The following is a 44131-nucleotide window of genomic DNA, read 5'->3' as shown; positions in this document are numbered from 1 at the left end:
CGTTTCGATCAAGTCTTTCGTCTCAACCGAGGCCGCGCATTCTACAGCAGCCTTTCTTTCTGTCAAGCTGTTTTTCGAAGAATTTTTTCTTTCTACTCAACAACTTGCGCATCCGTCGAAACACTCTTCAACATCAGCGGGAGGCGAATCATACAGCATTCAAACTCGCTGTCAACACCTCTTTTCGGCAATCAACCTGGCCAGCAGATCAATCACCGCGAATCCGCAACCACCCCGGAACCGCACCCCACTTTCAAACACTTAACTCATTGATTTTCAAGGAGTTTTCGTTGTCCGCCGTGGGAGTGGTGCGCATTATAGAGACCTCAGCCACGGCGTCAACATCTATTTTCAGTTTGCTGTCGAAACGTACTTTTGAGACGGGATCGGCGTTCCCGAAACTCCCCCACGAACCGGTTGAACCCGAGGCCCAGCGGGTGATCAAACCCCGCTCAAGCCCGTGGCAGACAACCCCGCCACCCGCTGTCCAACTACAAGAGGAAGAATCGTGCAGGAACTGAACATCAAGGTCGGTGACCACCTCGATCTGGGCGAAGGCGTCGTAGTCCGTGTTGTCGCCGCGCAGGGCTCGCAGATCAAACTGGGCATCGTCGCGCCCAAGCATGTCGCCGTGCACCGCGAAGAGATCTACAAGCGCATCAACCCGGACCACCGGGTAGCACGCGCCTGCTGAAGCTTCACCCTCTCAGCCGCAGCGGATCGACCATCCCTGCGGCGATCGCCATCCCCACCAGGTCCGGCAGGCACTCTGCCCGCATCCGCTTCATCACCCTGGCGCGATAGAGATCGACAGTCTTCACGCTAATAGAAAGCTGCTCGGCCACCTCCCGATTGGTGTAGCCCTTCACCAACGGCAGTAACACATCCCGCTCCCGCGGCGTCAGGCTGTCCAAGCGCTCCTGCAGATCCCCCTGAGCGAGATTGCGAACCCGCGCCGAGCGGTTCAGTGCTTCCTGCACGCTGTCCAGCAGCAGTTGCTCGTTGTAAGGCTTCTCGATGAAGTCCTGCGCCCCCGCCTTGAAGGCCCGCACCACAATGGGCACATCCGCGTGACCGCTGACAAAGATCACCGGCAGATCGATCCCCCGCGCCCGCAGCTCCTCCTGCACATTCAGCCCGCCCATCCCGGGCATGCGCACGTCCAGCAACACACAGGCATCCGCTGCCGGGTCGCACGCCTCCAGGAAGGCCTTGCCACTGGTGAACGGCAGCGCCGCCAACCCCACCGACTCCAGCAGCCAGACCGTGGAATCGAGCATCCCCTGGTCGTCATCCACCACATAGACCACCTGGCGGGCGCTTGTCGTCATCCTTACTACTCCATTCTTGTGATTATCAGTGCAGCGGCAGGCGGCAACGCATACGCAACCCGCCCTCCTCCATCGGCTCGCCTTCCAGCGAGCCCCCGAACCCCTCGATGATGCTGCGACTCATCGACAGCCCCAGCCCCAGCCCTTCCGGCTTGCTGGTATAGAAAGGCGTGAAGATGCGCTCCAGCGCCACGGCATCGAGCCCCGGCCCCTCGTCGAGCACCTCCACATCAATACCGGCGCCCGGCATCAACCGAGCGCTGATCACTACCCGTGAAGCCGCCTGCGGATTCGCCTCACGATTGGCCTCGATGGCATTGCGCAACAGGTTCAACAGCACCTGCTCCAGCAGCACCCGATCCGCGAAGACTGATGGCAGCCCCGCCGGCAATCGCTCCTCGATCACCACCTGCGCTGCCCCCGCCTCCCAGGCGCAGAGCCGGACCGCCTCGCGCGCCACCTCCGCCACATCCAACGCCTGCATGCGCCGCTGCCCCTTGCGCAAGAATGCACGCAGCCGCTTGATCACCTCCGATGCGTGCTCCGCATGCTCGGCAATGCGTTCCAACCCCTGGACCACCCGCTCAGCCGCTTGTGGGTTGCTGCCCAGGCTTTGCAGATAACGCTGGCTGGCGCCCACGTAATTCATCACTGCCGCCAACGGCTGGTTGATCTCATGGGCGATACCCGAGGCCAACTCGCCCAGGGTCACCAGACGTGCCGTATGGGCCAGCTCATCCTGATGGCGGCGCTGCTGGGCTTCGCGCAGCTCCCGCTCGCTCATGTCCCGCGCCACCAGCGAGTAGTAACGCTCGCCCCCGGCCGCCCGATGCGCCAACAGCACCAGCGAGACCGGCAACGACCCACTCCCATCCAGCGCACACAGACGCGCATCGGCGCTCCACACCCCCACGCGCTCGGCCTGTACCTGCCCCGCCTGCAACCGCGTCAGGTCGTCTGACGAGAACAACGCTGCCAGCAACGGCAACGCCAGCCCTTCCTCCAACCCCAGCGCACGACGAGCAGCCGGATTGAGGTCCGTGACCTGCCCCAGCGCATCGAAGAACAGCACCGGATCGGTATTGGCCTCCACCACCTCCGCCAGGCGCCGCTTGTGCTCCTCGGCCTGTACCCGCGCCGTGATATCCCGTGAGACGCTCACCACCTCCACCACCGCCCCCGTATAGGTCTCGCGGATCGCCCGGCACGCCGTCTCGAACCACAGGTAATGCCCCGCGCGGTGACGGATGCGGTAGGTCATGGTGTGGTAGCCATCGGTCTCCAGCGCATCCCGCGCACGCTGGATCAGCGGCATCAGGTCCTGCGCATGGAACAGCCCCTGCGCCAGCACCCCGCGCAACTCCTCAGGCCAGAAACCCAGCAGCGTCCAGGACGCGGGGGACGCGTCGAGGAAGCGCCCCTCCGGCGTGTGCCGGGAAATCAGATCCGTGGTGTTCTCCGTGATCAGCCGATACAAGCGCCGCGCCTGCGCCGCCTCACGCTCGGCCAACAGCGGTCGGGTCGCATCACGGCAGCGCCCTAATACCCGCTGGTTCTCGGGGTCGGGCACGAAGGTCCAGAGCAGGATGCGCCCATCACACTGCGCCTCCACTTCCTCGATGGCCCGGCACTGCGCCAGGCAGGCCCGCACCAGCGCCACATGATTGACCGGCAGGAAGCGCAGCACCGCACCCGGAGGCTGCTCCGCCAGCAAGGCCAGCAGCGCCGCGTTCAGCTCCAGCGGGACCCCCGCCTCGTCCAGCAGCAGGCTCGGCTGAGGATCGTGCCCCAGCAATGGCGAAGCCCGCATCAGGCCTGCCGACTGCGCCAGCACCGTCGACAGCAATTCCTCCACCGCCCCCAGCCACTCCAGCCCCACCCCCGGCTGTACCTCCACCAGCAGCAGGCCCGGCTGAGCGGCCGCCAGCGCCAGGTCGAATACCTGGCCATGGCTGATCCCGGCACGTCGCAGGCGCCCCGCCAGCCAGCAATCCACACCGCGCACTGCAGACAGGCTCAGGCGCCCCAGTTCCGCCACTCGCTCGAACAGACGCGCATCGCTCGCCCCCAGCGGGTCCCCCTGCCCTGGCGGCAAGTGCTGCCCGCTCCCCTCGTGGGTGTAGATACCCGCACCCGCCTGCCACACCAGGTAATAAGCCTGGCGCACCTCCGGATAGCCTCGCAGCGCCCGGCACAACGCGTCCGCCCGCGCAGACACCGCCACGCCCTCGCGTTGCAGGCGCAGCCAGGTGTGCAGACGGACAGGATTACGGCTCATGGGACGGCAGGCTCCAGGGCAAAAGCGGCGACAGCCTAGCAGCGCTCGAAGCCTTGGCCTCTACGCCTTAGGTATAAAATGAAACAATATAGTAGATATACGATACTACTCAGGTATTAATTCCATACCCAATAGCAAACGATATATAAATGACCCCGAACGATCCCGGACCCAGGTCAAAAACGACACGGCCGGGGCACAAGAGCTAACAATCAGCCACCGGGTAATCCGCATGTCGATCTATGAACAGGGCCTCGCCCCTGCTGCCGTGAACCATATCGCCCTCAGCCCGCTGAGCTTCATCGAGCGGACCGCCAGCATCTACCCCCACTATCCCGCCGTCGTCCATGGCGCCATCCGCCGCAACTGGGCAGAGACCTACGCCCGCTGCCGCCGGTTGGCCTCGGCGCTGGCCGGGCGCGGCATCGGCAAGGGCGACACCGTCGCCGTGATGCTGCCCAACATCCCGCAGATGCTGGAAGCGCATTTCGGCGTTCCCATGATCGGCGCCGTCCTCAACACCCTCAACGTGCGCCTCGACGCCGAAGCCATCGCCTTCATGCTGCAGCACGGTGAAGCCAAGGTCCTGATCACCGACCGCGAATTCTTCGACGTCATCCACGCCGCCGTCGGCATGCTCGACCACCCGCCCCTGCTGGTGGACGTCAACGACCCCGAATACGGCGAAGGCCAGGCCATCAGCGAACTGGACTACGAAGCACTGCTGGCCGAAGGCGACCCCGAGTTCGCCTGGCAATGGCCGGAAGATGAATGGCAAGCCATCTCCCTCAACTACACCTCCGGCACCACCGGCAACCCCAAGGGCGTCGTCTACCACCACCGCGGCGCGTTCCTCAACGCCCTCGGCAACCAGATGACCTGGGGCCTCGGCCACCACCCCGTCTACCTCTGGACCCTGCCGATGTTCCACTGCAACGGCTGGTGCTACCCCTGGACCATCACCGCACTCGCCGGCGTCCACGTCTTCCTGCGCCGGGTCGACCCGCAACGCATCCTCACCCTCATCCGCGACGAGCAGGTCACCCACCTGTGCGGCGCCCCCATCGTCCTCAACGCCCTGGTGAACATGCCGCCGGAAGCCAAGGCCGCCATCGACCACCCGGTCCACGCAATGGTCGCCGGCGCCGCCCCGCCGGCCAAGGTCATCGGCGCCGTCGAGGAGATGGGCATCCGCGTCACCCATGTCTATGGCCTTACCGAGGTCTATGGCCCGGTCACCGTCTGCGCCTGGCACGGCGAATGGGACGAACTGCCCCTCGAGGAACGTGCCCGCATCAAGGCCCGCCAGGGCGTGCGCTACCCCACCCTCGAAGGCGTCATGGTCGCCGACCCCAAGACCCTCGAACCGACCCCGCGCGACGGCGAGACCATCGGCGAGATCTTCCTGCGCGGCAACACCGTCATGAAGGGCTACCTGAAGAACCCCACCGCCACCACCGAAGCCTTCAGCGGCGGCTGGTTCCACACCGGCGACCTCGGCGTCTGGCACCCCGACGGTTACGTCGAGATCAAGGACCGCCTCAAGGACATCATCATCTCCGGCGGCGAGAACATCTCCACCATCGAACTGGAAGGCGTCCTCTACCGCCACCCCGCCGTACTGGAAGCCGCCGTGGTCGCCCGCCCGGACGAGAAGTGGGGCGAAACCCCCTGCGCCTTCGTCACCCTCAAGGCCGACCACCAGTCCGTCCGCGAGAGCGACATCATCGCCTTCTGCCGCGACCACCTCGCCGGCTTCAAGGTCCCGCGCACCGTGGTCTTCACCACCCTGCCGAAAACCTCCACCGGCAAGATCCAGAAATACGTCCTGCGCGACATGGCCAAGGCCCTCTGAGCCAACCCCCGCGAACCCCGAGAGAGGCCGCCCACCCGGGCGGCCCCGTCACGCCGAGAGAACACCGATGCCCGAGTACAACGCCCCCCTGCGCGACCTGCGCTTCGTCCTGCATGAACTGTTCGAAGCCCCGCGCCTCTGGGCCCGCCTGCCGGCCCTGGCCGAAACCGTGGATGCCGATACCGCCGATGCCATCCTCGAAGAGGCCGCCAAAGTCACCGGCGGCCTGATCGCACCGCTCAACCGCAGCGGCGACGAAGAAGGCGCCCAGTGGGTCGAAGGCCGGGTCATCACCCCAGCCGGCTTCAAGGCCGCCTACGCCACCTATATAGAAGGAGGCTGGGTCGGCCTCTCCGGCAACCCGCAGTACGGCGGCATGGGCATGCCCAAGATGCTCGCCGTACAGTTCGAGGAAATGCTCTACGCCGCCAACTCCAGCTTCGCCCTCTACTCCGCCCTCAGTGCCGGCGCCTGCCTCGCCATCGACGCCCACGCCAGCGCCGAACTCAAGCAGGCCTACCTGCCCAACCTGTACGCCGGCATCTGGGCCGGCTCCATGTGCCTCACCGAGCCACACGCCGGCACCGACCTCGGCATCATCCGCACCAAGGCCGAACCCCAGGCGGACGGCAGCTACCGCATCACCGGCACCAAGATCTTCATCACCGGCGGCGAGCAGGACCTCACCGAGAACATCATCCACCTCGTCCTCGCCAAGCTCCCCGACGCCCCCGCCGGCCCCAAGGGCATCTCCCTGTTCCTCGTACCCAAGGTCCTGGTGAACGCAGACGGCAGCCTCGGCCAGCCCAACGCACTCTCATGCGGCTCCATCGAACACAAGATGGGCATCAAGGCCTCCGCCACCTGCGTGATGAACTTCGACGGCGCCACCGGCTACCTCATCGGCGACGCTAACAAAGGCCTCGCCGCCATGTTCACCATGATGAATTACGAGCGCCTCTCCATCGGCATCCAGGGCATCGGTTGCGCCGACGCCTCCTACCAGAGCGCCGTCGCCTACGCTCGCGAACGACTGCAGAGCCGCGCCCCCACCGGTCCCCAGGCCCAGCACAAGGTGGCCGACCCGATCCTCGTCCACCCCGACGTGCGCCGCATGCTGCTCACCATGAAAGCCCTCACCGAAGGCGGCCGCGCCTTCGCCTGCTACGTCGGCCAGCAACTCGACCTCGCCAAGTTCAGTGACGACGCCGACGAACGCCAAGCGGCCGAAGCCCTGGTCGCCCTGCTCACCCCCGTCGCCAAGGCCTTCTTCACCGACACCGGCCTGGAAAGCACCGTCCACGGCCAGCAGGTATTCGGCGGCCACGGCTACATCCGCGAATGGGGCCAGGAGCAACTGGTCCGCGACGTCCGCATCGCCCAGATCTACGAAGGCACCAACGGCATCCAGGCCCTCGACCTGCTCGGCCGCAAGGTCGTCGCCAATGGCGGCACCAGCCTGCGCCGCTTCACCGCCGAGATCCGCCGCTACGCCACGGAAGACGTCCCCCACCGCGCCGCCCTGCTCGACGCCGTCGACCGCCTGGAGCGCACCACCACCCGCGTGCTGGAACAGGCCGCCAGCGACCCCAACGCCATCGGCGCCGCCTCCGTCGACTACCTGCACCTGTTCGGCTACGTCGCCTATGCCTGGCTCTGGTCCCGCATGGCCCGCATCGCCAGCGAACGCCAACCCCAGGACCCAGCCTTCTACAGCGCCAAGCAGGCCACCGCCGCCTTCTACTTCGAACGCCTGCTGCCTCGCACCCTCAGCCTCGAAGCCAGCATCCTCGCCGGCAGCCGCACCCTCTACGGCATCACCGCCGAGCAGTTCTGACCCCTTAGCGTGACGCGGCCCCGACCTGGGTGTCCGCGTTTTTTATTGCGGGCACGTCAGGGCGTCATTCCCTCAAGCCCGTAGCGAGGAGGCGCTCGTCCACCTCGGCCTCCTCACGGGCCGCAAGCCCCCTCACCCCAAGCCCTCGACCATCACCAGGCTTGGAGCACAGCCCCGCCAGCAATATGCTTGTGCGCTGAATCCAAGGGGGAGCCACCCATGACAGGGAATGCCGTGTTCGAAAAGCCGCGCTGGTTGCGCGACCTGCTGCGTTTTTTGCCGCTCAAGAGCCAATTCGTGCTCTCGGGCAATATCCGTGACCTGCAGGCCTGCGAAGTCATACCCGGAACCATGACCGCCCAAGGCTTCACCCAGCACCTGTGCAACGAACTGCTCGACGCTGGCTACGCCCGCGTCCTGACCTGGGACCCGCTGACCGGTTTTCGTGCCCCGGGGCGGCCGGGAGAGACGCCCGACAGCGGTCACCCGCTGTTGATCGAACTCGGGCTGACGCCCGTGGACGGCACCGCACCGGCCGGCCTGGACCTGCTTGCGGCCACCCTGCAGCGCCTGGTCAACCGAAGCGGTGAGCCGGTGGCCCTGGTGATCGACTTTGCCTCCCGCCTCGTCGTACGCAACGACTCCCTGAGCGCCGCCGAACACCAGTTGTTCACCCAGGCCCTGGTGCTCTCCCACCAGGCCCGCAGCCGCCCCTCGGGCGAGCAACGCAAACCGTTCTTCAACAGCCTGGTCTGGATCGTGGAGAAGGAAGGCGACCTGCCGGACTGGCTGCTGGTCGACAACCCGCGCCTGCGCCACATCCCCGTTTCCAAACCCGATCAGATGGCCCGACGGGCCCTGGCGCCGGCGCTGCTCAAAGGCCTGTCGAGCCAACAGCCCGGCAACGACGACAGCCTGCGTCAGGCCGTCGACACCTTCGTCGAAAACACCGAAGGCCTGCTGTTGCTCGACCTCAGCGCCATCGCCCAGTTGGCACGCGTCGAAGGGGTCGCCATGGAGCGCATCGCCGACGCCGTCCGGCGCTACAAGGTGGGGGTCACCGAAGACCCCTGGCAGAAGATCGACCGCAACCGCATCCGCCAGGCCGACACCTTCGTCCGCCGACGAGTAAAGGGCCAGCAGCATGCCGTAACCCACATGCTGGACATCGTCAAACGCGCCATGACCGGCGTCGGCGCCAGCCGCAAGGGCAACCGTCCACGGGGCATCGCCTTCCTCGCCGGCCCCACCGGCGTCGGCAAGACCGAGCTGGCCAAGACCGTCACCAGCCTGCTGTTCGGGGACGAGAGCGCCTACATCCGCTTCGACATGTCCGAGTTCAGCGCCGAGCACGCCGACCAGCGCCTGATCGGCGCCCCGCCCGGCTATGTCGGCTACGACGTCGGCGGAGAGCTGACCAACGCCATCCGAGAAAAACCCTTCAGCGTCGTGCTGTTCGACGAAATCGAGAAAGCCCACCCGCGTATCCTCGACAAATTCCTGCAGATCCTCGACGACGGCGTGCTCACTTCCGGTCGGGGCGACCGGGTCTATTTCTCCGAAGCGCTCATCGTCTTCACCTCCAACCTCGGCATCTACCGTCAGGGCGAGAACGGCGAGCGGGTTGCCAACGTGCTCCCTGGCGAAGCCTTCGAAGGTGTGCAGGCAAAGGTCCGCAGCGAAATAGACCGCCACTTCAAGCTGGTTCTCAACCGCCCGGAAATTCTCAACCGCATCGGCGAGAACATCATCGTCTTCGACTTCATCCGCCCCGATGTCGCCGAGCAGATCTTCACCCAGATGGTCGACGGCACCCTGGCCGACCTGCGCGAACAGCAGCAACTGACCATCGAACTGGCCGACTCGGCCCGCCAGGCCCTGCACACCCTCTGCCTGCAGGACCTGTCCAACGGTGGACGCGGCATCCGCAACCAGCTCGAAGCCCACCTGCTCAACCCGCTGTCCAGGGCCCTGTTCGACCAGGATGCCGGCCCCGGCGAGCATTTTGCGATTACCTCGCTGGGCGCCGCCGGGCTCACCCTGGAACGCCGCTGACATGGAGCTGAACCTCTCCCGCGTGCACTTCCCGGTCACCACCCTGGGCCCGGGCCAGCGCCTGGGCATCTGGTTCCAGGGCTGCAGCATCCGCTGCCCGGGCTGCATCTCCGCCGACACCTGGGGCCCCGGCAACCGCCGCCTGCCGCTGGACAGGTTGCTCAGCGACATCCGCCCCTGGCTCGACCAGGCCCAGGGCGTCACCCTGTCCGGCGGCGAGCCTTTCGACCAGTTCGAGGCCCTGCTGGCCCTGTTGCAGGCCCTGCGCCAACACCCCCAGCTCGACATCCTCGTCTACAGCGGCTACTCGCTGGAACACCTGGCGGACAAGCTCGAACGCACCACCGGCCTTATCGACGCCCTGATCAGCGACCCCTACCAGCAGCACAGCCCGCAGACGCGCGCGCTGCGTGGCAGCGACAACCAGCGCCTGACCCTGTTCACCGAACGCGGCCGTGGCCGCCTGGGCCAGTACGAGCGCCCACTCGAAGCCAGCGACCAGGCCCTTGACCTGATGTTCGACCACGACGGCAGCATCTGGATGGCCGGCATCCCCCGACGTGATGACCTGCAACGACTGCAGACGCTGCTTCAGGATCAGGGCCACCAGCTACAGATCAGCACCCACCGACCGCGATCCCGCTAACGGAACGACACCGATGATACGTTTCTGCCCGAACTGCCAGACCGAACGCGCGCTGTCGGAACTCTTCTGCGAAGGCACCATTCAAGGCCAGCCCTGCGCCTGGGACCTTTCCGGCGAAGCCCTGCACCCTGAAGGCTGGCGCCCCCAGCCGGTCGTGACCCAGGACGCCCTCGTTCAACCCACCGCCGCAGCCCCCAGGCTCCAGTGCGAGAACGGCCACCCGATGGAGACCGGCGATCTCATGTGCCTGGAGTGTGCGGCCGCCCCGGCCACGTCCCCAGCCACTGCCGGCCCCACCGACGATGCAACGCCGGCCGCCGCCAGCGAAACCCTGATCGACGGCTGGCGCCTGCTGCGCCAGATCAGCCACACCGACGGTGTGCGGGAGCGCTACCTCGCCGAACGGGTGGACGACGGCCAGCAGGCCGTCCTCACTCTGTACCGGGCAGGTGCCGAACCCGATCCGGCAATCTACGACGTCATCCGCCGTCTGCCGCGCGAGCATGTTCCCGACATCCTCGCCACCGGCCGCTGGAACGAGCGCGCCTACGAGGTCATCGAACAACTCACCGGCGGCACACTCGCCGACCTGGGCATGGTCGTCAGCGACACGGCCACCGTTCGCCATGTCGTACGCGAACTGGGCCAGGCCCTACATGCCTTCAATGAGGCTGGCCTGCGCCACCGCGACCTGCGCCCTGCCAGCCTGCTGGTGCGCAGCCGTGACCCGCTCGACCTGGTGATCAGCGGCTTCGGCTCGGCGCGCCTGTCGGAGTTCGACCTGGATATTGTTTCGCCCCTGGAAACCAGCCGCTACATGGCCCCCGAAGCCATTGCAGGCGGCGTTGCCGCCGCCTCCGACTGGTGGAGCCTGGGCATGATCCTGCTGGAGCAGCTGACCCATGGCGCCTGCTTCGAAGGCATCCACCCCAGTGCCTTCCTCATCCATGTGCTGGCCAACGGCGTAGCCCTCCCTGACGACCTCGACTCCAACCTGCACTTGCTCCTGCGCGGCCTTCTGGCGCGGGACCGGCACCAGCGCTGGCAGTGGCCCCAGGTTCAGGCCTGGCTCAATGGCGAAGCCGTGCATGCCCCCGCCTCCACCGGCAACGAAGCCGACCTGGCCGAAGGGGCCAGTATCATCCTTGGCAGCCGGCGTTTCGGCAAACCCTCGGTATTCGCCATCGCCGCCGCCCAGGCCGAACACTGGACCGAGGCCCTCGACCACCTGCTGCGCGGCGTGATAGTCACCTGGGCCGAGCAGGCCGGCCTGTCGCCACGCCTGCTCGCCGGCCTGCGTCAGGTGGTGCAGCACGAAGGCCTGGAAGACGACTTCCGTCTGATGCTTGCCCTCAAGCTGCTGAACCCGGAGATCCCGCTGATCCATCGCGGCGAAATCGTCACCCCCGGCTGGCTGCTGGAGCACCCTCAGGAGGGCTACCGGCTGATCAGCGGTTCCGTGCCCGACCTGCTCGAACAACTGCAGACCGAAAGCTGGCTCTCGCGCCTCAAGCTGCGCGCCGAGAACGTTCGCCAGCGGGCCCTGCACCAGCACATCGCGCTGACCGAAGAATCCCTGCGCATCTACCTGCTCTCCACTTCGCGGGCTCGGCTGGCCGCCGAATGGCAGGAGCGTCAGCGCCTGCTGCCCGATACCGAGCACCCCGGCCTGCTGGCCCTGGCCGAGCGCCGGGTGATCGCCGAAGAAGACCTCATCGTCCTGCTCAGTGCCGACATCGGTCAGTTCCGCGCCGCCAGCGCCATCCTCGATGAAGCCACCGCACTGGCGCGGTCTGCCGACGTCCAGCTGTTCGACCGCGAGGTCGCCGCAGAACTGTTGCAGCAGCACAGCCGCCAGGCGCTCTATCGCAGTGTCGACGAGCGCATCAGCGGCTTCGCTCGCAGCGGAGTGAGCGCCGTGGACGAATGGGCCGAGCAGTTCCGCCTGGAACGGCGCATGCCCCTGGCCAGGGTGCTGGTGTTGCTGGCGATACCGCCGGAGCAATGGCTCGAACCGCAGAAGCAGCAGTACGTTTCGCAGATCCTCGACTTCTTCGAGAAGAAGGTGGTCACCGCCGTCATGCGCGGCCCACTGGTACGCATGAGCATCGGCAAGAGCACCGCACGCATCGACCTGGACGAACTGCACAGCGAGCGGCGCCCCGCGCCCGCACTGCTCGACCATCTGCTGCAACGCAACACCCGTGCGGTGAACCTCGATCCGGAAAGCTTCCTCGCCAATCCGCTGCTGGAGTCACGGCTGCACGCGCTCTACCGGCAAAGCGCCCTGTACAAACGTGATACCGGGATCGACGGCCTCTACCTGGGCTTCCCCTTCCTGCTCAGCCGAGACCCGCGCAGCAATGCCCGCCCGCGCATCATCCCCGTACTGCTGTGGCCACTGAAGCTGCTGCTGGAGGTCGGCAGCCGCGGACAGGCCGCACTCGCCTTCGACAGCGAGCGTGAAGAGGTACGCCTCAACCCGGCATTGGAAAGCGTGCTCGGCCCGGAGCCCTGCAAGCGCTGGCGCACGACCGCCGACGAACTGCTCGGGCGCTCCGCCCTGCGCGCCGCCGATGTGATGGACGCCTTCGGCATGCTCGCCACCGCGCGTTCGCGCAGCCTCACCGGCCTGCCGTCACCCGCAGGTCTCGACATCCAGCCCTACAAGGACGAGCTGGCCTGTGCCGCCGTACTGTTCCACGTCACCTTCATGGGCCAGGCCATCGGCGAGGACCTGCGCCAGCTGAAGACCCTCTCCCCGGCGGGCACCGCCCTGGAAAGCGCCCTGCGCCTCAAGGAGACCGGCGAAGCCGAGGCCGATGCCCCAGTGCCCGAGCTGCAACGCTACTTCACCGTCGCCAGCGACCCCTCTCAGGAAGCCGCCGTGCTCCAGACGCGGCAAGGCAAGGGCCTGCTGGTGGAAGGGCCACCTGGCACCGGCAAGAGCCAGACCATCGTCAACATGGTCGGCGACGCCATCGGCCGCCAGCGCAGCCTGCTGATCGTGTGCCAGAAGCACGCCGCCCTGGAGGTGGTGCACAAGCGCCTGGTTGCCGAAGGCCTGGGCCAGCGCATCGTCATGCTCAACGACGTCAACCGCGACCGCGAGCCGGTCATACGCAGCATTCGCGAACAACTCGAAGCCCTGTTCCTCGGCAACGACGCCCCCCCGGGCCTGGAGCGCCAGCGTGAACAGCTGGCCGCACGCATCGAAGCCCTGGAAGGCGAGCTGGACCGCTATCACCAGAGCCTTCACCGGCCTGACGAACTGACCGGGCTCAGCTATCGGCGCCTGCTCGGCGAGCTGATCGAACTGGAGAAGGGGCCCGCCCCGCTGGACTTTCCCGCGCTGCGGCAACGCCTGGCCAGCCTGGACATCGCCAGCCTTACGCGCCTGGAGGAAGCCTGCGCACCCCTGGTTCCCCTCTGGTTGCCAGCCCGCTATGAAGGCAGCCCACTGGCACTGCTGCGGCCGTTCGATACCGATACGGCCACCTTACGGGCCTTTACCGAAAGCCTGCGGCATTTCGCCGAAGCGGAGATCGAGCGTGACCGTCAGTTGGCCGCACACCCCGCCAGCTTCGAGGTGGACGACCCCACCCCCTACCGCACCTGGCTGGCCACCCAGGTCAACACCCTGCTGGCACTCGGGGAAGAACAGCGCCAACGCCTGGCGCGCTGGCTACCCCTGTTCCGCAGCGAGCCCCCCGAGGGCGATGAGCTGCTGCGCGCCCTCGACGATGTGCTGGCAGCGCTCCAGGCCATCGACCCAGCGCCTCATGCGCCATCGCTCGCCGGCGCCCTCAGCGCACTGGACAACCCAGCCCTGGCCAGCCTGCTTGAGCGCGTGACCCAAGTTCTCAGCGCCCGCAGCTGGCTGGCTCGCCTCAACCCCCTGCGGCTCTATCGCCGGCGCGGCCTGCGTGCCTTCCTGCAGGCTCAAGGCGAACCCTCCGATGACGCACGCCTGCCGAGCCTGCTCGCCAATGCCCAGTTGGAGCGCCAGTGGCGCCCGTTGCGCCAGGCGCTGGCTCGTCTGCACCAGGCACTCGGCCTGCCTGACGTGGAGCCCAGTGCAGGCCCAGCCCTCAAAGAGCTGGCTAACCAAGGGCTGCAACACCTGCGTGAGGTCCAGGCCCTGGCCCGTGCACTGGGCCAGGCTCCACGTGCCGAACAGCTCGACGCAGTCATCCGCACCGGCGAGAAGCAGCGCTTCGAAGCCCTGCTGAGCGACCTGGATGCTGCCCTGATCCGCCATACCGCTCGCCAGCACAGCCTCGAACGCCTGCAGCCACTCGCCGACTGGCTCGGCGCTGATCTGCTCGCGCAGCTTCACCGCGCCATCATCACCAATCAGAGCAACCTGCCGACGCTCGGTCGCCTGCGCGAGGCCCTGCCGAGCCTGGTGGCCTATCAGCGCTTCCGGGGCCGCGCCAGCCAGCTGGACGCGGCCGATCTGCAGTTCCTGGCGTTGCTGCGCCAGTGCCAGGCGCAGCTGGATGCCATCGCCCCCGACCAGCTCGAGTCTGCCGTACGTCGGTTGCTCAACCGGGAGGCACGGCTGGCCTGGAAGTACCGCCTCGAACAAACCCGCCCGGAGCTGCAACTCGGCCACGGCGAAGCACAATCGAAGATCGCCAGCCTGGCGCAGGCCGACGTACAGATGCGTGCGCTCAACCGTGAGCTGCTGGGCAAGGTCATCGACACCTGCCGCCTCGGCAGCCGCAAGCAATGGGAAGACGTGACCCGCCTGACTGGCAAGCGCTCCCGCCGCCTACGGGAATTCATCGAACTGGGCAGCCCGCTGGGGCTGATGAACCTGCGCCCGGTCTGGCTGATGAACCCTGACGCGGCCAGCCGCGTGCTGCCGCTGAAGGCCGGCCTGTTCGACATGGTCATCTATGACGAGGCGTCGCAGATGCCCGTGGAGTTCGCCCTGCCAACGCTCTACCGGGGCAAGCTCACCGTGGTCAGCGGGGACGAGAAGCAGATGCCACCGACGGCCTTCTTCTCCAGCCGGATCGAAAGCGATGAAGCGGAACTGTTCGACGGTGAAGCGCCCGACGAGGACGTGGACGAAGAACAGCGCGAAGCCTTCGAGGACACCTGGAACCGCCGCGAGATCAAGGACTGCCCCGATCTGCTGCAACTGGCCCGCAGCGCCTTGCCCAACACCACCTTGCAGATCCACTACCGCTCGGCCTATCGCGAGCTGATCGGGTTCTCCAATGCCTCCTTCTATGGCAACCGCCTGAGCGTCCCCGTGCGCCACCCGCAGGCCAACATCCTGCGCATCAAGCCGGTGGAATTGATCCAGGTGAACGGCCTGTACCAGAACCAGAGCAACGAGCTAGAAGCCGAACGGGTGGTCGACTACCTGGCCGAGCTGTGGCAACAGCCCTATGAAGCTCGCCCCTCCGTAGGCGTGGTGACCTTCAACCGCAAACAGGCCGACCTGATCGAAGAGCACCTGGAACGTCGAGCCGAGCACGATGAAGCCTTCCGCCTGGCCTATACCCAGGAACGCGACCGCAGCGAAGACGGCGAGGACATGGCGGTCTTCGTCAAGAACGTGGAGAACGTGCAGGGCGATGAGCGCGACATCATCGTTTTCTCCTCCACCTTCGGGCGCAACAGCCAGGGCAGCTTCCGGCGCAACTTCGGTGTACTCGGGCAAACCGGCGGCGAGCGGCGATTGAACGTGGCCGTCACCCGTGCCAGGCACAAGGTGGTGATGATCACCTCGATGCCGATCGGCGATGTATCCGACATGCTCGGCACACAGCGCGCACCGAGCAGCCCGCGCGACTACCTGCAGGGCTACCTGGAGTACGCGCGGACGCTCTCCAGCGGTGAGTTCGCCAGCACCAGCGCCCTGCTCGAGCGCTTGCACACCGACCGCAGCGACAGCCTGCGGCGTACCCGCCACGCGCGCGACGGCTTCGTCGAGCTGGTGGGCGAGTACATCGCCTCCCTCGGCTGGGCGGCCGCTCCGGCCAGCGAAGGAGACGCCTTCGGCCTCGACTTCGCCATCGAAGACCCACGCACCGGGCTCTACGCCATCGGCATCGAATGCGATGCCCCCTGCCATCCCCTGCTGGCCCGTGCCCGAGCCCGGGAGATCTGGCGCCCCTCGGTACTACGCCGCGCGATCCCCCATGTGCACCGCGTCTCCTCCCAGGCCTGGTACCACGACGGCGAAAACGAGCGCAGCCGGTTGCGCTCCGCCATCGAGAACGCCCTGAAACCGGCCATGCCCCCCCTCGTCCCGCCGCCCCCAACCACGGAAGCCGCCCAATGAGTGGACCGAAAGTCGTACGCATCGTTACCCGGGAAGAAATCATTGCCCTGTGTGAAGGCCACCTGCAGCGCCTGGAAAGCGCCATCGCCCGCTGGCAGGCCCAAACCACACGGATCGGTGAGCTCAGCGAGACCGAGCGTGCCGCCACCCTCGCCCGCCGCGACCGGCTCCACGCCATGCTCGCCGATGAGCAGTTCGCGGCCCTGCAGAAGGCGGTACCCATCGAAATCGAGTTCCTCAAGCGCGACCTCGCCGAGCGGGAGGCCCGCGTCATCACCCGCGCGGCAGATGAACGCCAGCGGCAACGTCGGCTCCAGGAAAACGCCAGCGCCCTGCTACTGGCCGTGGCAGGCAGACCCGATGCACTGCCCGAGCCACTGCGTCAGTCGCTCGCTGCCGTTGCCCAGGGCGCACCAATGGCTGACGCCGATACCCTTCTGGCCCAAGGCTTCGCGGCCCTGGCGCGAGCCCCGACGGAAGAACGACTGACCGAAACTCAGCGTGCCCTCGCCCAACGCCTGCAAGAGGGCACTGCTCGCCCCACCCTGGCGCAATGGCTGGCCCAGCAACCCCAGGACCTTCCACGCCAGGAGCGACTGACGCGCATCGACCGGCATATCGCCGAGTTGCAGTTGCTGCAGGGTGCTGAGGCCGCGCAGCGCTTTCTCGAACGCCTGGCCAAGGCCGAGGCCCAGGACCAACCCGCACAACGCAACCTCCTGCTCGACAGCCTGGTGCTCGACCTCGCCCAGGCCACCCGAGCCCATCAGCAGGTGCGCGAGCAACTCGAACATCTGCAAGACCTGGCCAGCGAGATCGCCTCCCTTGGCGATGAAACCCATCGCGACCTGCTCCAGCGCATCGCTGACTGCCTGGCCTCACCCCAGCCCCAGGCAGTGGTCGAACTGACCGGGCAGTGCCAGGCTGCGCTGGCCCGGCACCTGGAGCAGCAGGCCGCCCTTGCCCGCCGCGAAGCGGTGCTGCAAGGATTGGCCAGCCTCGGCTACGAAGTTCGCGAAGGCATGGCCACCGCCTGGGCCGACACCGGTCGGGTGGTGCTGCGCAAGCCCGCCACTCCCGGCTACGGTGTCGAAGTCGGCGGCAAGGCAGATAACGGCCGCTTGCAAGTACGCGCGGTGGCCCTGACGCCTGACCGAGACAGCCGGCGTGATCGAGACATTGAGACCCTCTGGTGCGGGGAATTCCAGCGCTTGCAGGCGCTGCTCCAGGCCGACGGCGACGAGTTGACCATCGAGCGAGCCCTGGCCATCGGCGAGGTGCCCCTCAAGGAAGTGGCGCTGGAGCACAGCGAGACCACAGCCGCGGCCACCCGGCAGCGCGGCCTGTAGCGGAAAAGCCATCGAGCACGATGCCCCTCAGGGCGCCCCGATTCTTGCAATGCCCGCGAAACACGCTAGTGATATTGGTTCAACATCACTCGTGAAGGAGCACGCATGAAAACGCCCGCCCTGTCAGCCCTGGTCGTCCTCACGATTTGTCTCGCGCCCACTCCCGCCCTGGCGGACGATCCGGCGCCTGGGCTGGTATGGCGCGTGGAAAATCCATTTCCCCTGGTCAAGAACCCCAAGCACGTGGAGTACCTGACCCGTGGGCTGGATGCCATGGAGCGCCAGCAGGATTTCGCCCTCTACAGCGAAGCCGTACTCAGCGCGTACCAACACACCCAATGGGACAGCACGCAGCAACGTTATGCCCGCGATTACATCCATCAACCGCGCACCGCGGTGATGGTCCGGCTGGACAGCCTCACCGACGCCACATGCACATGGAAAGGCCTAACCGTCACGCCAGCCGGTCCGTGCCAACACGAGCAACGCGTCGAAATCGATACCGCTCGCCCGGACAACCTCCAGGTCTTCGTCGAGCAGGGCGAGGAGGTCAGCCGTTTCACCTACAGCGTCCAACCTAAAGAGCGCCTGATCATCGGCCTGGGCGACTCCTTCTCTTCCGGCGAAGGCAATCCGGACCGGCCGTTCCGCTGGCGGCCGGAACAGCTGAGCACAAAGGCCGCCAGGGGGCTGCGCCGCGATTGGGCCTTCAAGGCCATCGATATTCAGGACGACGACAAGGCCGATTGGCAGGACGTGAGTTGCCACCGCTCTCTCTATTCCTGGCAATTTCTCTACGCCCTCAAGCAGTCCACCCGCGCCCCTCATACTCTCGTCAAGTTCGCATCCTTCGCTTGCTCCGGTGCTGAAATCTACGACGGCCTGCTGGTCCGCCAGGAGCTCTCCCAGGTGGATGGCAAGCGCACCTACAAGGCACCCGACTCCCAGCTCAATGAGGCGGTGGGCCTGCTGTGCAGCGAGCCGCCACAACGCGAGGTCGAGGGCACACATGAGCAGCGGCGCACCGGCATCCAGCATGAGGTCACGGTCAGCCGGTGCCCTTCCGGCAAGCTCAAAGCGCCCGACGAAGTGCTGCTGACGATTGGCGGCAACGATGTGGCCTTCTCCGGCCTGATCGCCTGGACCGCGTTTCCAGAGCGCGGGTACAACTCGGTCACCACACTGTTCGGCGTCAGCCAGGTCAACCGCGCGCTCACACCCAAAAGCAAGATGGCCTGCCCCCGACACAACAGTCTGAACGACACACGCTGCGGCGATATCTTCAGCGCCGAAAAGGCCTTCGCGGATGACTGGCTCGGGCAGAACATCCGCCTCAGCCATCGACTGATCAACCAGTACCTGCAGCCCGCACGCCTGCTGCAGTTGAACTACCCCTCACCGACCCGTGACGAATCCGGGGCGGTGTGCGATGTCGGCGCTTCGACTACCGCTTCCAGGGCCCTGAAGAACGAACTGTTCCGCGTGCTGGACGAAGAGTTACCGATCCCGGTCGCCCAGTGGTACGGCCGCTATACCATTGGCCCGCTCGCCGTGAAAGTGAAAGAGGTCGAACGCCATACCGTGGACCCACTGCAGCGAACCATCCTCGCCAGCGCCGGAGGACAGGTGCAGACCCTCGACATAGCCGCCCCCTTCCGCACCCATGGGTTTTGCGCACGTAGCGGACGGTACGACCTGGAGCTGCCCACCACCTACAAACAGACACCGGCCGGCTACTGGTGGCCGTACAAGCCCTGGCAGACCGAGCCCTGGGCCAGTACCGCACACTGGTTCCGCACCCCCAACGACGCCCTGCTGACCCAGTACGCCGACTCGCGCTTCGGTCGGGAGGCCTGGCAATACGGCATGTTTCACCCCAATCACCTCGGGCACTTCTCCATGTACTGGAGCCTCATGCAGCTGCGATGAGTACGCCCCTATTCGGGCATACGCGCACCCCGACCAGCCTAGGGCTGGCGCCACCTCCAGGGCTGCGCCCCCACGAAACGGGTCACTTGCTTGGGCGCCAGGTAGTTCTGCAGGCCCCAGGGGCCGCGCTGGCGGCCATTGCCGCTGAGCCGGTTGCCGCCCCAGGGCGCCTGGATGAAGCCGGCATGGGCGCAGTTGAGCCAGACCACCCCGGCCCGCAGCCGCTGGCTCATCCAGTCCGCGCGGGCGGGGTCACCCGTGACGACCGCTGCCGCCAGCCCGTAGATGGTGTCGTTGGCCAGGGCCAGCGCCTCTTCCTCATTGCGGAAGCGCTTCACGCTCAGCACCGGGCCCAGGCACTCGTGCCGCCACAGCGGGCTGGCCACGTCGGGCTCGGCGAACACCGCCGGCTGGATGAAATAGCCTCGCCCCAGGAGCGAGGGACGCAGGCCACCGCAAAGCAGGCGAGCATCCTGCTGGCCCTGGGCAATGAGGCTGATCATCCGGTGCAGATGACGAAGCCCGGCCAAGGGCCCGAGCCGCACGCCCGGCTCCATTCCCGGCCCCACACGCAGGGCCTGGGTGCGGGCCACCAGGCATTCCAGCAGCGGCTCGAACAGCGCCTCCTGCACCAGCAGCCGCGACAGTGCGCTGCTGGTCTGCCCCTGGTTCCAGAACGCGCCATACAGCGCCCACTCCACGGCCGTCTCGATGTCAGCGTCGTCGAACACGATGAGCGAGGACTTGCCGCCCAGCTCCAGGCTCACCGGCTTGATGTCCGGCGCGGCGCTGGCCATCACCTGGGTGCCGTTGGCCAGGCTGCCGGCGAAGGTCACCTTGTCCACCTCCGGGTGCTGCACCAGCGCGGGCCCCAGCTCCGCGCCATAGCCCAGCAGCACGTTGAGCACGCCGGAAGGCAGCCCGGCCATATCGGCCGAACGTGCCAGCTCCAGGGTGGAGAGCGGCGTCAGCGAGGATGGCTTGATGACGCAGGTGGCCCCTGCCGCCAGTGCCGGCGCAACGCACCAGGCCGCTGTCAGCAACGGGAAGGTGAAGGGTGTGAACAGCGCCGCGACGCCTACCGGCTCGTGCATCACGCGGCACTCGAAACGTGGGTCGTCGATCTCCAGCGCCAAGCCCTGGCGCTCATCCAGCGCCCGCGCCAGGCCCGCGTAATAGCGGAAGCAGGCGGCGGCATCGGCCACGTCCTGCAGAGCATCCGGGTAGGGCTTGCCGTGGTCCTGCACCTCCAACAGGGCCAGGGCCTCGGCACGGACGGCCAGGTCGTCGGCGATGCCGTCCAGCAATGCACCACGCTCGCGCCCGCTGGTGAAGCGCCAGTGGCTATCGAAGGCCCGCCGCGCGGCGCATACGGCCTGGTCCACCTCTCGCAGGCCGGCCATCACCAGCGTCTGGATGGGGGCCTCCGTGGCCGGGTCCACGCTGGTGAAACGGCGACAGGCGGCCGGAGCCAGCCAGCGGCCATCAATGTAGAGCATTCCCGTACCCATGGTTCTCCTCGTCAATGCAGCCCATCCAGGGCGGCACACAAACCGCTGCATATATGCCACGCCAGACCTGCACCTCTGGCGACGCTACCCCGCCGGCCCTCTCGTCACCGTGCCAAGTGGCGAGGCGCAACCCATCAAGGCCGTGCCATTGCCACCTTGGCCACGCGACGCCAGCCCATCACCCCGAGCGCCAGGCTGGCCACCACCTCGCGCGACCCAGTCGGGTGCCGATCAGCCCCAGCGCCACGACCGAGAGCACTGCCTGCAGCGACAGCACCCAACGTGGCCCTACCCAGTCCAGCAGCAGTGCCATGACGATGCTGCCCAGGACCCCGCCCATGGGAATCATCGACGCCACGTGAGCCGACTCGCTCGGTCCGTAGCCGCTGGAGCGCAGGATGGTGGGAAGCCAGTTGGTCAACAGATAGAACACGAACAAGCCACAGAAGAAGGTCAGCCACAGCATCAATGTGCGCAGCGCCTGGCCCTCCTCGAACAAGATGGAGACCGGCGAGCGCGGCTGCTCGGGCAGATCTCCTATCAGGCGAGCCGGGCACGGCAAGGGCCACACTAACAACGCACGCGCACGCAGCGGTACGACTCGGACAGTAGCCAGCTTCGGGCACCGCTGTAGGCCTTGCCTCGGCAGACCGCAATGCGTTTCGCGCCAAGGCCACCAAAGGCGCACAGCAAGGCGCCGCCCCGTGCAAAGTGGGAATGGAGAGGACAATCGGAGCTGCAGAACCCGGTGCTGCCATGGCGCGGTAGGCACTGCCTAGGTGTCGGGGCCGCAGGGCCGGATACCGGGAGTCGCCACCTCCTCCATCAGCCCATTGAGGAACAGCCCCAGCAGTTGCACCTGGCTGGTGACTCTCAGCTTCTCGTGCTCGTGCAGGAACTCCACCTGCTGATCCGACGGCACCACTTCCATAAGCTACGCAGCCCAGCGCGCAGCTGCGGCTCGTCAGCGGGGCGGGTGAGATCGATCACTTCCGCTAACAAGGGAAAGGACGGAACGACTGCCTTCGTGCTTGAAATGCTGAGGCTCCGCGCCGGCAAGAGCCTCATGTGGAAAGCACCCTCAACGAAGGCGATGCAGTCATCGTGGATTGCAGCATGAAGGTTTTTGCTGGAGACGGTGTCTACCTCATCGCCTAGGCCAACCACACCGTCATGCGTCGTCTGCTTTTGGCAGGGAGTGAGTAACTGGAGCGCATCGCAGACAACACCAGGCACACGCCGAGGGCCATGGCACTCGGGGACGTGATGGTGCACACCAAGACCCTGGTGAACATGCGGCTGTAAGCGCTCTGAGCAAGACAACCTGGCCGGTAGAGTGGGCTTCAGCCCACCGATAGCCATCAAACATCCGCCCGTGCCCCTCCAGTACCAGTACTCAGCTCAAAAACGTCCGTCCTCGATTGCCGGCAAGATCAGTTCCCGCACGAAGGAAGCCGCTGACAGCCGCAGCAGCGCGTTGACCATGGTGACGACATCGTGCACAGGCACTAGTTGCCCCTCCCCTCGCGCGGCTGCCTCTTCCATTGGCACAGCCAGTGGGTCGTCAGTGTTCAGGTACCCCAACTGCAGCACCGTCACTGCCAGCCGCTGGTCGCGAAAGCCCTCGCGCAACGCATCGGCCATCCCGTTCAACGCGAACTTGGAGGCACCGAACGCTACCTCGGGTCACCCGCTGCGGTGCAGGGCGGAGGTGGAGCCGGTGAGGATCAGCTGTGGCCTGGCAGAGTCGAGCAGCCTTGGCATCAGGCGCTTGAGCAACAACAGCGTGGCGGTGATGTTCACCTCCACCAACCCGGCGAGCGTCTCATCGCTATCGCTCAGGAAGTCGTACCCCTCGCTGAAGGCCTGCGGCTCCCAGATGCCGACGTTGCAGATGAGCACATCGAGCTCCGCCGGTGCCTGGGCCTCGATATGCGCCACGGCTACCTTCGGCTCGGTCAGGTCGGCCTCGATCCACTGGATGTCGACGCCTGCGGCGACCGCCAGCCGATCCGGCCGACTGCGCGATACGCCCACGATCTGGTCCCCCGGCTTGCCCAGCCCCTCCACCAACGCACGACCCAGGCCCCTGCTAGCGCCTATCACCATCATCTTCATAAGGTCAGCTCCAGCGCAGATTGAGCACGAGGAAGTTCAGCAATACCCAGATCACCAGCATCAGGTGCGTCAATTGCAGGCCCTCCTGGCGTATCCAGTAGGCGAACCAGAGCCCGCCCAGCAGCATGGCGAAGAGCGACGCCAAGGTCATGCTCAGCGCCAGGTTCAACCAGGGTCGAGCGGCCTCCAGGCCACCGCCGAGCAATAGGAGATAGCACCCCAACCACACGGCAAGAACGGCTACCAGTTGCAGCACCACAATCACCGCCAGCGCCAGGCGATGCAGCGTCGGCGAAACCAGTGCCCGGCTGAGCAAGGGGATGTCGACCACGGGCGGCTGGCGCAAGGGCGCCATCGACAGCGTCGCCCCTACCGCCTTCACCGAGCTGGCGAAACCGTGCAGGTTGTTGATCAGGGCAATGCTCAACCACAGCGCAAACCCAAGGAAGCACGTAGTTTGGAAGATCATCAATGAAGTCTGGGTGTCCATTCCGGGTCCTTGTAGATTGCAAAAGACGCTTGCCGCACTCTGGGTGGCAGGCAAGAACAGGCAGGACGATAAAACCTCAAGCTAAGTTGAGGTCAATAGCAGGCAAGCAGGGAAAGTAAATCCGCCGGAGGTCCGACGAGCTATAAGGAACATGGGGTGGGCTTCAGCCCACCAGCAGCCATCAAACAGCCGCCTATGCTCCTCAAGCACAAGTACCCAGCTCAAAGCGAACACCCCAGGTTGCCAACAGGACCCGTTCCCACACGAAGGACACCGCCGACAGCCGTAGCAACGCGTCGCCCCATCGCCCGGTATCAATCCCCCTCGCCTCGCATCCGAATGTGCAGGCCTTGCTTCCCAGAAAACCTTGCTTAAGCCCGTTACCTGGTCGACAGTCCTTCGTCTGCAATCAAGAGCGGCTCACTGATGAGCCTCGGACCAAGTAAGGACTGCTTCTGCTCAAAGCCAGGGCAACAGGAAGAATGAATGGCAACGACTCCATCGATATATGTGCTGCATGTTCAGTTGGCTCCCCTGGTGGTACTGGCACCCGTCTGGCGGCGGCTGGCGGTAACGGGGGATTGCTCGCTACGACGGCTACACCACTTCATCCAGGCAGCATTCGGCTGGGAGAGCCGCCATCTGCATGAGTTCACCAATGGCATCGACCACTACCTGCCACCTGACCCCGACATAGGACTGCCGGAAGCGGGAACAGCGGACGATCGCCGAGTGAAAGTACGGCGCGCGCTTAAACCAGGGGACCGGATGCAGTACATCTACGACTTCGGGGATGAATGGCTGCATGTGATCGCAGTGGAATCTGTCCGGCCGTGCGAGGTTACGGGGGCCTGGTGCGAGCTGCTGGACGGAGCCGGCGCATGTCCGCCGGAGGACGTAGGCGGGCCACACGGGTACATGGCGTTCTTGCAGAGCATCCACTCTCCCACCAGCCCTGCTGGTCGGGAGGCACTGGAGTGGGCGGGTGGCACGTTCGATCCGGAGCTGTTCGATCTCCGGGCTGCGAAGGCGGCAGTGCAGCGGGTTTGCAATAATCAGTGAGGGGGACATTCGATCAAGCCAATGCGACTGGGCTTAACTATCGGCGGCCATCTAGATCCAACCACTGCGAAGACGCAGGTGTCGTCGTGGCCGACCGTATTAGCCGGTCCCTGCACTCGACCTACCACGCATAGACTTACTTGTCTTTGGCAGCAGGCCTCACTAGCGCAAAGAGTTCTGCAGCGAAGCTCTCTTGGAAAAGGGAAAACAGACCAAACAAACGAAAAAGGCCCAAGTCTTTCGACTTGGGCCTTTCTCTAAATATGGTCGGGACGGAGTGATTCGAACACTCGACCCCTTGCACCCCATGCAAGTGCGCTACCAGGCTGCGCTACGCCCCGACATTTGTTGCTAGCTCCGTCACCGGAACGACGCGAACTATACTTTAAGCTTTTGAATTGTGGAAGGTTTTTTTTGGATTTTTTTCACTTACGCAGTACGACGAGGACGTCTTCAAGCTCGGCAATCATCTGCCGTATCAGCTGCTTGTACTGAGTGGTGTCATCCTTGGCCTCGTCACCGGAGAGACGCTGACGCGCCCCGCCGATGGTAAAGCCCTGATCGTACAGCAGGGCCCGGATCTGCCGAATCATCAGCACATCCTGGCGCTGGTAGTAGCGGCGGTTACCCCGCCGCTTGACTGGGTTGAGCTGGGGAAATTCCTGCTCCCAGTAACGCAGCACGTGGGGCTTGACTGCGCAGAGCTCGCTGACCTCGCCAATGGTGAAATAACGCTTGCCAGGGATAGGTGGCAGTTCGTCGTTATGACTTGGTTCCAGCATAAGCTTCAACTCTGGCTTTCAGTTTTTGGCCCGGACGGAATGTCACGACACGGCGTGCCGTGATCGGGATTTCCTCGCCTGTCTTCGGGTTGCGTCCGGGGCGCTGGCGTTTATCGCGCAGGTCGAAGTTGCCGAAACCGGACAATTTCACCTGTTCGTTCTGCTCCAGCGCCTGACGGATTTCCTCGAAAAACAGTTCGACCAGTTCCTTGGCTTCCCGTTTGTTCAGGCCAAGCTCTTCATACAGACGTTCAGCCATCTCAGCTTTCGTCAGAGCCCCCATACGCTACTTCCTTAACGTGGCGTTGAACCTACCTTCCAGCGAGGTGACGATGTTCTGGGTTGTGGTGTTCACCTCATCGTCGTTAAGAGTGCGCGATGGATGTTGCCAGGTCAAGCCGACGGCCAGGCTTTTTCTAAGCGGATCAATACCTTTACCGTGATAGACGTCAAATAGCCTGAGGTCCGTCAACCACTCCCCGGCGGCTTCGCGAATCGTGTCGAGGACGGCTTCAGCGGCGACCTCACGATCAACCAGGACGGCCAGATCACGACGCACTTCGGGGAAGCGCGACAGCTCGCTGAACCTGGGCAGGCGTCCATTCATGACCTCAGCCAGCACGAGTTCGAAGAGGTAGACGGGCTGGTCAAGATCGAGGCTCTTGGCCAGTTCGGGGTGAATGGCGCCGAGGTAGCCAACCAGCTTGCCATCTCGTTCGATGCGAGCGGTTTGCCCCGGATGCAGCGCCGGATGCTCGCCGGGAACGAAGCTGAATGCGTCCAACGCACCAGCTGCACCCAACAGCGCCTCGACGTCGGCCTTGACGTCATAGAAATCCACGCCTTCGCGGCCATGGGCCCAGGCCTCCGGCAGGCGCTTGCCACAGACGACACCGGCGATCATCGCTTCCTGCTTCAGGCCTTCGAGTTGGCCGACGAAGCGAAGGCCACTTTCAAACAGGCGAACACGGCTCTGCTGACGGTTGAGGTTATGCTGCAGCGCCTTGACCAAACCCGGCCACAGCGAGGAACGCATGGCAGCCATGTCGTTCGAGATGGGGTTGGCCAGCATGAGCGGCTTGGCGCCAGGATTGAACAGCTCGAACAACTTGGGATCGATGAAGCTGTAGGTGATCGCTTCCTGATAGCCCCGGGCAACCAGCAGGCGACGCAAAGCCGGCAGCTCGACTGCAGATTCGGCACGAGCGCGAGGCGCAAGGCGCGCTTGCGGGTAGCGAACCGGCAGGCGGTTGTAGCCATAGAGACGACCGAGCTCTTCGATCAGATCCACTTCCAGGCTGATGTCGAAGCGGTGACTGGGCACTGCAACCTTCCACTGACCCGGCGCAATAGAGGTGACGCCCAGACCCAGCGCGGTAAGCAAGCGCTCGACCTCGGCGGCGTCCATTTCCATGCCCAGCATCTGGGCGATGCGCTCGGCACGCAGGATGACAGGTGCAACGCTCGGGAGATCCGCCTCACTTACAGCCTCGATGATCGGGCCAGCTTCACCCCCCACGATCTCCAGCAGCAGCGCAGTGGCGCGCTCCATGGCCTGGCGAGCAAGCTGCCAGTCCACGCCACGCTCGAAACGATGCGAAGAGTCGGTGTGCAGGCCATAGGAGCGGGCCTTGCCAGCAACGGCGATGGTGTCAAAGAACGCAGCTTCAAGGAACAGGTCGCGGGTCTTGTCGCTGACGCCACTGTGCTCGCCCCCCATTACCCCTGCGATAGCCAGGGCACGGCTGTGGTCGGCGATGACGAGGGTGTCACCACGCAGGCTGACCTCCTGGCCATCGAGCAGGACGAGCTTCTCCCCCTCCTCCGCCATGCGCACGCGGATGCCGCCATTGATTTCGGCAAGGTCAAACGCGTGCATCGGTTGGCCGAGCTCAAGCATCACGTAGTTGGTGATATCGACAGCTGCATCAATGCTGCGCACATCCGCCCGGCGAAGGCGTTCGACCATCCACAACGGGGTGGGCTTGGAGAGGTCGACATTACGCACCACCCGACCGAGATAGCGCGGGCAAGCCTTCGGTGCCAGCACGTCCACCGGGCGAACTTCGTCGTGAGTCGGTGCGACCGGGCTGATCGCTACAGGGGTGACGGGTGCCGCATACAGGGCACCCACTTCACGGGCCAGGCCAGACATGTTGAGGCAATCACCACGGTTAGGCGTGAGGCCCAGCTCGATGACGACGTCATCCAGGCCGAGGTAGGCCCGGATGTCCTGTCCGACTGGCGCATCGGCAGCCAGTTCCATCAGGCCGGCGTTCTCGTCGCTGATCTGCAGCTCACTGGCAGAGCAGAGCATGCCGAAGGACTCGACGCCGCGAAGCTTGGCTTTCTTGATCTTGAAGTCGCCGGGCAGCTCGGCACCGATCATGGCGAAGGGGATCTTCAGGCCGGGGCGCACGTTGGACGCGCCGCACACCACCTGGAAGGTCTCGCTGCCATTGCTGACCTGGCATACACGCAGCTTGTCGGCATCAGGGTGCTGCTCGGTGCTGAGCACCTCGCCCACCACAACGCCACTGAACGCGCCGGCGACAGGCGTGACGCTGTCCACTTCCAGGCCGGCCATCGACAGACGAGCCACCAGCTCGTCGCGGGATACCTGCGGGCTTACCGAGCTCCGCAGCCACTGTTCACTGAATTTCATCCTGCTCTCCTGAGGAATTCGTTGCGTGGACTACGACCTAGCGGAATTGCGCGAGGAAGCGCAGGTCGTTGTCGAAGAACAGGCGCAAATCGTTGACGCCATAACGCAGCATGGCCAAACGCTCGACGCCCATGCCGAAGGCAAAGCCCTGGTACTTTTCGGGATCGATGCCGGACATGCGCAGCACGTTGGGGTGGACCATGCCGCACCCCATCACCTCCAGCCAGCCGGTCTGCTTGCAGACGCGGCAGCCCTTGCCGGAACACATGACGCACTGCATGTCGACTTCGGCGGACGGTTCGGTGAAGGGGAAGAACGAGGGGCGGAAACGCACGCCCAGGTCCTTCTCGAAGAAGACGCGGAGGAACTCCTCGATGGTGCCTTTCAGGTCGGCGAAGCTGATGCCTTCGTCGACCAGCAGGCCTTCGACCTGGTGGAACATCGGCGAGTGCGTGATATCCGAGTCACAGCGATAAACACGGCCGGGGCAGACGATGCGGATCGGCGGCTGCTGGGACTCCATGGTGCGCACCTGGACCGGGGAGGTATGGGTGCGCAGCAACATGTTGGCGTTGAAATAGAAGGTATCGTGCATCGCACGGGCCGGGTGGTGGCCGGGGATGTTGAGCGCTTCGAAGTTGTGATAATCGTCTTCGACCTCCGGGCCTTCGGCGATGCCGTAGCCGATGCGGGTGAAGAACTGCTCGACGCGCTCGAGAGTACGGGTAACCGGATGCAGGCCGCCAGATACCTGGCCGCGCCCCGGAAGGGTGACATCGATCCGCTCGGCCGCGAGCTTGGCTGCCAATGCAGCTTGCTCAAGCGAGTCCTTACGGGCGTTGAGGGCGTCCTGGACGCGCTCTTTGGCGGCATTGATCAGCGCACCGACCTTGGGCCGCTCGTCTGCAGGCAGGTCACCCAGGGTCTTCATCACCTGGGTCAGCTCGCCTTTCTTGCCGAGGTACTGAACGCGAATCTGTTCGAGAGCATTCACGTCTTCGGTTTGTTGCACGGCCTCAAGCGCTTGAGAGACCAGCGCATCCAGATTTTCCATTTACTGACTCCAGATACGAAATAGGGGAAGAGCCAAGGCCCTTCCCCTATTGGTGACGTTCAGCACCGGGATGGCCCGGTGATTGTCGGGGACTTAAGCCAGAACGGCCTTAGCTTTCTCGACAATCGCAGCAAACGCCGCTTTTTCGTTCACTGCCAGATCGGCCAGAACCTTGCGGTCGATCTCGATGGCCGCTTTTTTCAGGCCAGCGATCAGGCGGCTGTAGGACAGACCGTTCTGACGAGCACCAGCGTTGATACGAGCGATCCACAGAGCGCGGAACTGACGCTTGCGCTGACGGCGGTCACGGTAGGCGTATTGGCCTGCCTTGATTACCGCTTGCTTGGCAACGCGGAACACGCGAGAGCGAGCACCGTAGTAGCCTTTGGCGAGTTTCAGAATTTTTTTGTGACGAGCACGAGCGATAACGCCACGCTTAACACGAGCCATGAGTGTATTCCTCTAGTCTTGACCGATTAACGAACGCGCAGCATGCGCTCGACTTTTGCTTTGTCCGACGGATGCATCAGTTCGCTACCGCGAAGTTGACGCTTACGCTTGGTGGACATCTTGGTCAGGATGTGGCTCTTGAAAGCGTGCTTGTGCTTGTAGCCGGAAGCGGTCTTGAGGAAACGCTTGGCTGCACCGCTCTTGGTTTTCATCTTTGGCATGTTCGGATACTCCGCATTGAGTGATTACGCATAACCGCAAGGCCTGCCAGTGCCCTGGTGGTTACTTTTTCTTTTTGGGAGCGATGACCATCATCAGCTGGCGTCCTTCCAGCTTGGGATGCTGTTCGACGGTTCCGATTTCAGCGAGGTCGGTTTCGACCCGCTTCAGCAGTTCCATACCCAGCTCCTGGTGAGCCATCTCACGGCCGCGGAATCGAAGCGATACCTTGGCCTTGTCCCCATCATTAAGGAAACGTACCAGGTTGCGTAGTTTTACCTGGTAATCCCCTTCTTCCGTCCCTGGACGAAACTTGATCTCTTTGATCTGTTGCTGGTGCTGATTCTTCTTGGCTGCAGCGGCCTGCTTCTTCTTCTCGAAGAGGTGCTTGCCGTAGTCCATGATCCGGCAGACAGGCGGTACCGCGTCTGCCGAGATCTCTACGAGGTCCAGCTTTGCTTCATCAGCAGCGCGAAGCGCTTCATCGATCGAGACGACGCCAATTTGCTGGCCGTCTGCACCAATAAGTCGCACCTCTCGAGCCGTGATGTTCTCGTTGATCGGGGCCTTGGGTGCAGCTCGTTTATCTTGTCTCATTTCACGCTTAATAGTGATTACTCCGATTCTTGGCGACCACGCCGGGAAACCGTCTGCGCGAGCGTGGTGACGAATTGCTCGAGGGGCATGGAGCCCAGATCGACGCCTTCACGGGTGCGCACAGCAACGGATCGTGTCTCAACTTCCCTGTCTCCGATAACCAGGAGATAGGGAACCTTGAGCAAAGTATGCTCGCGGATTTTAAAGCCGATTTTTTCGTTTCTCAAGTCGGACTTGGCACGGAACCCGCTTTGGTTGAGAGTCTTTTCGACCTCAAGGGCAAAATCCGCCTGTTTGTCGGTGATATTCATGATCACCGCCTGGGTCGGCGCCAGCCACGCCGGGAACGACCCTGCATAGTGCTCGATGAGCATGCCGATGAAGCGCTCGAAGGAACCGAGGATCGCGCGGTGAAGCATGACCGGGCGCTTGCGGTTGTTATCTTCGGCGATGTAGCTGGCATCGAGCCGATCAGGCAGGTTCGGATCGTACTGCAGGGTACCGCACTGCCAGTTACGACCCAGGCAGTCCTTGAGGGTGAATTCGATCTTCGGACCGTAGAAAGCCCCCTCACCCGGCTGGTATTCCCAGGCCAGGCCCGACTCGTTCAGCGCGTCAGCCAGAGCCCCTTCAGCCCGATCCCACAACTCCTCGGACCCCACGCGCTTGGCCGGGCGGGTCGAGAGCTTCATGGAAATGTCACTGAAGCCGAAGTCGGAATAGACCTGCAAGGTGAGCTTGATGAAGTCCGCAGCCTCCTTCTTCACCTGCTCTTCGGTGCAGAAGATGTGGGCGTCGTCCTGGGTAAAGCCGCGCACGCGCATGATGCCGTGCAGCGCGCCCGACGGCTCATTGCGGTGGCAGGCACCAAATTCAGCCAGGCGCAGCGGGAGATCGCGGTAGGACTTCAACCCCTGGTTGAAGATCTGCACGTGGCACGGGCAGTTCATCGGCTTCACGGCATAGTCGCGACTCTCGGACGCGGTGGTGAACATGTTCTCGGCGTAGTTGGACCAGTGGCCGGAGCGCTCCCACAGGATGCGATCGACCACCTGGGGCGTCCGCACCTCGACATAGCCATGCTCACGCTGAACCTGACGCATGTACTGCTCGAGCACCTGATAGACGGTCCAGCCATTGGGGTGCCAGAACACCATGCCCGGCGCTTCTTCCTGGAGGTGGAAGAGGTCCAGCTGCTTGCCGATACGGCGGTGATCCCGCTTCTCGGCCTCTTCGATGCGCTGGACATAAGCAGCCAGCTGCTTCTTGTCCGCCCAGGCAGTGCCATAGACGCGCTGCAGCTGCTCGTTCTTGGAGTCGCCGCGCCAGTAGGCACCCGAAATTTTGGTGAGCTTGAAGGCCTTGAGGAAACGCGTGTTCGGCACATGCGGACCACGGCACATGTCCACGTACTCCTCATGGAAGTACAGGCCCATGGCCTTCTCGTCCGGCATGTCATCGACCAGGCGCAGCTTGTACTCCTCGCCTCGCGCCTTGAAGGTCTTGATCACCTCCGCACGCGGCGTCACCTTCTTGATGACGTCGTAATCCTTGTCGATCAGCTCGGCCATGCGCTTCTCGATGGCCGCCATGTCGTCCGGCGTAAAGGGACGCTCGAACGCGATGTCGTAATAGAAGCCCTCGTCAATCACCGGCCCAATGACCATCTTGGCACTGGGATAGAGCTGCTTGACCGCATGCCCGACCAGGTGGGCACAGGAGTGACGGATGATCTCCAGCCCCTCCTCGTCCTTCGGCGTGATGATTTGCAGGGTGGCGTCGGCTTCGATCAGGTCACAAGCATCGACCAACTTGCCGTTAACCCGACCCGCCAGCGTGGCCTTGGCCAGACCAGCACCGATGGACTGAGCCACCTCGAGCACGGAAACGGGTTTATCGAACGAACGCTGACTGCCGTCGGGAAGAGTAATGATGGGCATGGCGCCTCCTCTCCTAGTGGTGACCTCTACCAAAGGCCACATGGGTTGGGATGAGCCAGTAAATGATCCGGCGGTATACCTGCCACACGATGGCAGAGCCCTTTCAGGCCAACCTGACCGAACCAGGGTCACTGGAGGTATTTCGGGAAACGCGGATGCTTTCAGAAAGACAACGCAGTGACAAGCAGGAATTAGGCCTTACAGAGCATTTAGCCAGCAGCACCTCACCACCCCACCGCACATCCGTAACTCACGCCGAAACGAGACACGGATCACACAAACCCAGCACCGCAACCTGACAGATCGCTCGCGCACCTATGCTCAAGCGGGTAACCCGCCACCCTCGGGAGGGCGCGCAATGAAAGAACAACGGAGATACCTCGCACTGCGTGCGCACATTGATGAACTGATCCAGAGCGGCGGCCGAATTCTCAGCCGAGAGCCACTCACTCTCAGGGCAAACGGCAATTTGTACACGATTGCCCATGGCATGCTGATCGGCCATATCGCAGCCGCCTGAAGCGTGACCACGAAGCCAAAAACAAAAAGGGCGATCCTTTTGGATCGCCCTTTCTGCTAAGCCTTTCGGCTTGATTTGGTAGGCACAATTGGACTCGAACCAACGACCCCCACCATGTCAAGGTGGTGCTCTAACCAACTGAGCTATGTGCCTTCGATGGGTGCGCATTCTACGGGGTTAAATTTTGGTGTCAACAACTTTTTTCGCTAACTGACTGAAAAAGTGGAGCTTTTACTGTTCAGCCCCTCGTCAATTATCTTGCACGGAGGCTAGCCGGCTATTTTCAACTCGGGTAGCATCTCGCCATCCGTAAAAAATAAAAAACAGAGATTCAAGATGACGCACACTCCCTACCCTCAATCCTATTACGCCGCCTCCGCCAACCCGGTTCCGGCCCGCCCGGAACTGGAAGGCGAGACGCAGACCGACGTCTGCATCATCGGCGCGGGCTACACCGGCCTTTCCACCGCCCTCTTCCTGCTGGAGAACGGCTTCAAGGTCACCGTCGTGGAAGCGGCCAAGGTCGGCTTCGGCGCATCGGGGCGCAACGGCGGCCAGATCGTCAACAGCTACAGCCGTGACATAGATGTCATCGAACGCACCGTCGGCCCCAAGCAGGCCCAACTGCTCGGCCAGATGGCGTTTGAAGGCGGACGTATTATTCGCGAGCGCATTGCCAAGTACGACATCAAGTGCGACCTGAAGGACGGCGGCGTATTCGCAGCCTTTACTGCCAAACAGATGGGCCACCTGGAATCCCAGAAGAAGCTCTGGGAGCGCTACGGCCACACCCAGCTGGAACTGCTGGACGGCAAGCGCATCCGCGAAGTGGTGGCGAGCGAGAACTACATTGGCGGCATGCTCGACATGAGCGGCGGCCACATCCACCCGCTGAACCTGGCCCTCGGCGAGGCGGCGGCAGTGGAGTCCCTGGGCGGCGTGATCCACGAGCAAAGCCCGGCCATCCGCGTCGAGCGTGGCGATAACCCGGTGGTCTACACCCCCAAAGGGTCGGTAAAGGCCAAGTTCGTCGTCGTCGCCGGCAACGCCTACCTGGGCAACCTGCTGCCGGAACTGATGGCCAAGTCGATGCCGTGCGGCACCCAGGTGATCACCACCGAGCCGCTGTCGGACGAGATGGCCCGCAGCCTGCTGCCGCAGGACTACTGCGTGGAAGACTGCAACTACCTGCTGGACTACTTCCGCCTGTCTGGCGACAATCGTCTGATCTACGGCGGTGGCGTGGTCTACGGTGCACGTGATCCGTCGAACATCGAGGCCATCATCCGCCCGAAGATGCTCAAGACCTTCCCGCAGCTGAAGAACGTGAAGATCGACTTCGCCTGGACCGGCAACTTCCTGCTGACCCTGTCCCGCCTGCCCCAGGTGGGTCGCCTTGGCGACAACATCTACTACTCCCAAGGCTGCAGCGGCCACGGCGTCACCTACACCCACCTCGCCGGCAAGGTGCTGGCCGAGGCACTGCGTGGCCAGGCCGAGCGTTTCGACGCCTTCGCCAGCCTGCCGCACTACCCGTTCCCGGGCGGCCACCTGTTCCAGGTACCGTTCAGCGCCCTCGGCGCCTGGTACTACAGCCTGCGCGACAAGCTGGGCTTCTGATGCTCCATCCTTGAATGAAAACGGCGCCACAGGGCGCCGTTTTCATTTGGGCGATGCACATTCAGCGCACCTGCTTCCTCGCCATGTCCGCCGCATCCACCTGACCCGCAGCCGCCAATGCATCCGCCGCCGCCCGCCAGCGAGCCACATCAGCCGCCACTGGCAGCACGTTGGGCGCCTGAAGCAGCACGGCCCACTGCCCAGCGGCGGCCCAGTCTGCCGCAAACTCGGCAAACCCGACCTGGGCCCGACGATCACCGGCCAACCGCAACAGCACCACCTCACGCTCCCGGTCGAATCCGACCAACACCGCATAACGCCACGACGGCAGCCAGCCATAGCCCTGGCGCAGATGCACCAGTACCGGGTTGCCGGCCGCCACCTGGACCAGCAGGTCCTCCAGATGCTTATCGAGCGGGTACACCAACAGACCATGCTGGTGGGCGACCACAGGAATCCGCTGGGCAAGTGACGCCTCGGCCTCAGGCAGTTGCAACGCCTTCTCCACCATCCCCGGCGTCACCGTTTCTCCCTGGAAGCCAAACAGCGCAGCCAGGGAAGCCGGCGCACTCTGATAAGTCTGCTGGGCGAAGAACGGCACGCTGCTCAGCTCCACCACCATCGGCAGAGCCCGCACGCGCGGATCATCGGCGGGATCGTGCCCCGCGCAGGCCACCAGCAGGAATGGAACGAGGCAGGCCATCACGACCTGGCGGGAACAGGCAACAAATCGGGAACGGCGCAAGGAAACCACCTTGTTAGCAACCGGGAAGAGGCCCGCATGATAGCGCTCGCCCCCAACCGGAACCCCATGTTTTATGGGACCTCGCCCCACCGGCAGATGACAGAAATGCGACCTGTGCACACTCCACCATTCATCCTGGCGACAAATTGTTTCCAAAGCGCGACTCGCTGTGACTTATAGCGGGGAATCAGCCATCCATATCCACGACACCGCCCAGCCACATTGGCGGCGGCCAAGTCAACCCTTGGGCACAATATGGAGAGAATCCCCCAATGAACGCTCCGCTCCGCGTCAACGAAGCCTTGATCATCGCCGGCCGCGCCTTCCAACCCTACCAGTGCGTCGCCTGGGCTCCCCAGGATGGCAGCGGTGAACTCAGCATCAGCGTGATCGACCGCACCAGCACCCGCCTGCTGGGCCGCTCGAAACTCACCACCAGCACCTACACCGACCCGGCCCAACTGGCCAGCGTCCTCAAGCAGTCCCGCGAGGAGCTGTCGCGCCAGGGCTACCGCCTCGACCCGTGGAAGATGCCGGAATAATCCTCTTCCGCGCTGTGCCCACTGCGCCGGCGAGCCGTCCACACGGCTCGCCGCTGGCCTGATCACCTCCACCTACTCCCCTCTTTCCCAAGCAGCGGATTGGCAAGATCCGTGGGCTTGTTGTCGTTGTCGCCAAGACCTCCGACCTCCACACTGATGGCGTCCCCCTTGAAGCGAACGCCATGGACACCCCACTGACCATCGCCTGCCTGGCTTTCCCCGATGTGATGAGCCTCGACGTGACCGGCCCTCTGCAGGTCTTCGCGTCCGCCAATGTCGAGCGAGAGCGCCAGGGCCTGCCCGCGCCCTACCGCATCCTCCTGCTCGGCCTGGAGGCTGGGCCGGTGCGCACCTCAGCCGGCTTTGCCCTGCTGGCGGAGCAGGCCTGCAGCAACTGCCCGGCGGAAACCCTCGACACCCTGCTCATCCCGGGCGGTTTCGGCGTTGAGCCGCTACGCAGCCATGCGCCCCTCCTTGGCTGGCTGCGTGATGCCGAACCCAAGGTCCGCCGCCTCGGCTCGATCTGCTCCGGCGCCCTCATTCTTGCGGCCGCCGGCCTGCTGGACGGCCGGACCGCCACCACCCACTGGTCCGACGTCGACACACTGCGCTGCCACGAAGCCGTGGACGTGCAGGGCGACCGCCTGCACACCTACGATGCCTGCGGCCGCGACGGCGATCCCCATGTCTTCACCTCGGCCGGGGTCACCGCCGGCATCGACCTGGCCCTCGCCCTGGTAGAGGCCGACCTCGGCCGCTCCATCGCACTGGCAGTCGCCCGGCGCCTGGTGCTCTTCCTGCGGCGCCCCGGCGGCCAGGCGCAGTTCAGCCCGCTGCTGGCGCCAGACCCGCACCGCACATCACGCCTCGCCGCCTTGCTGGAGTGGATCCCCCTCCACCTCGGCGAAGACCTCAGCCTCGACACCCTCGCCAGCCAGGCGAACCTGTCGCCGCGCACCCTCTCCCGGCTCTTCAGCCAGGAGCTGGGCATGGGGCCCGGCCAGTACGTCGAGCGGGTACGCCTGGAGGCCGCGCGCAACCTGTTGCAGGACGCCCAGGCCTCCATCTCGACCGTCTCCCGCCTCACCGGCTTCGGTCACCCCGAGAACCTGCGCCGCACCTTCCACAAGCACCTGTCCATCAGCCCCCAGGAATACGCCGAGCGCTTCGGCCGCCCCTGACCCGGAGAACCTCGATGCTCGAACTGCGCCCCAACTGCGAATGCTGCGACAAGGACCTACCGCCAGCCGCCACCGACGCCATGATCTGCTCCTTCGAATGCACCTTCTGCCGTGACTGCGCCGAAGGCCACCTGGACGGTCGCTGCCCCAACTGCGCCGGCACGCTGGTGAGCCGCCCCATACGGCCCGACGCGAAGCTGGCGGCCAACCCACCGTCTACCCAACGCATCCACCACCCCAATGGCTGCCTGAAGCGCGCCTAAGCTGGAGTCACCATGCTCGAATTCGCCAAGAAGCTCCGGGGCGACGCCGCCGCCCTGCCCCCTCGTCCCGCTTCGCGCCAGGTGATCCTCGCCTGGTTCGGCGGCGTGCTGGCCATTGCCGGCATCGCCGGCCTGGGCGACGCACTCACCCTCAGCCTGCTGCTGGGCTCCTTCGGTGCCTCCTGCGTACTGGTCTTCGGCTTCCCCGACGTCCCCTTCTCACAGCCACGCAACGTGGTGCTCGGCCACGTCCTCAGCAGCCTGGTAGGCCTGATATTCCTGGCCCTCTGCGGGCCCCACTGGTGGGCCATTGCCCTTGCCGTCGGCAGCGCCATCGCCCTGATGATGGTGACCCGCACCGTGCACCCACCGGCCGGCTCCAACCCGGTGATCATCTTTCTGCTGCAGCCCGGCTGGGACTTCCTGCTCTACCCCACCCTCAGCGGTGCACTGCTCCTGGTCTTCGTCGCCCTGCTCTACAACAACGCGAGCCGCGAGGCCCGCCACCCCAAGTACTGGTAGGCCATCGCATGCCTCTTCTGCTGAGCAACCCCGGAATCCGCCTGCTGTTCGCCTGCCAAGCGCTGTACTGGAGCTGCTCGCTGATCGGCATCACCCTCACCGCGCTGATCGGCCTCCAACTGGCGCCGGCCAACGCCCTCGCCACCCTGCCGCTGGCACTGCTGGTGCTGGGCAACCTGCTCGCCGTGCAGCCGCTGTCGGTGTTCATGCAACGCCACGGCCGCCGCCCGGGGCTGATGCTCGGAGCGGCCGGGGGCATCCTCGGCGGCCTGACCAGCGCCCTGGGCGTCTGGCTCGGCGACTTCAGCCTGCTGTGCCTGGGCGCCTTGCCCATCGGGGCCTACCAGGCCTCGGCGATGTACTACCGCTTCGCCGCCCAGGAAGCGGTCCCGCCGGAGCAGAAGGGCCGTGCCACCGCCTACGTGATCGGCGGCGGCATCTGCGCCGCCCTGCTGGCACCCAGCCTGGCGCTGTGGTCGCGCAACGCCCTGCCGACACCCTTCGTCGGCGCCTACCTCGCCATCGCGGCACTGGCCGCGCTCGCCCTGCTGCTGCTTCATCGCCTGCGTGAAGGCGATGCACCCCCAGCCCCACGAACCGGCTGGGCCTCGACACGCGCACTGCTGGCCCGCCCCCTCGTGCGAGCAGCCATCGCCACCACCGCCATCGGGCACGGCTTGATGATCCTGGTGATGAACGCCACGCCCCTGGCCATGAGCCTGTGCGGGCTGTCGATCGAAGAAGGCTCGGAAGTGATCCGCTGGCACGTCCTGGGCATGTTCCTCCCGGCGTTCGCCGCCGGCCCGCTGGTGGACCGCTTCGGCAGCCGCCAGGTGGCACGGCTCGGCATCCTGCTGCTGGCCATCAGTGCGGCCACCGCCCTCACGGGCCTGGCGCGCAGCCATTTCCTGGTCAGCTCGATGTGCCTCGGCCTGGGGTGGAACCTCATGCTGGTCGCCGGCACCACCCTGCTTGCGGAAGGCCACGACAGCGCCGAGCGGGGCCAGGCCCAGGCCCTGATGGAGCTGAGCAACAGCCTGGTGGCAGCCTGCGCGTCCTTCGCCTCCGGTGCCCTCATCACTAGCCTGGGCTGGGCCGCCGTGAACCTCGGCATGCTGCCGCTGCTGGTCATCGCCTTGCTGGCAGCCAGCGTTCGCCCACACAAGGCGCACTGAGCACAGCCGCCTTGCTCGCTGGCCGCTTTGCCAACGGCTAGAGTTGCCCGCTACCGCCCCCAACTACAAGGCCCAGCACGATGTCGAAGCCGATACCCGACCCGCACGATGCCTCCACCGCTACAGAAGCATCGGCGCACGAACTTCCACTCCCGGGAATCGACCTGTGCAGCCCAACCTCGGGCCAGCCGGTCTGGGGGACGATCAGCGCCCCGGTCGCGATACCATCGCCTGACGTCAAAGGCAGCGACACAAGCCGGAAGTACGGCGTCGAATACAACATAGACGTACACGCCCGCCAGACACTGATGCCCGAAGGCCTGCAGCGTGTCCTGGACATCCTCGACCAGGCCATCGCCCCGCGCCCCGTCTCACCCGCTGGCGGCAACCACGTCGGGCCCGACGAGTCAGCAGCCTCGGCGCCAACCGCCCCCAGTCCCGAAGACGAAAAAGGCAGCCCGTAGGCTGCCTCTCTCTGCTTCGCGCATCGCCTCAGTAGTAGGCGTTCTCGCGGTTGCTGTGGTCGGTGACGTCACGCACGCCCTTGAGTTCGGGGATGCGCTCCATCAGAGTCTTCTCGACACCGTCCTTCAGCGTCATGTCGACCATGCCGCAGCCCTGGCAGCCGCCGCCGAAACGCAGCACGGCGATGCCTTCCTCGACCACGTCCACCAGGCTCACCTGGCCGCCGTGGCTGGCCAGGCCGGGGTTGATCTCGGTCTGCAGGTAGTAGTCGATGCGCTCGTTGAGCGGGCTGTCCTCGTTGACCATCGGCACCTTGGCATTCGGCGCCTTGATGGTCAGCTGGCCGCCCATGCGGTCGGTCGCATAGTCCACCACCGCGTCTTCGAGGAAGGGCTCACTGACGGCATCGATCCACGCCGTGAAGGACGCCAGGGCCAGGGGCGTATCCTCGGGCTTCTGCTCGCTGGGCTTGCAGTAGGCGATGCACGTCTCGGCGTACTGGGTGCCGGGCTGGGTGATGAAGATGCGGATACCGATGCCGGGGGTGTTCTGCTTCGACAGCAGGTCAGCCAGGTAATCCTGGGCTGCCTGGGTAATGGTGATGGCGCTCATGGCAACTCCTCGCGAACATGGCGCGCAGTGTACGCCAATCCGGTCCGACGGATAAAGTCCCAGTAATTTAGTAGGAATTATTCCCGATTAGCTCAGCCCGAGCTCCAGACAGCGCTCTTCCCGGTGGAAAGAGCGCTGCAGCGCGCCTCAGAGGTTCTGGTAGCGGTTCATGTCCAGCACGCCCGCCTCCACCGGCTCGGTCTCGCGGATGTAGGCCGACAGGTCGTGGAAGTAGAACCAGAACTGCGGGTGACTACGGCGGATACCCCAGCGCTCCACCACCTTGTCGAAGGCTGCCGTGTCCTTCACCCGCCCCAGGGCGGTGACGAAGTCCGGCACCTCGTCGGCGCGCAAAGCGAAGATGAAGTTCGGGTAGCTGGTGAGCACGCCCGGGTAGATGGTCAGGGTGTCCAGGCCGGGCTGGTAGCGGAGCTCCTCGCCCATCATGAAGGCCACGTTGCTGTGGGCGCGGTTGCGCAGCACGCTGTAGACCTCGCGCTTGCCGTTGGGCAGTTCCACCCTCAGCAAGGTCGCCTCGGGCAACTGCTCGATCACCCGCAGCCCTGCCGCCGGGCGACTGACCAACTGGCTCAGCACCTGCTCGGCGTCCTGCAACGCGGGGTCGATGCCCGGGCGGTAGCAATTCGCCGTGCAGCGGTTGATCGGGTCCGGCCGGGCGTTGAGGCCCTCGAAGCGCTTGACCAGCTCGGCGGCAAAGGCCCCCTTGGCCCCCTCCACCGGCAGGAACAGCCCGGTCGGGGTGTCGTTGTCGATGGCCTCGTAATCCAGCCACATCTTCAATTTGCCGCTGTTCTGGTACCAGTCATCCAGCAACGCATCCCGCGATGCTGCCGGCATCAGGCGCAGGAAATTCACCTCCGCGCCATTGCGGATCAGGTCGAAATAGAGCCGGGTCTGCGCCTGGTGGGACACGTTGCCGAACACGTCGAAGTTGACCACCAGCTGGTAGTAGGTGCGCTCCAGCAACGGGTAGTCCAACAGCCACATCGTCTGCGGCACCTGACCGATCAGCCCCTTGCGCACCGATGCGCTGTCGAACTGGCGGTAGATCGACAGCAGCGCATTGTCATTGCCCGCCCAAACGGTGCTCCAGGTGGGCGCCGGAGCCGCCGCATAGGCCTCCTGGCGCAGCTTCTCGTAGGCGTTGCGCTTGTCCCGGTAGCTCAGCCACAGCCCCAGCAGGTTGCCGATGTCGTCGAACTGCCCCGGCATCGCCAGCAGCGGCGTGGCCTGGCCACGGTAGGCGGCATCGGTGACGTACAGGTCGTGCGCCGGGTCCTGGAACATCGCCCAGAAGTTGTCGCGGATCACGTCGGTGGCGATCTGCCCGCGGCATACCGGCCCGCGGATGAAGGTGCGAACGAAGTATTCCGCGTTGTCCAGCATGAACTGGTAGCGGGCCCGGGCCGGGATGGCCTCGAAGGTCTCGAACGGATTGGCCCGGCGCTGGGCGCCGTAGCCCGGCACCTTGTCGGTGTTCCAGTTGCTGGAGAAGAACAGCTCGCGGACCCGCTTCATCTTCTCCGCGCTCAGCGGGTAGGTGATGTGGGTCTTGTGGACGATGGCCCCCTGGATCGGCCACATCCGGTAGTAGAAGGTGGTGCCCGGGTCATCGTTCGGCCGGCGGGTGGCGATGGGGTCGATGGGTTGGCCACTGGGCGTGCGCGAGCGCACCAACTGGAAGAAGTGGCCGCTGCGCCCACCGTCGAAGTACAGGTGCGCCAGGAACAGGTGCTCGAACAACCAGCGCCCCACCAGCACCTCGCGGGCACCGGGGGCGTTGAGCAGCGCCTCCCACTGTGCCACCTGGGCCGCCTCGCTCGGCGTCGGCAGCGGCGCCTGCTCCTCCACCGGCGCCCCGGCCCCCAGCCAGCGCTGGAGGGTCTGGTATTCCTGCGCGTCCAGCCCGGTCACCGCGAAGGGCATGCCGGCATGGGCATAGCGCCGCGCGTAGTCGTCGAACTCGGCAGGCGTCGGGCACTGGTTCTGCCGGTTGATGCCGATGTCCAGGTCCTCCGGCAGCTTCGCATTGGGCGCCGGCGGGTTGCTGTGGCCCAACTCCAGCATGCGCGCCATCAGGGCAGCCTGGGGCCCCTGGCCGTTGAGCACCGAATAGAAATCCTTCTGCCGCCAGGCCGCCTCGCCGTGGGCATCGAAGTACAGCCGCGTGGTGGCCTGGGCCTGGGTCCGCGTGCCGTCGTAGACCGGCTGCTTGGTGGCCCCACGGGCAGCCCCCTCGGCGCTGCCCAGGTTCAACTGGCAGGGCGAGTCATAGCAGGCATGGCAGGCCACGCACTTCTTCTCGAAGATCGGCTGCACATCACGGGTGTAGGACACCGATGCAGCCTGCACCCCAGAGCCTGCGCAGAGCAGGAACACGAACGACAACAGGCGATGGCGCATGACCTCATCCTTGAACGAAGCGAAACGGAAAGCAGGGATTCTACCGGCCCCGTCTCCGTCGCGCAGTGACAAAGGCCCGGTCGGTTAGGGATACAAGCGCTTGCAGTGCATCCGCGCCAATCCGAACACCACTCGCACGAGAGAGTTCCGCGAGGCCAAAACTAGCTGTGCGCATACGCCGTCAAGCGGCACCCTGCAGGCCTTCGCATCCGTGAACCGCGTCATTTTCCGTACACGGCGCCAGGCGTATCCTTCGCGCCACGCCGGACCATCAGGGACAGTCGGCGCAGCCACAGGGACGTCGACGGGCACCACGCCCGCTCGCCACCCGGCCGCACCCCGAGGGTCGCCACCCCATCGCATGCTCCACAGGAGATCGTCATGAAAGCCCTCGCCGGTGGCCTTGCCGCCCTGTTCCTCTGTGCCTGCACCCAGGCCGCCGATTGCGGTTTCGCGCCGCTCCCCCTCAGTGCCAGCGCCGCAGCGCCGAACGTCTTCGTCGGCAAGGGCCAGCACCTGGAGGTCAGCTTCACCAACGAGAACCCCGAGATCAAAGAGCCGGATGCCTTCCCCGAGCCCCCCGTGGTGCTGCGCGACACCGCCAGCGGCAAGGGCTGCAACATCGAGGACGGTGGCATCTGGGCCCGTGAACCCCTGTACCTGAGCCGTGACGAGAAGCGCCTGGTGACTTTCGAGTACAGCGGCTCCAACAGCGAACTGGTGGCCTACGACACCGCCACCTGCAAGGCCATCCACCGCCTGGACGTCTCCGGCAAGCGCGCCGCCGTGGTGGGCGAGCAGCTGGTGCTGGGCAGCCAGTGCGACGGCGACTCGCTCGGCAGCTGCAAGAAACAGGCGCGCCAACCCGTCCAACCGTTCTGCAAACCCTGATAGGGAACGTCAATGAGCCTCGATACCTGCATCGTCAACGCCTGCACGGCCGCCTGGGATGAAAGCTTCATCGCCGGCACCAAGAACAAGAACAACTGCTCCGGCTTCCTCCAGTCGGTTGCCGCCACCCTCAACGTGCCGATCCCCGCCGGCAATGCCGACGCCATCATGTCCGGCCTGCCCCAGGCCAGCGGCTGGAAGGAACTGAAGAGCGGCGCGGAAGCCGCGCAGAAGGCCTCCCAGGGCTGGTTCGTGATCGCCGGCCTTAAAGGCAGCGACCACAACCCCGCGCGCAACAACGGCCACGTCGCCGTGGTCATCGGCGGCACCCTGTATCGCGGCACCTACCCGCGCTGCTGGTGCGGCAGCATCGCCGGCCCGGTGGGCCAGAGCCAGGGCGTACGCTCGGTCGGCGAAGTGTGGAACCGCACCGACCGCGACCTTGTGAAGTACTTCGTGTACGAAACCGTCAGCTGCGCCAGGTAAGCCCGCCACGCCGTGGATGATCCCCCCTCATCCACGGCGCCCGCCTTCCGGGCCGTTTCCGGCCGTCCCCCGCTGAATCCCGCGCGCCCGGCCTACCAGAGGCCTACACCCCACCGCCAACATGAGCCACATTCATGTTCCAGGCAGCGCAGGCCGTAAACCCCTCATCTTTGCTATGATCGGCGCCCTTTTTCCGCCCAGCCAGACAGGTCC

General features: G+C 64.9%; 35 protein-coding genes, 2 tRNA genes and 2 pseudogenes. 19 read left to right on the top strand and 20 right to left on the bottom strand.

Annotated features, from left to right (window positions below; translation table 11 throughout):
• Positions 1 to 265 (top strand): annotated as a pseudogene (locus tag BM198_RS30290) (hypothetical protein); the annotation flags it as partial.
• 243 nt (positions 266 to 508) lie between these two features.
• Positions 509 to 694, top strand: coding sequence for a carbon storage regulator (locus BM198_RS07240; RefSeq protein ID WP_044401837.1), 186 nt, complete (start codon positions 509 to 511; stop codon positions 692 to 694).
• A gap of 4 nt (positions 695 to 698) precedes the next feature.
• Here BM198_RS07240 and BM198_RS07235 read toward each other — a convergent pair whose 3' ends face one another.
• Both BM198_RS07235 and BM198_RS07230 read right to left on the bottom strand, forming a co-directional pair.
• On the bottom strand, positions 699 to 1331 hold the full coding sequence (locus BM198_RS07235) for a response regulator transcription factor (protein WP_074968880.1): 633 nt from the start codon (positions 1329 to 1331) through the stop codon (positions 699 to 701).
• A gap of 25 nt (positions 1332 to 1356) precedes the next feature.
• Positions 1357 to 3609 carry a PAS domain-containing sensor histidine kinase gene (locus tag BM198_RS07230; protein ID WP_074968878.1) on the bottom strand — a complete coding sequence of 751 codons (2253 nt, stop codon included), beginning with the start codon at positions 3607 to 3609 and terminating at the stop codon, positions 1357 to 1359.
• Positions 3610 to 3841: 232 nt separating this feature from the next.
• On the opposite strand from BM198_RS07230, the gene BM198_RS07225 reads away from it, so the two are divergent.
• The 7 genes from BM198_RS07225 (at position 3842) to BM198_RS07195 (ending at position 19584) form a co-directional block, all read left to right on the top strand.
• Positions 3842 to 5464, top strand: coding sequence for an acyl-CoA synthetase (locus BM198_RS07225; protein ID WP_074968876.1), 1623 nt, complete (start codon positions 3842 to 3844; stop codon positions 5462 to 5464).
• Between the two features lie 67 nt (positions 5465 to 5531).
• Entirely contained in the window at positions 5532 to 7301 is a 1770-nt protein-coding gene (locus BM198_RS07220; RefSeq protein WP_074968874.1) for an acyl-CoA dehydrogenase C-terminal domain-containing protein, read from the top strand.
• A gap of 219 nt (positions 7302 to 7520) precedes the next feature.
• Positions 7521 to 9356 (top strand): AAA family ATPase, encoded by a 1836-nt coding sequence (locus BM198_RS07215; RefSeq protein WP_074968872.1) that lies wholly within the window; start codon positions 7521 to 7523, stop codon positions 9354 to 9356.
• A 1-nt stretch (position 9357) separates the two neighbouring features.
• Positions 9358 to 10002, top strand: a complete 645-nt coding sequence (locus tag BM198_RS07210; RefSeq protein ID WP_074968870.1) for a 4Fe-4S single cluster domain-containing protein — start codon at positions 9358 to 9360, stop codon at positions 10000 to 10002.
• Between the two features lie 13 nt (positions 10003 to 10015).
• Entirely contained in the window at positions 10016 to 16306 is a 6291-nt protein-coding gene (locus BM198_RS07205) for an AAA domain-containing protein (protein WP_074968868.1), read from the top strand.
• A complete protein-coding gene (locus tag BM198_RS07200; protein WP_074968866.1) occupies positions 16303 to 17655 on the top strand; it encodes a coiled-coil domain-containing protein in 1353 nt (450 codons plus the stop codon). Before BM198_RS07205 ends, BM198_RS07200 begins: the two co-directional genes overlap by 4 nt.
• A 105-nt stretch (positions 17656 to 17760) precedes the next feature.
• Complete coding sequence (locus tag BM198_RS07195; RefSeq protein WP_074968864.1) at positions 17761 to 19584, top strand: hypothetical protein; 1824 nt, start codon at positions 17761 to 17763, stop codon at positions 19582 to 19584.
• A 38-nt stretch (positions 19585 to 19622) separates the two neighbouring features.
• Here BM198_RS07195 and BM198_RS07190 read toward each other — a convergent pair whose 3' ends face one another.
• From BM198_RS07190 to BM198_RS07175, 5 genes and pseudogenes are all read right to left on the bottom strand, one after another.
• Positions 19623 to 21083: an aldehyde dehydrogenase family protein gene (locus tag BM198_RS07190; protein WP_139233580.1), complete on the bottom strand. Its 1461-nt coding sequence runs from the start codon at positions 21081 to 21083 to the stop codon at positions 19623 to 19625.
• Positions 21084 to 21273: 190 nt separating this feature from the next.
• Positions 21274 to 21594 (bottom strand): hypothetical protein, encoded by a 321-nt coding sequence (locus BM198_RS07185; protein WP_139233579.1) that lies wholly within the window; start codon positions 21592 to 21594, stop codon positions 21274 to 21276.
• A 276-nt stretch (positions 21595 to 21870) separates the two neighbouring features.
• Positions 21871 to 22017: a hypothetical protein gene (locus BM198_RS30115; RefSeq protein WP_167368453.1), complete on the bottom strand. Its 147-nt coding sequence runs from the start codon at positions 22015 to 22017 to the stop codon at positions 21871 to 21873.
• A 479-nt stretch (positions 22018 to 22496) separates the two neighbouring features.
• Positions 22497 to 23213, bottom strand: a pseudogene (locus BM198_RS07180) (SDR family NAD(P)-dependent oxidoreductase).
• Positions 23214 to 23217: 4 nt separating this feature from the next.
• Complete coding sequence (locus BM198_RS07175) at positions 23218 to 23703, bottom strand: DUF2165 family protein (protein ID WP_074968857.1); 486 nt, start codon at positions 23701 to 23703, stop codon at positions 23218 to 23220.
• A 486-nt stretch (positions 23704 to 24189) separates the two neighbouring features.
• Here BM198_RS07175 and BM198_RS07170 point away from each other — a divergent pair, with 486 nt between their 5' ends.
• Complete coding sequence (locus BM198_RS07170; RefSeq protein WP_074968855.1) at positions 24190 to 24765, top strand: plasmid pRiA4b ORF-3 family protein; 576 nt, start codon at positions 24190 to 24192, stop codon at positions 24763 to 24765.
• A 264-nt stretch (positions 24766 to 25029) separates the two neighbouring features.
• Here the strand turns inward: BM198_RS07170 and BM198_RS07165 are convergent.
• From BM198_RS07165 to thrS, 9 genes are all read right to left on the bottom strand, one after another.
• A tRNA-Pro gene (locus BM198_RS07165) sits at positions 25030 to 25106 on the bottom strand.
• Positions 25107 to 25190: 84 nt separating this feature from the next.
• A complete protein-coding gene (locus tag BM198_RS07160) occupies positions 25191 to 25547 on the bottom strand; it encodes a MerR family transcriptional regulator (RefSeq protein ID WP_044401789.1) in 357 nt (118 codons plus the stop codon).
• Positions 25528 to 25830, bottom strand: a complete 303-nt coding sequence (ihfA, locus tag BM198_RS07155) for an integration host factor subunit alpha (protein WP_044401787.1) — start codon at positions 25828 to 25830, stop codon at positions 25528 to 25530. The genes BM198_RS07160 and ihfA overlap by 20 nt, the downstream gene beginning before the upstream one ends.
• 3 nt (positions 25831 to 25833) lie before the next feature.
• Positions 25834 to 28212, bottom strand: a complete 2379-nt coding sequence (gene pheT / locus BM198_RS07150) for a phenylalanine--tRNA ligase subunit beta (protein WP_074968852.1) — start codon at positions 28210 to 28212, stop codon at positions 25834 to 25836.
• Between the two features lie 37 nt (positions 28213 to 28249).
• On the bottom strand, positions 28250 to 29266 hold the full coding sequence (pheS, locus tag BM198_RS07145) for a phenylalanine--tRNA ligase subunit alpha (protein WP_044401781.1): 1017 nt from the start codon (positions 29264 to 29266) through the stop codon (positions 28250 to 28252).
• A gap of 93 nt (positions 29267 to 29359) precedes the next feature.
• On the bottom strand, positions 29360 to 29716 hold the full coding sequence (gene rplT / locus BM198_RS07140; protein ID WP_044874620.1) for a 50S ribosomal protein L20: 357 nt from the start codon (positions 29714 to 29716) through the stop codon (positions 29360 to 29362).
• A gap of 26 nt (positions 29717 to 29742) precedes the next feature.
• A complete protein-coding gene (gene rpmI, locus BM198_RS07135; protein ID WP_044401775.1) occupies positions 29743 to 29937 on the bottom strand; it encodes a 50S ribosomal protein L35 in 195 nt (64 codons plus the stop codon).
• 61 nt (positions 29938 to 29998) lie between these two features.
• Positions 29999 to 30550, bottom strand: coding sequence for a translation initiation factor IF-3 (gene infC, locus BM198_RS07130; protein WP_170832300.1), 552 nt, complete (start codon positions 30548 to 30550; stop codon positions 29999 to 30001).
• Entirely contained in the window at positions 30550 to 32472 is a 1923-nt protein-coding gene (gene thrS / locus BM198_RS07125) for a threonine--tRNA ligase (RefSeq protein ID WP_074968850.1), read from the bottom strand. The genes infC and thrS overlap by 1 nt, the downstream gene beginning before the upstream one ends.
• A 358-nt stretch (positions 32473 to 32830) precedes the next feature.
• On the opposite strand from thrS, the gene BM198_RS30110 reads away from it, so the two are divergent.
• Complete coding sequence (locus BM198_RS30110; protein WP_167368452.1) at positions 32831 to 32992, top strand: hypothetical protein; 162 nt, start codon at positions 32831 to 32833, stop codon at positions 32990 to 32992.
• Positions 32993 to 33068: 76 nt separating this feature from the next.
• Here BM198_RS30110 and BM198_RS07120 read toward each other — a convergent pair.
• Positions 33069 to 33145, bottom strand: a tRNA-Val gene (locus tag BM198_RS07120).
• A 183-nt stretch (positions 33146 to 33328) separates the two neighbouring features.
• On the opposite strand from BM198_RS07120, the gene BM198_RS07115 reads away from it, so the two are divergent.
• Positions 33329 to 34612: an NAD(P)/FAD-dependent oxidoreductase gene (locus tag BM198_RS07115; RefSeq protein ID WP_074968848.1), complete on the top strand. Its 1284-nt coding sequence runs from the start codon at positions 33329 to 33331 to the stop codon at positions 34610 to 34612.
• Positions 34613 to 34673: 61 nt separating this feature from the next.
• Here BM198_RS07115 and BM198_RS07110 read toward each other — a convergent pair whose 3' ends face one another.
• Positions 34674 to 35357, bottom strand: a complete 684-nt coding sequence (locus tag BM198_RS07110; protein ID WP_244165676.1) for a PA2778 family cysteine peptidase — start codon at positions 35355 to 35357, stop codon at positions 34674 to 34676.
• A gap of 272 nt (positions 35358 to 35629) precedes the next feature.
• Here BM198_RS07110 and BM198_RS07105 point away from each other — a divergent pair, with 272 nt between their 5' ends.
• The 5 genes from BM198_RS07105 (at position 35630) to BM198_RS07085 (ending at position 39040) form a co-directional block, all read left to right on the top strand.
• The gene (locus BM198_RS07105; RefSeq protein WP_044401762.1) at positions 35630 to 35899 is read left to right on the top strand and encodes a hypothetical protein; all 270 of its coding nucleotides are present in this window, start codon (positions 35630 to 35632) and stop codon (positions 35897 to 35899) included.
• Between the two features lie 182 nt (positions 35900 to 36081).
• A complete protein-coding gene (locus BM198_RS07100; protein ID WP_074968846.1) occupies positions 36082 to 37080 on the top strand; it encodes a GlxA family transcriptional regulator in 999 nt (332 codons plus the stop codon).
• 14 nt (positions 37081 to 37094) lie between these two features.
• Entirely contained in the window at positions 37095 to 37343 is a 249-nt protein-coding gene (locus tag BM198_RS07095; protein ID WP_074968844.1) for a DUF1272 domain-containing protein, read from the top strand.
• Between the two features lie 12 nt (positions 37344 to 37355).
• Positions 37356 to 37865: an HPP family protein gene (locus BM198_RS07090; protein WP_074968842.1), complete on the top strand. Its 510-nt coding sequence runs from the start codon at positions 37356 to 37358 to the stop codon at positions 37863 to 37865.
• An 8-nt stretch (positions 37866 to 37873) separates the two neighbouring features.
• Positions 37874 to 39040, top strand: coding sequence for an MFS transporter (locus tag BM198_RS07085; protein ID WP_074968840.1), 1167 nt, complete (start codon positions 37874 to 37876; stop codon positions 39038 to 39040).
• Between the two features lie 492 nt (positions 39041 to 39532).
• On the opposite strand, the gene nfuA is transcribed toward BM198_RS07085, so the two are convergent.
• Both nfuA and BM198_RS07075 read right to left on the bottom strand, forming a co-directional pair.
• A complete protein-coding gene (gene nfuA / locus BM198_RS07080) occupies positions 39533 to 40117 on the bottom strand; it encodes a Fe-S biogenesis protein NfuA (RefSeq protein WP_044401745.1) in 585 nt (194 codons plus the stop codon).
• A gap of 147 nt (positions 40118 to 40264) precedes the next feature.
• The gene (locus BM198_RS07075; RefSeq protein WP_074968838.1) at positions 40265 to 42541 is read right to left on the bottom strand and encodes a fatty acid cis/trans isomerase; all 2277 of its coding nucleotides are present in this window, start codon (positions 42539 to 42541) and stop codon (positions 40265 to 40267) included.
• Positions 42542 to 42922: 381 nt separating this feature from the next.
• Between BM198_RS07075 and BM198_RS07070 the strand changes: the two genes are divergently transcribed.
• Together BM198_RS07070 and BM198_RS07065 are read left to right on the top strand one after the other, a co-directional pair.
• Positions 42923 to 43432, top strand: coding sequence for a hypothetical protein (locus tag BM198_RS07070; RefSeq protein WP_074968836.1), 510 nt, complete (start codon positions 42923 to 42925; stop codon positions 43430 to 43432).
• Between the two features lie 12 nt (positions 43433 to 43444).
• Positions 43445 to 43918 carry a hypothetical protein gene (locus BM198_RS07065; RefSeq protein WP_074968834.1) on the top strand — a complete coding sequence of 158 codons (474 nt, stop codon included), beginning with the start codon at positions 43445 to 43447 and terminating at the stop codon, positions 43916 to 43918.
• Positions 43919 to 44131 lie beyond the last annotated feature (213 nt).

The sequence above is a fragment of the Metapseudomonas otitidis genome (assembly GCF_900111835.1).
GTDB lineage: Bacteria > Pseudomonadota > Gammaproteobacteria > Pseudomonadales > Pseudomonadaceae > Metapseudomonas > Metapseudomonas otitidis.
The sequence above is the reverse complement of the archived record's forward strand: the minus strand, read 5'-3'. Positions and strand labels throughout refer to the sequence as shown.

Bases quoted from the DNA above. Each gene is read 5' to 3' on its own strand.
- BM198_RS07235 (WP_074968880.1), bottom strand. From the start codon at position 1,331: ATGACGACAAGCGCCCGCCAGGTGGTCTATGTGGTGGATGACGACCAG.
- BM198_RS07230 (WP_074968878.1), bottom strand. From the start codon at position 3,609: ATGAGCCGTAATCCTGTCCGTCTGCACACCTGGCTGCGCCTGCAACGC.
- BM198_RS07225 (WP_074968876.1), top strand. From the start codon at position 3,842: ATGTCGATCTATGAACAGGGCCTCGCCCCTGCTGCCGTGAACCATATC.
- BM198_RS07220 (WP_074968874.1), top strand. From the start codon at position 5,532: ATGCCCGAGTACAACGCCCCCCTGCGCGACCTGCGCTTCGTCCTGCAT.
- BM198_RS07215 (WP_074968872.1), top strand. From the start codon at position 7,521: ATGACAGGGAATGCCGTGTTCGAAAAGCCGCGCTGGTTGCGCGACCTG.
- BM198_RS07210 (WP_074968870.1), top strand. From the start codon at position 9,358: ATGGAGCTGAACCTCTCCCGCGTGCACTTCCCGGTCACCACCCTGGGC.
- BM198_RS07205 (WP_074968868.1), top strand. From the start codon at position 10,016: ATGATACGTTTCTGCCCGAACTGCCAGACCGAACGCGCGCTGTCGGAA.
- BM198_RS07200 (WP_074968866.1), top strand. From the start codon at position 16,303: ATGAGTGGACCGAAAGTCGTACGCATCGTTACCCGGGAAGAAATCATT.
- BM198_RS07195 (WP_074968864.1), top strand. From the start codon at position 17,761: ATGAAAACGCCCGCCCTGTCAGCCCTGGTCGTCCTCACGATTTGTCTC.
- BM198_RS07190 (WP_139233580.1), bottom strand. From the start codon at position 21,083: ATGCTCTACATTGATGGCCGCTGGCTGGCTCCGGCCGCCTGTCGCCGT.
- BM198_RS07175 (WP_074968857.1), bottom strand. From the start codon at position 23,703: ATGGACACCCAGACTTCATTGATGATCTTCCAAACTACGTGCTTCCTT.
- BM198_RS07170 (WP_074968855.1), top strand. From the start codon at position 24,190: ATGGCAACGACTCCATCGATATATGTGCTGCATGTTCAGTTGGCTCCC.
- BM198_RS07160 (WP_044401789.1), bottom strand. From the start codon at position 25,547: ATGCTGGAACCAAGTCATAACGACGAACTGCCACCTATCCCTGGCAAG.
- ihfA (WP_044401787.1), bottom strand. From the start codon at position 25,830: ATGGGGGCTCTGACGAAAGCTGAGATGGCTGAACGTCTGTATGAAGAG.
- pheT (WP_074968852.1), bottom strand. From the start codon at position 28,212: ATGAAATTCAGTGAACAGTGGCTGCGGAGCTCGGTAAGCCCGCAGGTA.
- pheS (WP_044401781.1), bottom strand. From the start codon at position 29,266: ATGGAAAATCTGGATGCGCTGGTCTCTCAAGCGCTTGAGGCCGTGCAA.
- rplT (WP_044874620.1), bottom strand. From the start codon at position 29,716: ATGGCTCGTGTTAAGCGTGGCGTTATCGCTCGTGCTCGTCACAAAAAA.
- rpmI (WP_044401775.1), bottom strand. From the start codon at position 29,937: ATGCCAAAGATGAAAACCAAGAGCGGTGCAGCCAAGCGTTTCCTCAAG.
- thrS (WP_074968850.1), bottom strand. From the start codon at position 32,472: ATGCCCATCATTACTCTTCCCGACGGCAGTCAGCGTTCGTTCGATAAA.
- BM198_RS30110 (WP_167368452.1), top strand. From the start codon at position 32,831: ATGAAAGAACAACGGAGATACCTCGCACTGCGTGCGCACATTGATGAA.
- BM198_RS07115 (WP_074968848.1), top strand. From the start codon at position 33,329: ATGACGCACACTCCCTACCCTCAATCCTATTACGCCGCCTCCGCCAAC.
- BM198_RS07105 (WP_044401762.1), top strand. From the start codon at position 35,630: ATGAACGCTCCGCTCCGCGTCAACGAAGCCTTGATCATCGCCGGCCGC.
- BM198_RS07100 (WP_074968846.1), top strand. From the start codon at position 36,082: ATGGACACCCCACTGACCATCGCCTGCCTGGCTTTCCCCGATGTGATG.
- BM198_RS07095 (WP_074968844.1), top strand. From the start codon at position 37,095: ATGCTCGAACTGCGCCCCAACTGCGAATGCTGCGACAAGGACCTACCG.
- BM198_RS07090 (WP_074968842.1), top strand. From the start codon at position 37,356: ATGCTCGAATTCGCCAAGAAGCTCCGGGGCGACGCCGCCGCCCTGCCC.
- BM198_RS07085 (WP_074968840.1), top strand. From the start codon at position 37,874: ATGCCTCTTCTGCTGAGCAACCCCGGAATCCGCCTGCTGTTCGCCTGC.
- nfuA (WP_044401745.1), bottom strand. From the start codon at position 40,117: ATGAGCGCCATCACCATTACCCAGGCAGCCCAGGATTACCTGGCTGAC.
- BM198_RS07075 (WP_074968838.1), bottom strand. From the start codon at position 42,541: ATGCGCCATCGCCTGTTGTCGTTCGTGTTCCTGCTCTGCGCAGGCTCT.
- BM198_RS07070 (WP_074968836.1), top strand. From the start codon at position 42,923: ATGAAAGCCCTCGCCGGTGGCCTTGCCGCCCTGTTCCTCTGTGCCTGC.
- BM198_RS07065 (WP_074968834.1), top strand. From the start codon at position 43,445: ATGAGCCTCGATACCTGCATCGTCAACGCCTGCACGGCCGCCTGGGAT.